This is a genomic window from Paenibacillus hunanensis (genome assembly GCF_014645615.1).
Lineage (GTDB): Bacteria > Bacillota > Bacilli > Paenibacillales > Paenibacillaceae > Saccharibacillus > Saccharibacillus hunanensis.
This window is the reverse complement of record NZ_BMMB01000002.1, coordinates 519,042-576,712: the sequence shown is the minus strand read 5'-3', so window position 1 is coordinate 576,712 and position 57,671 is coordinate 519,042. Positions and strand designations below refer to the sequence as shown.

Below are 57,671 nucleotides of genomic sequence, written 5' to 3'. Positions count from 1 at the left end.
CTTCAACTGCTATCCATCAACCAATCTCACCATACCGAAAGGAGAACCATCATGCTCAAACAAACCATCACACTACCAGACGGAACGGTACTACCTGCGATCGGACAAGGCACGTGGAATATGGGTGACGATGCTTCGCGTCGTACAGAGGAGATTGCCGCGCTGCAAGCAGGTATCGATGCTGGGATGACGCTAATCGATACCGCGGAAATGTATGGCGAAGGACGCTCGGAGGAACTTATTGGCGAAGCGATTCGCGGACGAAGAGACGAAGTGTTTCTCGTTTCCAAAGTATATCCGCATCATGCAGGTGGCAAGAAGCTGGTACAGAGCTGTGAGCAAAGTCTAAAGCGACTCGGCACCGACCATCTCGATCTGTATTTGCTGCACTGGCGTGGACGGATTCCACTACAGGAGACAGTAGAAGGGATGCAGCGCCTTATCGAAGATGGGAAAATACGTCGCTGGGGCGTATCCAATCTGGATGTAGACGATATGAACGAGCTGATGCGTATCAAAGGTGCGGAGCAGTGTGTGGTCAATCAGGTGCTGTATCATCTTGGTTCACGCGGTATTGAATATGATCTATTGCCCTGGCAGCAGGAGCATCGTATGCCTGTGATGGCGTACTCCCCACTGGCACAGGCTGGCTCGCTACGCCGTGAGCTGATTCAGCATCCCGTTGTACAGCAGATTGCGGATGAGCAGGATGCGGAGCCTTTTCAAATTATGCTGTCCTGGTGCATTCGTAGTGGCTCCGTGATGGCTATCCCGAAAGCCTCCACTGTCGAGCACGCGAGCAGCAACGCAGAGGCGGCGAACATTAAGCTAAGTGAGCAACAGCTACGGCAGCTGGACGAAGCATTTCCAGCACCACAGCATAAGGTGCCGCTAGACATGATATAACAGCAATATAACGTACATGAAGCCTATATCTGCATAGGCTATCATCCCTTCATAATATAGCAGCTATTCATCCTAGAATTGTACGATAGAAAGGTGGAGACAGCGTGCAGCATCATTACTTATTCATTAGCAGCTGGACAGTAGGCACTTCAAGGGACAGACTATGGGAAATGGCAGATCATATTGAAGAGATCGATTGCTGGAATAATGTCGTTTTTGAAAAGGTACAGCAAGGGCATGGCTCAGATGGAATTGGCGATGTATTTCGCTGTACCTTTAAAACGAAAATGCTGTTTCACCTGTCGATCCGCCTGAAGGTTACCGACAAGCGTAAGCCAGACCAATTTACGCTAGAGGTGGAAGGGCCGCTGGCTGGAACCGGCACCTGCTATATGAAGGAATCGCCAGATGGCAAGCAAACAGAGCTGCGCTGTGAATGGAAGGTACGACTGCATCATCGGGGGCTACGAATAATGAATCCGGTGATGCGCCCGGTCTATACGTGGAGTCACGATAAAGTGATGGATGAGGGTGTGCAGGGCGTCGCCGCCAGTCTGAATGCTGACGTCAGTGCACCACATCATGAAACGATTGTATATCGCTAAGCCGCATCAGAGTATCGATCATGCACAGGATGGAGGATCTGAGATGGGGAAGTACCAGTTTACACATAGTTGGCGACTGCAAACAACGGCTCAGGCGGTCTGGGAGCGCATTAGTGATTTTGAAGCAATTGAGGATTGGGAAGGAGTCACCTTTCAAAAGGTCTATCATCATGGACACCCGCACGGTGTAGGCGACCATTATCGGATGCATATTCGGACGCGGTTCGGCTATCGTCTGGCATTTCAATTTAGCATTGTGGAGAAGCAGGAATGTGCACTGATTCGTCTGGAAGCGACGGGCGATCTGCATGGGTATGGTATTTTCCGATTGAAGCAATGTGGTGATTGTACCGTACTGCACTACTACTGGGAGGTGCAGACGACCAAGCCGTGGATGAAATGGTGCGAGCCATGGTTGCGCCCCTTTTTCATATGGAATCATAATCAGGTGATCTACCGCGGCATTCAGGGGCTCACGCAGCATTTGAAGCTACAGTTACCCTAAAGCTACATGCCGCATAGTACGATGATGAGATAAGCACTAGGTATAAACAAAGCTCGTTAGAATGGAGATACCTGCAAAGCGATTGTTTATTTTCGGCGGCTACGGGTAATCTGTAAATAAGACAATATCAACAACAACGTAATTCCATATCACTTACACATCAGAGGAGGATGAACAACATGACAGGAAGAAAAGCGTTATGGACGACAATTGGACTGGGTGCTGTATATTTGATGCGTAACAAAAATGCACGTGATAAAGTAATGACTCAGGTGCGTAATATCTCCAGCTCGTTGCGTCAGCGTAAAAGCGAAGCGCCAGGTACAACTACCGGCACAACGATGAATTCAACGCTGCGTTAATTCAAGTACCTATCCTGCGAGCCGGTTGTAAAATGTCTGTTTGAGTCCGCTATGGAACAACAACAGACCGCAACATCCGGCAAGCGTCAAACACCGGACTGCAATTCAGGCAGTCCGGTGTTTTTTATGAGCAGTGAAGGGTAGAAAAGGGTAATATTTTAGAGGTGGAAACGATACATATGTATATTTTGCGGTAATCTGAGTGATGCCGTATTCGGCGCTTGATTTAAAGGGTAATTGGCAGTATATCGGCGTGAATACAGCATTATGGCACGACTTATACATCATCTCATGTAAACAACATGGAATATCGTAGAGAAGCTAGAAACGATTCGTTTTATACACATACAGGGCAAGTGGGTTTTCATTGGAGGGGAGCAACATGATTAACCAATCAGGGCATGACCGCATGCTATATGAACATATTTATCGGGCTGCCTCTGTCGGGATTGCAATCATTGAGCCGAAGGAGGGGACATGGCTTAGTGTCAATCCGGCACTGTGCCTGCTATTCGGCTACGAGGAAGAAGCATTGAAGCGATATGGTGATGCTGGGCTGCAATTAGAGCAGCAGGGGACAGCATCCTTGAGCGATATGACGATTGCCGAGCAGGTATTGCATACACCGGGCGAGCATTATTGTATGCAGCGGGAATTTTATCATCATAATGGACAGTCGATACGGACAGGGATCGAGATTACAGTTATTCGAAATGAGGGTGCAGAGGTAATCTACTGTATTGCTCAATTTCAGCAGCTTGAGCCGCTGCATCGACATGCCAATACAAATATATCCGAAGCGGATCGGGAGATATATCATCTGATTACAGAAAATGCCAAGGATCTAGTGTCCTACAGTAACTCGGAGGGCATTTTGCAATATGTATCCGATTCTTTTTATACGGTGCTGGGCTACAAGCCAGAAGAGATGGTCGGTCAGACACGGATGCTGTATTACCATCCAGATGATGCTAGAGATATGATGAATAGCGGGCAGGCGTATCTGGATCAGGGTACGATTACACGTCGCTTAAAGCATAAGCAAGGACATTATCTATGGTTCGAGATTTCATTCCAGGTCGTGCGTGATGAACAGGGGCATATTAGCAAGGTACTTGGAATCGGTCGCAATGCCAATGACCGGATTAAGTATGAGGCAAGTCTGCGCGAGGTACAGCGCATCGCTCGGATCGGTTCATGGGATTGGGATATTCCATCAGGCATGATTTGCTCCAGTAATGAAGCACAGGAGCTGTTTCCCTATTTATTTCAAGAACCGGAGGTAGCTGTACAATCTGTTGCAGCGCTCATTTATCCAGCCGATATGGATGGTCTGATGGCTGCGATTCGGTTATCATTTGGCGAGCAGCGAACCGGTATGCATATTTTCCGTATCGCTTTGCCCAATGAAGAAATGCGTTATCTGCAATCACACTGGCAGGTTGTTGCTGATCATGATGGTAAGCCACTCCAGGTGATTGGTATGACGCAGGATATCACCTCTCGTATTGAAATGGAAGAACGTCTCAAGGAAAGTGAACGTCAGTATCGCCTGATCTCGGAGCAGTCGCTTGACTTTATCAGCCGACTGTCTGTTGAGCAGGCAATCTATCTGTATTGCTCTCCAGCTTGCCATCGGATACTGGGCTATCAACCAGAGGAGCTGACAGGAACGTCGATCATGAACTATGTGCATCCAGATGATCTGGATGCGATTCGGCATTATATGACGATGTACACGACAGATGAGCAGCCTAAGCCAGTCAGCTACCGTCATCGTCATCGTGCTGGAGGTTATGTGTGGCTGGAGGCTTCTGGACGCTTTATCGGTAGTGGCGATAGTGGAGCCGAGCAGCTTCTATCGATCGCACGTGATATTCAGGAGCGTCGCCAATCGGCACAGCTGATTCAGGAAAGTGAGCAGCGGTATCGCTCGCTATTTGACTACAATCCTTCAGGTGTATTTTCGTTTGATACACAGGGGCGTTATACAACGATCAATGCCGAGATGGAAAAGCTATTTGGGCGTAAAGAGGATGAGATGATTGGGCGCTCCTTTGAATGCTTTATTGCACCGGAAAATGTATACGATACGGTAGAGCATTTTGAGCGTGCGTTACAGGGAGAGCCGCAATCGTACGAGTCACGTATCGTAGTGAAAAATGGTGATATCCGCGACGTGAGCGTCGTCAATCTGCCGATTGTCGTCGATGAGCAAATCGTAGGTGTGTACGGTATCGCCACCGATATCACCGAAATGAAGCGGCATCTGGAGCAGATCGAGAAGCTGAGTAATGAATACACACTCATCCTCAACTCCGTCTCTGAAGGCATATTCGGTCTCGATAATGAAGGGCGTACTACATTTATCAATCCAGCGGCAACGCGGATGCTTGGTTTTAGCACATTGGAGCTTGCTGGACAGCCGCTACTGGAAATGTTCCAGCTTACGCATGCGGACGGTAGCGCCTACCTGCCACAGGATCATCCGATTGATCGAGCACTGCGCGAAGGAACCTCATATGAAGAGCAGGAGGCGGTCTTTTTACGCAAGGATGGCTCCAGCTTTATGGTATCGTACCGCATCACCCCGATCTGGGATCGTGGCAAGCGCAAGGGCGCGGTGGTGGTGTTCAACGATATTACGAATGAGAAGCAGATTATTCGTGCAAAGGAGCTTGCTGAGCGCGCAGATCGTGCCAAGTCGGAGTTCCTGGCCATTATGAGTCATGAGATACGAACGCCGATGAATGGCATTATCGGCATGACAGGATTACTTGCAGATACAGAGCTGGATGAGGAACAGCGTAGCTATATCGAGATTATTCGAGATAGTAGCGATGCACTTCTGCATATTTTGAATGAGATTCTGGACTTTAGCCGCATCGAAGCAGGTAAAATGCTGCTGGAGCATACCCCGATTAAGCTATTGCCACTGCTGGACGGTGTGCTCGATCTGTTCACCTCACGCGCAGCGGAAAAGGGCATCGAGCTTACCTGTCATACAGATGAGCATATCCCCAAAGCGATTATTGGCGATGCCTCGCGTCTGCGTCAGGTGCTGGTGAATCTGATCAGTAATGCGATCAAGTTCACCGATAATGGTAGTGTAAATGTAACGGTGCGTCAGGCAGAGCGACGGACGAATGAATGCGTGCTGGAGTTTGAGGTGAGTGATACGGGGATCGGGATTTCCAGTGATAAGCAAAGTCTGCTGTTCCAGTCATTCTCCCAGCTGCATCCTTCGATTAACCGTAAATATGGCGGAACCGGGCTCGGACTTGCCATTTGCAAAAAGCTGATTGAGCTGATGGGTGGCACGATCAATGTGGAGAGTGAAGAAGGCAGAGGAGCGACCTTCCGTTTCCTGTTACCTGTACATTATCTGCCAGATGACTATAAAACAGATAAAGAGAGGCCAAAGTCCAGTAAGCAGGAGCCTCCAGTAGAAGGATTGAGCGATGGCAAATATGGACCGATGCGCATTATGATCGCTGAGGATCATCCAGTGAATCAGAAGCTATTACGCGAAATGCTGCGCAAGATGGGCTATCGTACCGATATCGCGCATAATGGGCAGGAAGCTGTTACGATGGCAACCGCTCATCCCTATGAGCTGATCTTCATGGATATCCAGATGCCTGAAAAGGACGGAATTGAAGCGACACGCGAGATTAGAGAGCGTCTGCCAGAACATGAGCAACCGATTATTGTAGCGACGACTGCATTCGCTCGCAGCTCAGATCGTGAGATGTGTCTGGAAGCAGGCATGCAGGATTTCATTAGCAAGCCGCTGCGTTTGCAGGAGGTTGACCGAATTCTGAAAGAGTGTGCGTTCCATCTTCATCCACTGGATTAAAAGGAGGAGCACCATGACATGATGGATTCAAGTGGTCAGCATCCTTCATAATGCGAATTCGTCCCATTGCGATTTGTATTCTACTTTTCAAGCTTGAGCTAGGCATTAATTCGTATCGATTAAAACTAAAAAGCCTATTCCATTCGCATGTGTAGCGAAAGGAATAGGCTTTTTTAGTAGTGAAGCTTGAATCGTTATCGTATATACATGTTCTAACTCAGTAGCATGCCATACATCAGCCTGCAAGCCTGAGAGTACAAGCTAAAACAAGCCATGACGCGCAGTCGCTTATACTCTGAAACGAGATACCGAGTCGTTCAATTCTTCAGCGAGCTGGGCAAGAGAATGCGAAGACGCAGCAGTTTCTTCCGCAGAAGCCGCCGATTCCTCACTGGCAGCTGCGATATTTTCAACAGACAGCATGACTTGATTCGCTTGTGCGGATTCTTCTTCACAGGCAGCCGCAATATCGTTCACCTTGAGCGCGGAATCATTAACCATACGCAAAATATTTTGGAATGCCTCGCTCGTCTGGTTCGACTGCGTGGTGCTCTGCTGTACCGAGGTTACGCTATCCTGTGTATTGCGCTGCATCGTTTTGATAATGCTGGCGATCTGTTTGGTCGCATCCATACTGCGCTCAGCAAGCTTACGTACTTCATCTGCAACCACGGCAAAGCCTTTACCCTGTTCACCTGCACGTGCCGCTTCAATTGCGGCATTGAGTGCCAGTAGATTCGTCTGGTCAGCAATATCATCAATCACGTTCGTAATTTCACCGATGCGCATCGAATCCTCTTCCAAGCGTCGAATTGATTCGTTTACAGCCTGCATACTGATCATGGATTCATTAATGATGCCACTTCCTTGCTGGGCGACTTCCATCGTGTGATTCGACAATTCGGCTGCATCGCTGGCACTCGTAGCTACAGCCTCGATCGCAGTCGAAAGCTCACGGAACAGCTCATTGATCGTTGTTGCCGATTGTGCCTGATTGGTGCTTGCATTGGCAATTTCTTCGGTCGTCGCAGAGATTTCCTGAGAAGACGCAGCGACACTTTGCGCGGACATTGTAATTTGGGCAATCAGATTGCGCAGGTTTTCTGCCATAATATTTACAGAATTAGAGAGTTGTCCGACTTCGTCCTTGCGATTAATGTCAGATTTGCCGCTCAGGTCGCCATCGGCAAAGTGAGCAATAAGTGCAGAAAGTTTCTTTAGAGGGGTAGCAATACTGCGTGTAATTGCCAGTGCAAGCAGCAAACTAAGTAAAATGACCGCAATAAGTACAATAATTGTAACGATTCGAGTGGATTGGTAAGAGGCATTGGAGTGGTCGTTGGCTTCTTTGGCGAGTGTGTTGTTGACTGCGATGAGCTGGTCGATCTGATCGGATGCAAGATCACCTACAGGCTTGAGCTGGTTGTCCTTGAATGTAATAAATGCTGTCCGTCCTTGATCACCAGGAACCTGAGCGAGTTCAAGTGCTTGATCAAAGACAGTTAAGTATTTGGCATACGTTTGACTGAACTTGGTTAGCTCTTGTTGTTCCTTTGCAGAAGTAGCAAGTGGAGTATATACAGCCAGACTTTTATCGATGCTTACTTTTAATTCTTCAATCTTATCCAGATACGTCTTTTGCGTAGTGCTATCTGAATTCATATTCACATCACGCAGATTCACGCGCAGACGCTGATAATAAATCTGGATTTCGGAAAGTGTGCGGACGGCGGTAAGATTATTGGCATATACTTGATTCGTCTGTTGGCTGCTGGAATATAGATTTTGTAGACTGTATACACCAAAAGCGAGAAACGTCAAAATAAGTACAAGAAAAGCAGAAACAATTTTGGTTGCAGTGTTTAAGTCACGGAACCATTTCATAAGTTCATCCCCCAATTTTAACCATGATATATAATATATGTCGTATTTTTTCTGGAAAAAATTATAGACGGATGGATAAAATGGTAATTTTTTATATTCAGCATTTGTGGAATACACAGGTTTGTCCTACTTTTACAAGCATAAATAGCAGAATTATTCGTGATTGATCGTGTTTCGTAACGTGGTATAGCGGGGATAAAGGAATAGACCTACGGTAGAGCGATTGATCGTTAATTCACTCAGAAAAATAACGTCGATCCGAAAAAAATATTTATGCTGTCTATGACTTTGATTTCAGAAGGAGTGAAACCGATGCATAACATCGTCGAAAATGAAAATGGATTGGCTGTACAGGTAGATGGAGAACAAAAGGCAGAAATCGGCTTCGGCCCTTATGATGATCAATCGATTATTATCGATCATACCTTTGTAGCAGAAGAGCTGCGTGGACAAAAGGTAGGCGAGGAGCTGGTCAAGCGTGTCGTAGATATTGCACGCGAGCAAGGCAAAACGATTGTACCTGCCTGCTCTTATGCGCTGGCACAGTTCAAACGCCATGAGGAATATCACGATATCTGGCGCAAAGAGTCCTAACTAATCCTGCATCCGCAAAAAGTTCAAACTGTTGTCACCAAAAGCTTGGTTCGTGTCCAATATTTAAAATATAATGTACATTGAGGATGTACCATATCCTGAGTCTGAATCGCAAGGATGGGAGAATACCTATGGGCAAAGGCACACAAACAGGCAATCTCAAGCCGACAACAAATAAAAACTTTGCGGGGCTGATCATTACCGTATCGATTATTGCCAATGTGATTATTCTGCTGCTATTTTTCGCACCTGGAATTGGTTACAAGGGTACGCTCGATTTCGATATTACGATTCTGCCACGTATGAACGCGATCTTTAACAGCTTTACGTTCATTTTCCTGGTGGCGGCATTGATCGCGATCCTTAAAAAGAACATCAAGCTGCATCGCGGATTTATTCTGGCGGCGTTCTCGACTACATTATTATTTCTAGTTACGTATCTGTCGTTCCATTACCTGTCTCCAGAAACGGCACGTTATGGCGGCGTAGGCATTATTCGTCCGATCTACTTCTTTATTCTGATCACGCATAGCTTCCTGGCTGCGGTTGTTGTGCCACTGGCGCTATTCGCGCTTGTATGGGGCTGGACGATGCAGATCACCAAGCATAAAAAGATCGTTCGCTGGACAATGCCGATCTGGTTATATGTTAGCTTCACCGGCGTTATCGTCTATCTGATGATGGCACCATACTATTGATAGCTAGCGCGAAGCACGGATCGATGTACACCAAAAGATACGATAAATACAAAAAGCATAAGCAAAAACCCGCAGCGGATTAGCTGCGGGTTTTTCATATTAGTAGATGTTCAAGTGTGTAGAATACATACGATGAATGGTTAGATTAAAGGGTAGATCCATCTATTTGAACTGCTTTAGCCCGGGAAGGGCAGAAACAGCTATCTAGGGTAGGGGTCAAGCCGGACAGCTACTAGAGATCGCTAAAGCTTGAATACCTGAATGCATCGAATCGGATATGGCGTGATTACTTGATACCGTCTTTGTAGTTTTTAGTCCAGTTCTTGTCGCCTACGTGCATGAAGTCTTCTACTGTTCTTTCGAGTGTTTCCAACAATTGTGCTTTGATCTCGGATACAGTGTCACGGTATACGCGTTCTTCGTTGCCGTTGATTTTGTCGCCGTAGATTGCCATTGTTGCATTGTATTGACGGTGTTTTTCAACCAGTTCGTCGATGGATTGCAGTGCATGCTCAACATAGCGGGAAATTGCTTGTTGATCTTGTGGAAGTTGTTGACGCAGTTGAATCAGTTTAGTTTGGTTTGTCATGATCATTCACCTCTGAAGTTTTAATTGTAAATTTACATTATCATATTTTCACAGAATGTTCATTAAATTTAGCTTAAATATGTTAAATTTTTTATATGAACCGGAAGACTCTTGTGAAAATATGCTAGTAAAACCTATATATCATCAAGATCAAGGACGAAAGTCACTCGATGCTTGTTTGTTGAAAAAATGATGTGTCTAATCTGTGACTTGTGCTCCATATATTATTTTTCGGACGGTATGTTTGCAAACTTTATAGGAAATGAGACTTTTGTCGGGGAATTTCGACAAATAGGTAATTATTCCTATGTATCAGAGGTGGAGCAGACGAAGTACTAGATTGTAGGAGTTATGTTAAATGGATGTTAACAGACTTTATTTACCACCTTGTGAAAGGTAAGAAACAGCTGCTAAGTGAACCAGTAGGAAGAATAAGGAGCGAGATGTAATGGATTTGTCGATAAGATCGGTCACAATTGATACCTTAGAACGGCAGGGTTTTGAGGTTGAGAAGCGAAAAGAGACATAGAGCACAGACATGATAAACGTGTACGTAGGATATCGTGTGCTACTGATGTACATATGACGATGGAGCTGTAAAGTCAGTCCAACACAAGTGGAGGTGAACGCATGGAGGTTCATTCTTTAAAGCAGGTAGAAAAGCTAGCCCTTGAGAAAAATATGATCTATAACCAGAGCAAGCTGCGTTATGTATCTCGTTCGATGCTCGCCAGTATGTTTATCGGCTTCGGCGTGATAGTTGCCTTTAAAACGGGCAACTTCTTTTATGCGGTCGAGTCCCCTGCTGCCTATCCGATGGCTGCGTTAACGTTTGGCGCGGCGATTATTCTGATCTCGTTAGGTGGCGGCGATCTATTTACCGGTGATACATTCTACTACTCGTATGCTGCCCTGATTCGTAAGCTCAGGTGGGTGCAGGTGGTCAGGCTGTGGGTGACGAGCTATATCGGCAACATTATGGGCGCGTGTGCGTTTGCGCTACTGATCTATTTGACAGGGTTATATGCGGATCATTCGGTTAACGGCTTTTTGCTGGGGGTGGTCGAGCATAAAATGCAGGCCCCCACGATGCAGCTGTTTTTTCGAGCAATTTTGTGTAACTGGCTGGTATGTCTGGCATTTTTTATCCCGATGGGACTGAAAAATGAAGTTGCCAAGCTATTGTGTATGATGCTATTCGTATTTTGCTTCTTTATATCCGGCTATGAGCATAGTATCGCGAATATGTGTACCTTTGCGATTGCCCTGGTTGTGGATCATCCAGAGACGATTAACTTTGCGGGTGTGATTCATAATCTCGTGCCAGTTACTATCGGCAATCTGATCGGCGGCTCTGTATTTATGGCGATGATGTACTATTATGTGAATAAGCCATTTATGAATGATCCCGAGCATGATCCGTCTGCTGTGAAGCATGAGAAAGAATAGGGGTTAGTAGCATAAATCGAATAGATCCGAGTCAATCGGTTCAAAGCGCTGAGCGATCAGCGCTTTTTTCTATATATAATCCATATAAATGGATAATCTACTTAAATTTGAGTTTTGAGTTAGTATGTACAGGACTTTTTACTTACTTTTCGACAAATTTCACTAAATCTTTAGTTTCAATTGCTTAGTTACTTGGGTACAATAGGATAGGCAACATTACTATTGCATACAAGGGAGACGAGCAGAATAACGATGAGTGTATACGAATACTCCGCTAAAGCGATGAATGGACGAGATATTTCGTTGGAAAATTACCGTGGTAAGGTCGTTTTGATTGTGAATACAGCAAGTCAGTGCGGCTTTACGTTTCAATATGAAGACCTGCAACGTCTATATGATCGCTACAAAGAGAAGGGCTTCGTCATTTTAGGCTTCCCTTCCAACCAGTTTGCTGATCAGGAACCAGATGGTAACGATCAGATCAATGCATTTTGTACATTAAACTATGGCGTTTCGTTCCCAATGTTCCAGAAGGTAGATGTGCGCGATCGCAATGCGCATCCATTGTTTACTTATCTGGCGAACAGTAAGCCATTTGAAGGCTTCGATACTACACACTCCGTCGCTAAAATTTTGCTGCCACTTCTGCATGAGCGTCACCCTGAGTATTTGCCAGGTGATTCGATCAAATGGAACTTCACTAAATTCCTCATCGATCGCGATGGTCAAGTTATTCGCCGCTTTGAATCGACCACTGATCCATTCGATATGGAGCAGGATATCGAAGCATTGTTGTAAATCACAGCTTTGTTATCGAAGCACAGCTGTACAAGCAGAATATGTCCGGCTGTGTGGAGCAGGTCGTGCTGCAAGAATTACATCTCTGATCTACGATAAGCACACACGACCTGTCCCATACAGCCGGACTTTGGAATATATACGCACGGCATGTGATTCCAGCCGTAATATTGGAAGATCGATGTATAACCGCATAGACGGCTATTAGAATAGCAAAAATTGCAATAGCACAAAAAAACCGACTTCAGCTTATGAGGTCGGTTTGTTTTATATGGATATTGCGAAATAGTTTGCTAGATATAGTTGTCGGTCTTCGCACGATTTACGTGCAAGTGTATGATTTGGGTAGGATGCTAGTAGCGGCTACGGGAAGCAGTGGCACATTGCTTCAAATATTCCAGCTTGCGAATAATTTCCTTTTGCCATCTGCGATCACCGATATGCACAGCCAGATTGAGCAGATCGAGATAATCGTCTATTTGAAGTGTAGTCTTTTGTGTCATTGCGTTCATCCAGATTCCGTCTCCTTTTGAGGCGCGATTCAGCGCGGCAGTCATATTGTGTACAATCTAAGGTGTTCCGGTAAGCAGCAGTCTGTAGATGGTTGCCGAATAGCAAGCCAGCGACTATTATCATTCGATTCTCAAAACATCAGGAATGATAATCATTATCATATATGTTCATTGTAAGCATTAGGTTAACGAATTGCAAACGATTTGTTTCAATTTTTAAAAAAATTAGGGACTGTTCACGTATTTTTCAAACTTAGGGTGGGATGAAGCAGCGCTGCATTTGTAAACTGTAGACCGAGGGAGCGCTTTCCGGTAGTGTGATGATTAAATATGACCAATCTGGCGTATATTTGGATGTAAAGGAGAATACGATGTCTTATCAGCATATTAAGTGGATGATTCTGTTTGTGCCGACACTGACGATTGGAATCTGGGAATACGTGCGACATCAGTTTTTGATGCCCTATTTATCCATGGATGCAGGAAACTGGTTATCACCGCTCATCGTGTATATTGTGAGCATTACACTGCTACGTGGCCTGTTCACGATGATGGAAAATACGCGCGAGGCGCTGGATCATGAGCGTATTGCTAAGGGCAAGTTGGAGGAGCGTCAGCAGCTGGCAGGTGAGCTGCATGATGGGGTAGCGCAGTCGCTCTTTTTGCTCGGGGTGAAGCTGGATCAGGCGAAGCGCAAATTCGATGATCCCGAAGTGATGCAGCTACTCCATGATCTGAGTCGTACGGTAGGAGAAGCGAATCATGATGTGCGACAGGCGATTGCTGATCTTAAGCAGCCGCCAAGACAGGAGGATGCACATCAGAGCACGCTGGAAACGCGGATTCGTGAAATGGTTCCGCTTGCAGGCGTAAAGGTGGAGGTGGATTGGCAGCTTGCGGACACCTGCTTCAATACCGCACAGCAGGCGGAGCTACTAGCATGTATTCGAGAGGCACTGCTGAATGTGCATAAGCATGCGGGTGCGCGTAGTGCAGTCATTAGAGGAACAGGTGATGAGCAGGAATGGTGTGTGATCGTGGAGGATGATGGCACCGGGTATGTGGAGGAAGCGTTACAGCAACCAGGACGCTTCGGATTACGGATTACTGCCGAGCGTGCTGCGCAGCGAGGATGGCGCTTTGAGTTTCGCCGTAAGGATGAACGGACACAGTTTATACTGACAGGAGGCAAGATTCATGGATAAAGTGCGTGTACTCATTGTCGATGATCATGCGCATGCTCGCGAGGCGACGAGCGTGATTTTGTCGGAGGAGCCGCTGTTTGAGCTGGTAGGTACTGCGTCCAGCGGACAGGAAGCGCTTGAATTTACCGAGAAATGGATGCCGGATCTGATTCTGATGGACATTTCGATGAAGGGCATGGACGGATTAGAGACGACCGGACTGATCAAATTACGCTTTCCTTACGTAAAAATAATTATGATGACCGTATCCGATGATGCGGCACATCTATTTCAGGCGATCAAGCAGGGAGCACAGGGCTATTTGCTCAAAAGCTTACCGCCTTCGACATGGTTGGAATATTTGCGTAGTGTAGCATTTGATCGGGAAGAGATGAGTCAGGAGATTGCCCAGCGCATTTTACAGGAGTTTCCGTTTGGCAAAACGCGCAGTGATCCGGCGGCAGACACGTTAACACGTAGAGAGCGGGAGATTCTGCAATGGGTATCTTCAGGTATGACCAATCGTGAGATTGCTGCCGCACTAAGTATCTCGGATCAGACGGTGAAGAATCATCTGAAAAATATTTTGCAAAAGCTACAGCTGGAAAATCGGGTGCAGCTGACTCGATATGCGCTGGAGCAGGGGCTGGCTACCGAGAATAAGCGGCATCGTCCATAATTCATTCAAATTTGAATCGTAAACGCAGGATTTATAGCCCGATGTAGTCATTTTCACGCGGAGCTGTTATTTGTATCATAAATGGTAATCCATATGGGACGGAATGGCTGAATACAAGCCGCAATAGAGTATTTAATCTAACATAAAGCAGGTGAGACGCTATTATTCACAATATGGCTCGTTCAACATATACGGCGATCAGCCAACCTTCTGGAGCAGGTCGCCTGCGTTCAGTCGTTAAGCTACTGCTGGTAGGGATTCTGCTGTTATTGACAGTGGGCTTTCCGCAGCAGGTGCTTGCCCATGCGTCTGTGACCGAATCGTCACCCGCGCAAAATGAAGTGTTACAGCAGTCACCGAAGCAGATCATGATTCGCTTCAATGAAGATATTCAGCGCGCGTATTATGGGATCACACTGCATCGCTCGTCCAGCGAAGAGGTAAGCGGCATTAAAGCTTATATCGATCCCAAGGATGGCACGCGCTTACTCGCTGATCTACCCTCTGCGCTGCCAGAGGATATCTACACGGTATCGTGGAAAGCGATCTCTGGTGATGGGCACCCGGTAGAGGGAGCGATCATTTTCCAGGTTGGAAATGGGGCTGGTAAGTCGCTCAAGGATGCAAGCAGCGTCACACTGGACGATAGTCGTCCGCTCAGTCCGTTACTCATTACGATGCGCTGGGTGCAATATGCCGCACAGGCGATTGTCCTGGGGGCGCTCTGCCTGCCATTGTTCCTGCTGCCGTTAGCTGCGCGCAGTGAGATGGGCTGGCTGCGAGAGCGTCGTTATACGTGGTTTGCGCTATCAGGTGCAGTATTGACGGTGCTGGCGCTGGCGGCACAGCTACCGCTCCGTATTGCATGGACAGCGGATATTCCGTTATCTACTGTAGGAGGAGAACTGGGCAATACGTTTAGCGGAACGGTATTCGGCAAGGTCTGGTTATTGCAGATGATCGCTGCCGTGATTGTACTACTCATCGTTCTTGTCCGTCAGTTACCAGGCATGAAGCCAGGTGTACAGCGTGTGCTCGGTCTGAGCGCCTTGATCGTACTGGCACTTGGCTTGCTGGCAAAGGCATTTGACGGACATGCGTATGCGGCAGAGATTGCAGGTGTTGCGATTGCAGCGGATTATTTGCACCTACTGTCGGCACTGCTCTGGTCAGGCGCCTTGCTCGCACTGGCGCTGTTCCTGCCGCGTATCGTTAGGGATCATGCAGGAGACGAGCGACGCAAGCTGTACTGGGGCGTGGTACGACGCTTTTCCTGGCTCGCTATGGGTTCAGTAGCAGCGCTGCTGGTGACAGGCATTTATGGCAGTCTGATCTATTTGCCAACCATCAATGCTCTGTTTAACACAGGTTATGGTCTGACTCTGTTGTCCAAAATGCTATTATTCCTGGTGATGGCTGGCTTTGGTGGGATGAACTATGCGAAGGCGCGCAGTCAGAAGGGTGAGATTGGCAAGGATATGATCTGGGAGGTACTAACCGGATTCGTCGTGCTGGTGCTTGCCGCGCTGCTGGTGCATCTGTCGCCTTATGCGGCGCCACTCGGTAATGGCGGTGCACCGCGCGAGGTACAGGCTCAGGTTCAGCAGGTAAACGGCTACGAGATTAGCTTGCGTGTACCACCTAGTCGGATGGGGATGAACACATTTGAGGTGATGGTTACGGACAGTCAGGGTAAGCATGTGGATGTGGAGCAGATTACGATGCAGCTTCATCATCTGGATATGGCAATGGCACCAACCGATATCACGATCACCTCGAAGGATGGCAAGGATGGCATGTATGAAACACAGGGCATGATCAGCATGAATGGAAACTGGCAGGTGGATATGACTGTACTCACCTCCAAGCTGGAATCATTGCAAGCCAAATTTGTACTGAAGGTGCCTGGCTCGTAGAAGGATACCCCGAACAGAGGATGCATGCAATCAGCTCGCTTCTTCCGCGTTGTAAGCCATACGCGAAACAGGGCTGTCCCTTTTAAAGATGCGACAACCACCAACGCGTAGCAAGATGAAAAAAAGCAGTGCAAATGTAACTATATGATACGAAAAGGGGCATTTTATTCATGAAAAACAATTCGTTTTGGACTCGCTTGGCAACGGTAGCTTCGGCTGTTACTTTAACAGGAATGATCGTCTTTACAGGCGTGGCAAGTGCGCATGTAACGGTTAAACCTGCGGAATCGATGACAGGCGCATGGGAAACGTACACAATCAAGGTACCATCAGAGAAAGATATTCCGACGATCAAGGTCACACTCAAGGTGCCGGAAAACCTCTCCTTCAAGCAGTATCAGCCTGTTCCAGGCTGGAAGGTAACGACAGAGAAAAATGATGCAGGTGAAGTATCGACAGTTACATGGGAAGCGGAAAGTGGCGGCATTGAAGCCGGTCAATTCCAGCAATTTGTATTTGTAGGTCAAAATCCGGACAAGGATAGCGATCTCGTATGGGACGCTTTCCAATATTACAGTGATGGTAGCATTGTACAGTGGACAGGTGATAAAGGCAGTGACTCTCCGCATTCGATCACAGTAGTTAGCAAGGATGGCGCTACAGGCGCAGCTGCAACTACTGATCATGGACATGACAGTGCAGGCACCGCAGGTAGCGGAACCGAAACGTCGGCAGCTGGTACGGAAACAAGTGGAAGCATGGACAATAGCGCAGCTACTGGCACAGAGACAAGTACGGATACGACGGCAACTGGAGAAGCAACAGATACAATGGCAGCTGGCAATAATGCAGCTCCAGCTCAGGCGGCACCTGCTGCCAGCAGCGGTATGCAGACCGCGACACTGGTCATTGCAATTGTAGCGCTGATCGCTGCGATTGGTGCATGGGTAACAGCTGCACGTAAGCATGGTACGAAGTAAGAAACAATCAAGAAAGAGGCAGAAAGTGAAAATGCGCTGCACCATATATAGTGTGTGGCACATGCATGAGCAAACCGGTACGAACAGTGAATCGCTGTATCGAATCATCATACAAAGTGGAGCAGCAGCATAAATATCACTTTGTCCAATATGAGCTTGATAGGAGAAGGGAATCTAGTTCCTTTCTCATGTCAGGCTTTTTTTATTTTGAGCTCAACATCATTCCAATCCGTACAGTGAATTGATACATAACTGCCATCGAGTGATACAAATATGCATAATTATAATTTTATTTGAATATTTTCGTAAAAATAGCTGACATATCTATTGCTTCACTCCAACTCTGTTTCTATAATCAATTAAACGAAATTATCGTTAATAGTTCTTTTAATAGGGGGAAGGCTAGTGAGTGGAGCAAACGAGTTGGCGTTGAAGCAGCATAGTGGCGAGACGGGATTGTTTGGATGGGTTGAGCGGGTTGGTAACAAAATTCCGAATCCGTTTTTGTTGTTCATTTATCTGATCGCGATTCTGATGGCAGCGACTGCGATATTGTCATGGCTGGACATCTCGGTTACCGATCCAACTAATGGCGAGCAGGTCACGGTGAAAAATCTGCTCAGTGCAGAAGGCATTCAGTGGATGCTACCGAATATCATTGCCAACTTTAGCGGCTTCAAGCCACTCGGCTCTATTCTGGCGCTGGTACTGGGAGCAGGGCTGGCGGAGAAGGTTGGTTTATTGCAGGCACTGATGCTGAAAATGGCTTCGCGTGTTAGTGCGCGCTATGCCAGCTATATGGTGCTGTTTATCGCCTTTTTCAGTCATGTGTCGTCCGATGCAGCGCTCGTCATTATGCCTCCACTCGGTGCACTTATGTTTCTTGCGGTTGGACGCCATCCTGTGGCAGGGCTGCTGGCAGCGATTGCAGGGGTCGGCTCAGGCTTTACCGCCAATCTGCTGATCGTTACGACAGATGTACTGCTGTCTGGCATTAGTACCGAGGCGGCAGCGGCGATTAATCCAGCGGCTAGCGTGAGTGTGCTGGATAACTGGTTCTTTATGGCGGTATCGGTCGTTGTGCTGACAATTGCAGGGGGACTGTTAACAGATAAATTTGTCGAGCCACGCTTGCCAGCCTATCGTCCACATGAAGAGGAAGATCGCCTCGAAACGCTAACACCACAGCAAAATCGCGGTTTGCTCGTGAGTGGGCTGGCTGTGCTCGGTGCGCTGGCAATTCTGGCGGTACTGGTATTGCCATCCGGTGGTCTGCTGCGTGATCCAGAGCTGGGTACGATTGTGCCTTCTCCATTCATGTCGGGTATTGTGCCGATTATTATTTTCCTCTTCTTCGTTGCTGCGATTGCGTATGGAATTACGACCAGACAGATTCGCAATCAGAATGATCTGCCACGACTGCTGACCGACCCGATGAAGGGAATGGCTGGCTTTATCGTCATGGTATTTCCACTGGCTCAGTTTGTCGCATTTTTCAACTGGAGCAATATGGGCAAGTTCATGGCGCTTGGATTGACGGATCTGCTGGAAAAGACGAATATGACGGGCGTACCTGCCTTTCTCGGTCTGATGTTCCTATCCGCATTTCTATGTATGTTCATCGCCAGTGGCTCGGCGATCTGGTCGATTCTGGCACCTGTATTTGTACCGATGTTCATGCTGCTCGGGTATCATCCTGCCTTTGCACAAATGATCTTCCGGGTAGCAGACTCGGCGGTCATTCCGTTTGCACCGATGTCGCCATTTTTACCGTTATTCCTCGGCTTTCTCCAGCGCTACCGTAAGGATGCGAAGCTGGGCACCTATTACTCGCTGGTGCTGCCGTATCCGATCGTATTTCTCGCGGTATGGTCGCTACTACTGGTCGTATGGTATTGGCTTGGTTTACCGATTGGCCCGGGAGTGTATCCGAAGCTGGCAGGCTAATCGTTTCACGGATCGACTTTATATTATAACAACAGGAGCTGAACTCTTATGCTAGATATCATTGAAATGAGACGAGATTTGCATCAACATCCCGAGCTTGGGTTTACCGAGTTTCGTACAGCAAGTAAGGTCGTCGAGACGTTGCAATCGCTTGGCTACGAAGTGATCTATGGCCACGATGCGATCGATGGGCCTTCACGTCGTGGCTTGCCGTCAGAGGCGTTGCTAGAAGCTGCCTATGAGCGTGCGCTGGCTTATGGCGCGAACCCGGATATTGTAAAGGCAATGAAGGGTGGGTATACGGGTGTGGTTGGCATTTTGCGTGGTCAGCAGCCGGGGCCAACGCTAGCGTTTCGTTTTGATATGGATGCATTGCCAATTATGGAAAGTACCGATCAGGAGCATATGCCACAGGCAGACGGCTTTATTTCGCAATTTGTCGGTAATATGCATGCCTGCGCGCATGATGGACATACGACGATTGGGCTGGGTGTAGCCGAGGCACTGACGAAGCTAGACGTTCATGGGACGATCAAGCTTATTTTCCAGCCTGCCGAGGAAGGTGTACGTGGTGCGTATGCTATGGTCGAAAAAGGCATGCTGGATGATGTGGATTATCTGTATTGCGCGCATCTGGGCTGCGATGTGCCAACGGGTCAGGTGCATGGCGGAACGCGTGGCTACCTGGCTACAACGAAGCTGGCTGTACATTTTCATGGGGTAGCTTCTCATGCAGGTGCTGATCCGGAAAAGGGACGCAATGCGCTGCTCGGAGCAGCAACGGCATTGCTGAACATCCATGCTCTTCCACGCTTTAGTAGTGGAGATACACGTATTAATGTAGGGCTACTGGAAGGCGGCACAGCGGCAAATATCATTGCAGAGCATGCGCGCATGATCGTGGAGACGCGCTCGGAATCGGAGGAAACGAATGCAGAGCTGGAGCAGCGCGTACGGCGCATTGTCGAGCACAGTGCGGGCATGCATGAGCTGACGTACGAGATTGAAGTGACCGGAGCCGCGATTCCGATCACCTGTGATGTGGAGCTGGTCGAGCTGGCGAATGCTGCTGCACGTGAGGTAGAGGGCGTACACACCGTGCCGGACGAATATGCGTATTCCACAGGCAGTGAGGATGCAAGCTATATGATACGGCGCGTACAGGAGCGTGGTGGTAAGGCGACCTATATGATCATTGGCGCGAGTAATCCAGCGCCGCATCATCATCCTCGCTTTGACATTGAGGAAGATAGCCTTCGCATCGGGGTAGAGGTATTCAGTGGGATTGCCAAGCGTATGTTGAGTGATCACGCCGTACCTGTGTCGGTATTGCCTTCCGCAAAGGCGAGGGTAGAGGATTAAATCTTAATAGTGCGCAGAGGGATGCACATCCGTCATTACGGATAGGATGAGATGGGTCAAGACGAGCCGCCTAGCGTTGCCTTTTATCCTTTTTAGTCGGTTGCTTGTATTCATAAGCAATCAACGTCTCATATATATGTAAATTGCTCATGGAGCATAAAGGGTGGTCTGCGTATCGGCCGTACCTGCATCTGTAAAGCACAGTCTTCGCTTCTTTTGTGCCGGGAAGTTGGTATAATGAATCTGAGTATCGGATAACAGATTCTATCTTCAATGAAATAACCATATACCGATGTCCGGGGTATTCACCTGCGGGCATGATGGCACAAAAGAATGAGCGAAGGAGAATAAGATGACGTATCGTTTTGGTGTGATCGGACCTATGCCCTCTGTGCAGCACATTATGCAGATCGCAGATACGCTGCATGAGGACGTTGTTTTTGTGCCACTTGTGTATAATCATCCACACGAAATTCCAGAATTGATGGAGCAGCATCGCCATGGCTTGAAGGGCTGGTTCTTTTCCGGCCCGATTCCACTGGCGATCGCACGTCCACATCTGAAGGAGCATGAGCTGGCGGTTTATTGTAAACCAGCAGGCTCAGCGCTGTACAAGGGCATGATTGAGATGATGCTTGCTCACGGGATTACCGATGAGCCGTATTCGGTCGATATGATCCGTTCAGAGGATCTGGATCTGACCGAATCACTGGGAGAGCTGGGTGTATCGCTTGATCCGCAGCGAATTCATATTTTTGACGGCTGGGAAGATCCGATGGAGATTGTGAATTTTCATCTGGAGCTATGGAAAGCAGACAAAAGTAAAGCGGCGCTAACCTGTATGCATTTTGTATACAGTGAGCTGCAAAAGCATGGTATGCCAGCATATCGTCTGACGATTACACGGCAGGATATTCGGCAGGCTGCACAGCTTCTTATTCAGCAGGCGCGCAGTTCTTATTTTAAGGAGACCCAGATCGGGATGCAGATGATCGAAGCCGATCTACTGGGACACAATTCACGCGGTGGACGCTACTCTGTGCAGCATGCCGAGCTGAATATGCAGCAGCGCATTTTGAAGCTGTGTGAACAGGTGGATGGCATGATGGTGCACAATGGCGTAGGGAGCTACCAGATTGTGAGCACACGCGGAGCGATTGAGCGCGAGCTGGGACGTGTCGGGCAGCTCATCGGACAGATGGAACTGGAAATGGATGTACAGATTTCCGTTGGAATCGGCTATGGCAATACGGCGTTTACAGCGAGCGATCATTCGATGCGTGCGCTACAGCATGCCCGGCATAATCGTCAGCGCTTGCTGGTGATCGTGCAGGATAATGGCGATATCCGCGAAATGGATCGGGATGAGGGCGAATGGGGCTATGCTTCGCGCTCGCTCGATGCAGAGCTATTGGAGCTTTTGAATAGCGTGAACATTAGTGCACGCACGTATCGCAAAATTGAAGCCTTGACCCGTCATATGAAATGGGATGGCTTTACCACGGTTCAGCTAGCTCAGCATCTCTCGATGACGATTCGTAATGCACAGCGCATTATGAGCAGTCTATGTCAGATTGGTCTGGCTGAGGTGGAGGGCGAGGAACAGCAAGCGGTACGCGGACGACCGCGGAAAATCTATCGTTTGCGAGTGAATCGTTAGACACCTTGCACAGTCTGAATAGGAAGGGATGAATGGCAGTGAAAAGTGGAAAATGGAGTACGATTATTAAAGGATATTATGTGCTGATGGCGGTACTGGTGGTCGGTCTGGTGACCGCCAAGCAGCGCTGGTTAGAGCAGGGAGCCGCTAGCACGGCGGCAGGCTGGATTTTTTATGGTGTCGTTCTGGTCGGTGTACTCATTATCGTACCGGCACTGGTGCTGTTGTGGCTATGGCTGCGCCGCTGGATGGAGCGCTATGGTGTGGAGCGACAGCTACGAATGATTTTGCTCATTGTGACCGTGCCGATGATGCTGGTGATTGGCTATATGCTGGAACTCGTGTTTATTATGCTCTTTATCGGGCTGGGAGGGAGTTGACCGGATATGGATGCAGAGACGATTCGTGCGTCGATCGCATCAAGACGGGAGCGACTAATTGCGATTAGTGACCAGATCTGGGAATACGCGGAGACGAGATTTCAAGAGCAGCGCTCGGCAGAGCTACTCTGTCTGGCACTGGAGGAAGCGGGCTTCCATGTCGAGCGTGGAGCAGGTGGAATCGATACTGCCTTTATCGGAAGCTATGGTAGTGGCCATCCGGTAATTGCTGTATTAGGAGAATATGATGCACTGTCCGGCTTGAGTCAGATGGCTGGACAGGCAACTTATGCGCCGCTTGTTGAAGGTGATAATGGTCATGGCTGTGGGCATAATCTGCTAGGTACGGCTTCGCTGGGAGCTGTACTGGCGCTCAAGGAGCAGATGGAGCAGCATGGATTACGGGGTACGATTCGCTACTACGGCTGTCCGGCGGAGGAAGGCGGGTCGGGTAAAACCTTTATGGTTCGCGCAGGCTTGTTTGACGATGTCGATGGGGCGGTGACGTGGCATCCATTCGATTATCATAGTGTGATGTCCGTACATACACTGGCGAATTATCAGTATTATTATCGTTTCAAAGGGCGCAGTGCACACGCAGCGGCAGCACCGCATCTAGGACGCAGCGCGCTCGATGCGGTCGAGCTAATGAACGTGGGTGTGAATTATTTGCGCGAGCATATCGTGCAGGAGGCGCGCATTCATTATGCGCTGACTGATTCAGGCGGACGCTCGCCTAATGTGGTGCAAAGCCAAGCCGAGGTACTGTATCTGATTCGAGCACCGCATATTCGTCAGGCGGCGGATATCGCGGAGCGTGTACATAATGTAGCACGCGGTGCGGCGCTGATGACGGGGACGGAGGTCGAGATCATTTTCGACAAGGCATGTTCGGAAATTGTGCCTAATCGTACGCTAGAGCAGGTAGTGGATGAGCAGTTCCGTCGTTTCTCGTTACCGGAGCATACTGCGGATGAGCTGGCATTGGCTGAAGCAATCCGCGAATCGCTGACCGATGAAGAAAAGCAGGTATCCTGGCAGCTTCCACCCTCTCAGCGCGAGCTGGCGCTTGCGAGCGAGATTCTACCCTATGAGCACGGCAAATGGTTATCCGGCAGTACCGATGTAGCGGATGTAAGCTGGGTCACGCCAACGGTGCAATGTACTACGGCGTGCTTTGTAAACAGCACTGCTGCGCATAGCTGGCAATGGGTAGCGGTGGGTAAGACAAGCATCGCGCATAAAGGGATGCTGTACGCGGCAGAGATTATGGCAGCCACTGCGCTGGAGATGCTGACACGTCCCGAGCTGCTTGCGGCAGCAAGGCAGGAGCTGGAGGAGCGCTTGCATGGGCAGGAGTATGTATGTCCGATTCCGGCAGAGGTGCAGCCAGGACTGGTAAGATAAAATGTTCAAATTGAAAATAGTGATAAATCGTTGTTAGATAAAAATATGCTGTATACGATCTTCTCGGTCAAAGAAGTAAGCTGTTGGCAGAGAATAGCAGGATGGAGACATTAGATTGCTATGATGCCAGCATGTCTGAACGGTATGTCGATATTATAGAAGCAATAGCATGAAGAAGCCTGATAACACAAAGAAGACCTCTACCGCAGAGGTCTTCTTTGTGTATTTATTTTAATATTATTGGTGAAGATCATTGATATGGACAGATCGCTCACTTAACAGTTTAGCATTTACTATATTGCCGATAGGTAGCTACAGGATAATGCGATTAATATACACATACAGTTGCTATGACATTCGCATCCTAATGTAAGGCAATTATCAAGAAGCTAAGCCTAAAACTCCACATCATTATTGAATCGACTGCACCTCAACAACCGGAATACGCTCATTCACAGCCGGACGGTTATCCGGCAAGCCGTTCTCATTACCGAGCCCGTATTGCGGCTCGAATGACTCATCAGGTGTGCCATTCGTTTCTGTAGCTTCATCAGTAGCATTCTCTGAATCCGTAGAGGTCGCACTGGAAAGTGGCGGAAAATTCAATGAAGCTGGACTAAACTCCTCATACTCTCCATTAAAGACACCGTATGCCTTCACCGTACCTGTATAAAAGTTAATACCACCACGCAAACGCACATAGCCTCGTTCCGTACGCATGATCGCTCCGCCATCATCCACAGCTACAATCTCAGCTGTAAATGCAATCGGCTCGTTGGCATGTCCCTCAATCTCACCAGCATCGATCTCCCTATACGCGCTATCATCAGCACGGCTATCGGTCTGACTGTACACTCCGTCTGCATTAGCCGTATACGTATTCAGCTGTCCTGCGCCACCATCTTGGGGTGCCACATGGACGATAATGCTGCGATCAGGCAGTACCTCATAGCTCGCCCCCGCTAACGAAGCAATCGCTTGTAGCCCATTCGGCGTGACGGCGTACAGCGAGAACAGACGATTCGAGCCTTCCACTGCATCCGCAGGCGACTGCACAGTGATCACAGGCTTATCAGCGGTGCTGAGTGCTGTATCCAGCGATAATTGCTGAATTTGCGCTGCATTTTGTTCAATTTGACCTGACCATACGCTGACTGCACCATCCCGATCCATATGTCCGAAAAATAGTCGATTGTTGTTGTCTGTAGCCATCGCATACACCGGAAATGCCTGCCAATCTGTCCCACCAACTGTATGCTCATACGCGACCGAGGCGTTTGAGCTTTGCAGTAAATAGACTGGCTGATCACTTGCCCAGGCAAGCTTAGTACGGGCGATACCCGAGGTCATATCACCAAGCGGTGACAGCGTCTCGTACAGCTGTAATGCTTCGCTGAATTTCTTTTCCGTTGTCATGGTAAATGCTTGCTCCTGCAAGGAGCTCAGCTGCTGATCGATCGTAGCCAGTACAGGCGAGGATGATAGCGCTAGCTGGGTAGCAGCGTTACGGAAGCTAACCGCATGTCGGACAAAATTCGCCGTTTGCTGAGACTGGATATCCTTTGCGATCACATTTTGCGCACCTGTATTCATCAGCGAAGTAATCCAATCCTCATCGCGATAGGCATGCTGCTCATACGCTTGCCTTGTGCTCACTGCATTACTGAGAAAAGCATCAAAATCGCCAGTCGCTGCCAGTCGTTTTAGCTTGGTCGTATCATATTGCTTGAATTGTTGCTTGATGCCAAGCTGCTGCCGATCCGCCGCTGTTCCTTTGCTAGAAGAGCCAGATGTCAGCCAGTAAGCTGCTGGAATTCGTAGCAGATTCCATTTAGCAGATTCATCGGTATAGTTGCCTGTGTCCAGGTTATGCTGAAGCGATTCGGTAAATTGCGTACGGAAATCTGAAAAGCCTTGACCGATCAGTAGCTCCATATTGTATTGCTTGGTCATTTTGGCATATTCATTTTCAAAACGATCCTGACGCGCCTGTTGCTGCTCCTGCTGCTGAAGCCAGATCGCATACGCGCTCAAATAAGCGTCAAATTGCCCGGTATCTGCCGCTGCTTGCAGACGGCTTGCACTCGCGGATAAAGTATCATTCCACGCCGTGATCGGCTGTAGCTCATCCAGTCTTGCTTGAATATGGGCTTCCTCGTAGCGGATATATGAATTGTCACGAGCTGCACGATACAGCGATTCCGCCTGCATCCATTGCTGCTGTGCATAATAGCGGTCGGCAGCTTGTACTGCCTGTATTTTATGATACATCCCGATGCCCTTCATCCCGAGCAGCACCAGCAAAATAGCCAGACCGATGAGCAGGAGGTTACGCAGCGCCAACCACCGTAGAATGCTTCTCATGACTGTAAGGCTCCCTTACCATCCAGCTCCGGGTCATTCGGATACAGCTCATGCCGAATCACTTCCAGATCCTGCGCCAGTGCATCCTGTAGCAGCTCGGCATCTGCCTGCACAATCCGGTATAAACGTACAAATCGTTCCTTTGGCAAATGACGCGCATAGCGGCGAATAAAGCCCGGATATGTCGCAATGTACCGCTTCATCCGTACCATCGCAGAGGTTACGCTGACCAGAATGCTCCAGCCCTGCTCCATCTGCAAAATTTTCGGCTCATGCGCAATGATATAGCGGATCGAGCGCTCCTTGATCCTATCGCGCTTGATGCGTGCCATTTCCCCGATATATTCAGCAACCAGTGGATCAAAGTCGCGCGTGATCAGCGAATCCAGCTCCAGATCCATATCGCTGCGCAGTCGGAAATTTTGCAGCAGGGATAGAAGGGCGAGCCGTAATCGATCATTTTGCACCAGCACAGCAGTTTGACGCAAAATATGATAGCCTGCTACCTCATGACCACTTCGAACCTCTTCCACACCGATTCGCTGATCCTCAACCAGTCCGTCATAAATATCGCTACGCTGACGACGAAATAATCGACCCAGCTCGCGCAGTGTCGCGCCTTCTACAGACCGACGTTGAACGAGAAATAGCGCCACGAGCAGTACCAATCCAGCAGCAGCAAATAATGCCATCAGCCGCATATCCGGTGATATGAGCACTGCTGCAATGGTTAGTATTAATGTAATAAGTAGCTCGTTAAACATCCGCCGCAGCGTTTGCACTCGAGCCTGACGAATGACGGGCACGAGCTTCATTTTACCGCAGCTTGGACAGCTCTCCTCCATTAAAATCGTAAATCGACCGCATTTGCGACAGACGCGCAGTCGATCATAATTGTGACGGCTTGGCTCCAGTACCGGGAGCTGTACCGCCTGCTTCGTTGTATTCATGATTCGCATCACTCTCTATCAGGAATTGGTATAACATTATCCGCCTTGCTTCTGATTAACCATGTCCAGTAACAGCTCTTCCAGCTCCTGCTCGGCTGGAACGCGCTTGCGCCGATACGCGTACATGATCAATCGGCTACCTGCAAAAAGAAACGTTGCGCCGATACATACGTATGCAAGTATATCCATAATCGATTCCTCTCTTGATTCCTGTGTATTCATCAGCTGCTGAACAGCAATGAAGGGTATAACAGAAGGTTTATGCTTTATTGTATGTCAAAATCTATTCCAGAATAAAGGGAGCGATGAGTATTATTCAACTTTTAGCCGATAGTCCAGTCGTTTCCCCCGTCTTAGGGTGGGGAAAAAATCCCAGCTTTTGAGATATAATGGTGCTGGCCCAGTGCTAGCGATCTCCTAGCACGAGGTAAAATAAAAAGTGATTTTTGCGCAGCAAAATATCTTACCAGGCTAGCGATCTTCTAGCACACAAACACACAATTCGTCCACACGGCAACGCTCGGGAACAGAGCAGCCGGTGATTTTTTGGAAATGAGGGAGAAATGGATTATTATGGATATGGTGGTGAAAATGGTATCAAATTTTTCACTTTATCATTTTTAAGGCATGTTAAGGTGAATTTAACCGGCGCTTAATCCATAGAGACTATACTACATGAGATTATGGCCGTACCCCGCCAGCTAATGATTCACATTTTACCTTGAGTAAAGGAGTAGAATGATGCACGTAAGAACATTCAAATTCATGCATATACTGCTGGCGATGGTACTCCTCGTCAGTCTGCTGTCCGGCGCGAGGATGACCTTCGCGGCAGCAAGCGGCAATACCGGTTCATCCGGTGCGGCTGGTTCCAATATCGATGCGGTGCTGCTGCTCGATGTGAGTAACTCGATGAAATCGAGCGATCCGCAGAAGCTAGGCAATGAAGCGATGAAGCTATTCATCGATATGCTGCCTGCACAGGGCGACCGCGTTGGCGTCGTTGCTTACACCGATCAGATCGAGCGCGAAAAAGCGCTAACGAGCTTGAACTCGTCAGATAGCAAGGCGAGCCTGAAACGATTTATCGATGATCTGAATCGCGGACCGTATACCGATATCTCGATCGGGATGGGCGAAGCGATCAGCATTCTACAGGATGGCGCTCGTCAGGGCAGCGAGCCGATGATCGTATTGTTTGCAGATGGTAATAACGATCTGAACAGCAATGCGGGCAAAACGAATAGCCAGGCAGACCAGCAGCTCAAGGCAGCTGTAGACAATGCCAAAAAGCTCGGTTATCCGGTATACACAGTCGGCTTGAATGCGGACGGAAAGCTGAATCAGCAGGCACTGGCGAACATCGCGAGCGAAACTGGCGGTAAATCTTTTGTAACCAGTTCCGCAGATGAGCTTCCGCAAATTTTGAGTGAAATTTTCGCGGCGCACCAGCAGGTTAATGTGGTGCCTGTCGATTCGATTACAGGGAATGGGCAATTCCAAAATATCAAAATCAATATCCCGAACGCCAGCGTGAAGGAAGCGAACATTTCGATCATGTCCTCACAAAAGGTCGAAGTGAAGCTGATCGACCCAGACGGTAAAGCTGTCACTGTCCCTTCCGATCAGGTGAGCGTATCCACCTCGAAAAGCTACTCGCTCGTCAAGCTGCTGAATCCGCAGCAGGGCGATTGGACGCTTCAGGTGAAGGGTGCAGATAAGGATAAGATCGATATTAACCTGATTTTCAACTACAGCCTGGAGCTGGCGCTGGAGCCGCTTGCGAGCAAAAGCTACAGCAAGGGCGATAAAATCGATATTTCGGCTTACATGACCAGCAATGGTCAAAAGCTGACCGATGCGTCTCAGGTTGGCAGTCTTAAAGCCGTACTGAACGTGACCGATCTGGATAGTGGCGCAAAAAGTCAGGTGCCACTCACAACGAATGGTATACAATTCACCGGTACATTTGAAGTACCAGATAATCATCGCTACCAGCTGGTCGTACGTGCCGAGGAACAAAGCTTCTATCGTGAAACGGCACCTGTAACCGTAGATGCCACTGGCAAAGCTACCAGTGGAAATGAAAATAGCGGCACGGCAACAGCTGCACCATCCGATGGTAAAATCGCTGGACTTAGTCTGATCAGCTGGATCATCATCGCACTGGTAGTCATTCTGCTCGGCGTAGGAATCTGGTTCCTGCTTCGTTTCTTGAAGCAACGCAACCGCGGCTTTGTCGGACAAATGGTTATCGAAATCCGTGATGAAAACACAGGCGAGAAGTCATATCCGCAATATAAAAAGCTCAACACCTTCCGCGGACGCTTCAACCTGCACCAGTTGCTCCAGCTTGCACCGGAACTGAAGGAAACCGAACAAATCACCTTCACCCCGGGCAATAACGACCGCATCCTGATCCGTAACGGAGCAGAAAGCGGCATCGAAAAATCCGGTCGCTCCATCGACGCCTCCAGGGGCTACGAACTCAAAAGCGGCGACCGCCTGACCATCGCATTACGTCAGGTCGATAAAACGATTTTGCTGGAATACTTGAATTAAGCGGATGAAGTAGTGATAGAGCTATTTTGCGGAGCAGGTTCATTAAATAATAAATGTATTCAAAAGAGTACAGAGTGATTAAGAACTGAGCTTTAAAGTTGTGGCTATCAATTCTACTTGCACTTGAACGAGGACACTCTCAGGAGTCTGTCAGATCATCACGAAAAGTTTTATTAGCTCAATCAACTACAACTTTGTATCACCGTAAGCCATCCTGCGAGTCATATCATACATGCTCGGGAACACTGCTGGCGGTATGGACTGGGCATCTTGAGGCAATCAGGGAACATTGCGAAAGATGCCCGGATATTTTCAATAATCTCAATAACTTCAATCATTTACTAGAACATGTGGGTAAACGAAGCGTATGACATATGATTGCAAAGGGTAGTTGATTAATTGTTTTGAGTCTCCTAGTTTAGATAAACATTTGTCGTGCGTATCTACTTTATTAGACAACGAACAAAGACGTACTAGCATTTAGAAGTTATGATTTTCGATATGTACGTTTGCAAGCACCTCATAACGAAGGCAAGGAAATAAGGGGAAAGGACGATTTGTAGTGTTAGTGCTTTCCTAACACGGGGTTCAATGAAAGGTGATTTTTGCGAAGCAAAATATCTTACTGCCTACAAGGGGCGGGAATCTTCATTCTGTCCTTAATCTAAAAGATTCCCGCGGCTCCACTGAGTCCGCCCCCTTATTCCTTGCCGGAGTGGTTGCTGCTCACCAAAACAAGTCAGCTCACAATTACCAACACGCACCCACAGCTCAAATAAAAAAACAGGAGCACACGTCCACCCAGCCCACTATGCTGCGGCACTGCCGTGTCTCCATTTAGCACCTGATCTTAAGCATCATGAACGGACAATATACTATGAAGGTTACAAGGGGGATCATCCATGAAACCAATTGTTAGAGAACACATCCAACAGCTCGACGTATCGCTAGGTGGCGGTATCGTCAGTGAGAAAATCCGGGTCGATACGATCGACAATCCGATACTCATTATCGGTCTGGGCGGCACAGGGATCGATGCCCTGCTACGTCTGAAATATCAGATCAATCGTCGTTTCCGTCTGCCGGAAGATCCGGTAACGAAGAAGAAACAAGAAAAACCAAGCAACGTCGAGTTCCTTGCGTTTGAGACGAACGAACAGGATCGCAACAAAAAATACAAGGGCATCGGTCTGGATCCGCATAACGAGTTTGTACTGCTGTCTAATCCAGAGATCGGTGGACTGCTGCAAAACCGTAGCCTGCTGGAGCCTTATATTACCGAATGGCTGTCTCCAGAAATGAGCATCACCGATGGTATGAACGGTGCGGCTGGTGTGCGTCAAGCAGGACGTTTGCTGCTGTTCACCAAAATTAATCAGGTCGTACAGAGCATCGATAAAAAGATTAAAACACTGTCTGTCGGCACAAACAAAAAGCTGATGGTTTTCCTGCTGACCGGTCTGTCCGGTGGTACAGGCAGTGGCTCATTCCTCGATATCTCGTATATCGTACGCGGCATCGTAGAGCGTGACTTCGGCTCTGCCGGTATTGACCGCCTGAATATGCTTGGTTATCTGTTCACGCCAGACGTGAACCTGTCGAATAAAAGCTTGAGTGAGCATACCCGCGAATATATTCGCAAAAACGGTTATGCCGCGCTCAAAGAGCTGGACTACTGGATGAACGTGGACGCGCGTGGCGAACGGTTCAAGCAGCAATATGGCAGCATCCTGAACGTCAATTCGCCATTGCCACCATTTAACTTGTGTCATTTGATCTCGGCGACCAATACGGAAGGCAAGCTACTGGAAAATGCATATGATTACTGCATGAATGTCACCGCCGAAAATATTACGAATTTTATGGCGAGTGAGGAAAAAGCATCCGGTGAAGAATTTGCGATCCATGACTATATTAGTAATATCCGTACGAATATCGCGCAGATGAACCGCGCGTATCCGGCGAACTATGAATACAACATTATCGGTGCATCGTCTGCGGTACTGCCGATTGAAGAAATGACCACGTATCTGGCATATCGTCTATTCCAGAAGATGGACAAAATGTTCGATAAGGCACCGGATCAGGAAGCGGTAGAGAACTTTGCCCGTAAGCTGGGTGTCGATCTGGATACGATGACCAAAACCTTTGAATCCCGTGTACCTGAGCCATTGCCAGGCTTTGAGAACAGCGAGCGTCTGAGCTATAACAATGTAGTGAAAATGCAGGCGGTCAGTCTGGATACCGAGCTGGAGCAGACATTCCTGACTCGTGCGCGTGAGGAATATATCAAAGCGAAGCAGCAGCTGCCAGGTGAGATTGTTGGTCAATTTTCCGATCAGATTCGCCGGATGTTCCTGCATCCAGAGCAAGGGCCGTTCTATGTATCCCGTTTGCTCTATACCGAGCATGGCTTCAGCCTGCTGAAAATGCTGCTGTCTTATATTGAGACACTGCGTGAGAGTCTAACTCGTATTCCACGTGATATCGAATCCGCAGCCGAATATGCGAACGATCGTCTGGGCGATGCGAAGAGTGCTTTTGTCTCTAAGGATAAAAAGAAAAACGTGTACGTTGAAGCGAAGATCGACGAGTACTGGCTACGTGCAGATGTTGAGCGTACCCAGCAAATGATCGAATTTTATGAGGATCTATATCAGCTGCTGAATCGTGAAAATAACCGTATTTACGGTGTATTCACCGAGGTATTGAACGCGCTTAGCTCGATTTTTGAGAAAAATGGCGAGCTGCTCACCAGCGGTAACGAGCAGGAAGATCATCGCGGAAATAAAACGTACTACTGGAATCTGGTCAGCGTGCCGGACATTTCCAAGGCGGTCAGCGACATTATGGACAGCAAAGATGGCGATGATCTGATTCGTGACTTTGCGACTCAGCTGCTCGATCATTCCGATCAATGGGTGAAGGAAAATGAAGTCGACATCGTGCGCTCCATTTCCGATTTCCTGAGCGACAAGTTCGGCGATCTGATCACACGCTCGATGGAGGACTTCCTTGTGATGAAATACGGCGAGGATGAGCCGATTGAGAAGTTCGTGGAGCGTCAAATTGCCAGCCGTCTGGATGATGATGCGGTGCCGGTATTCCATCTGAGCAACAGCGCAGGTAATCTGCATTTCCCATCATGGGGCTTTGTATCCGTGCCGGTGCAGGCACCAAGCATTCTGCGTGGTATTCGCAATTACCAGAACAACGCGATTGGCAAATCGCATTTTACAATTAAGGAAAGTCAGGTTAAAAACCGTATCTTCTGGCTGAACACACGTAACGGTGTGCCGCTGTTTGTGTATACACCGCTGAAGGTGTATGAAGAGAACTATGAGCGTACGATTCTGGATCGCGAGGGCGTAGGTCGCCACCTGGTGATGACCGAGAAGGAAAACTGGACGTATCTGCCATCGCCAATCCCTGAACGCTCATGGGGTGAGACGTATGTGAATACACGTGTGCAGACGTATAATGCGCGTGTTCGTAACGATTTTAACCGTGCTCGTCAGCTCGGCATTATCGTTGAGAAGGATGTGGATCAGAATACGAGCAGTCGCTTTGCGGTACGCTTTAGTCAGCCGTTTGATCTGGAAGCGGTATTGACTAGCTATGATCTGCGTTTGGATGCTGCACGCCCGAATCTGGGTGAAGTGAAGCGTGCGCTGGTGGAGCTGCGTCGCCTGCTGAGCGAAGGCTTGCCGCTGGAAGCATCACGCGACATTTTCAATAGCTATAATGAAGAGCTTGCATCTGACAACCTGATTCGTTCGCCGAAGATGATCGAACGTCTGCGTCAGGAGCTGGCGAAGTATGATTCGATTCAAGCGAAGATTACCGAGCTGGAAAGTATGCTTGGTCGTCATGAAGGCGAGGAAAAGCTGATCGATCAATTCGTACAGGCACTGTATACCGATACGATTACGAAAAAGGGTGCACTGTTTGTCTATGATCGTGATGAGGAAGAAGAGGCATGGGAGCCATTCGTCAATCTGATGAAAACGAAAAATATCGTCGAATTTGAGATTTTCGAAAGCTTCCGTCAACTGGATGAGAGAAGCCGCGCCGTGCTGATGCGTAAAGCAGATCGCCGCGACAACGAGCTGACCTCGTCTGAGGATGTGACCCCGCTGCTGAACAAGCTGGATGAGCTATATGAAACGTATCTGGAAGCACGCGATCGTCTGGAATATGAACGTGTCGAGCTGGTTAACGGTGATGAAGCATACCAGTTCTACAAGCAAATGGTTTCCAAATTAAACGATCTGCGCCGGAAGCTGAAATAAGATGAATAAACGGCTGCTCTCATTCGCAGAAGCCTATGCTGCTGCTGAGGAAAAAACAGCCGGACAGGGAGACGGGCGGAGCAGTATTCACTACCCCGCCGTTTTCCTGTTTATCGGGGATCGATTGCAGGATGCTGCGGATCATATCCGCAGTGTGAATGCACGCAAATGGGATAATGGAGCTGGTGTGATGTATGTGGAGGTACAGCCCGAAGGGTCTGTCTCCGCCTCTACTCACCGGGAGGAGCATCCCCAGCTACTGGTCTCCCGTTTGTCCGTACCCGATCCGGAACGCTCCACTGCGAAAACGCGCCGTCCCGATTGGGCACGGCATTTTCGCGAGGAAGCCAGTCATCTGTTAGAGCTGAACCGGGTATTCCGTCAGGCGGCTCGGCGGCTGGCTGATTTTGGACGGATGTACTCGTCGTTTGATCGCCTGCATCTGTCGGTCGTGACACGAGTAGAAGATCCGATGAATGTGCTTGTGCCACAGATTGCCTTACTGGCACGCTCGATTCTCGGTCAATCGTTCAAGTCAGTACAGATGGATCTATATGTGCTTGTGCATGAAGGCGAGCAGGAGGAGAACTTCGGTTATGCTAGCTCGGCAGGTATTGCTTTTCTGCATGAGGTAGAGCTGATGCAGCGCGATGATTATCATTTGAGTGCGCCGCTTCAGCGTACCGAGGATGGGCTCGCTGTGATGGTACATCATACAGCAGCACCGTTATTCGAGCTGGTCTACATGCTGTCGGATCGTAATGAGCGAGGGGTATCGGTCAATGGTGGCATTGCCAGCAATTACGATATCATTTGCCGAATTAGCCTGCTGAAAAATCGACAGCGCACGGATATCGGTCATGATCATAGTTTGCAGGGTTCTGATTACAACAATATGGCGTTTCGCAACAATATCCGAACTGCCGATGGTACACAGGGATTGGTCTCTGCGGGCTTTGCGCGTGTAAGGCGCCCGGATGAGGCGATTGCACTCACAGTGCTGGAAAACTTCTTCCTGGGCATCGTGCAGCGCATGAAGCAGGAGCCGACGCTGGGTACACATGAGCGTGAGCAGTTACTCGGTATCGATGAAGGAGCCCTGGATCGGCGATTGGATGCGTTCACTCCTGATGAATCCAGGTTGGAGGACATGAATGGGCTGATGACGCGCTCGGTCAGCTTCTCCGCGCTACGCTCAATGAGCCTGCGCGAAGCGGAGCAGGCACTATTCGAGCAGGGTGGCGATGACTTTTTCCGTCAAAACTATGAGCAGGAAACGGAACGCCGACTGAATAGCTGGAATGTCGAGCATGAGTTTCGCACCGGAATGGATGAGCGGCTGAAAGGGCGCAGCGATGTTCACTTTTACCAGCTTGCTGCCTGGACGGAGGAAAATCATCCGGCGAGTCTGTGGCCGCTGCTACATGGACGGATTCGTGATCTGAATATCGCGATTGAGCAGGCAAGGCAGGATCTGGATGCATGGTATGGTAGCCGCGCGGACGATCTTTCTTTTCAAAAGCTGCCGTTTATGGACAAGCATAATGTGCGTGGATTGACGCGTGCGCTGATTGCTACAATCTATCCGCATAAGCTGTATATTTTACGACTACAAACCAAGCTCAAGCTGTATCGTCGCTGGGAAGAGCAATTGCTAGCACTGCATCGCGGCTGTATGCTGCTCGTGCAGCAGATGGATGAGCTGGGAGCCGAGCTGCATAGTGCGGCGGCGGCAAGCCTGCGGATGGCGGATGATTATATCGGGCAAAATGTATCGGATTATTATAGTCGTCTCACAGCCGAAGCGATGCTGGAGGTAGAGGACAAGCGTGGAGCGGATGCCTTTTTTGAGGAACGCAGTATGGGTGATGTAACGGCGCTACTAAAGCAGGGAACGTCCCCACTACTGGAGCGCTTGATCGAGGTCTGTCGCCGCGAGCTGCTTCCATCGCCAGCGCTATCGCAAACATTCGAGCAGGAGCTGTTGAGCCGTGCCAATGTGACGATTGATTATCATAATAAGCAAGCTCTGTCGCAGGAGGATTTGTTTAAAGAGCTGTATCGTACACTGGAGGATCGAGCGACGATTCATATTCGGCTGCTCGATTATACACATAAGCATCGATATGAGGAAAAGTATATGTTTGGCAATGCGAACGGTGAGTTTGTACGCTATGCCGCAGGTGTGGATCATACGACTCGCATTTATAAAACCGGCTTTGTGCATGAGGATCGTACGAGTGGCGTAGAGAAGCTCAATCTGATGGGCGGCTTCGGCATTACCGATCTGATGTATTATCGCAATGGTCGTACGTATTACGATACGTATGTGGCGAATGGCTATCGTTTTCATGTAGAGGAAGGGCAAGAATAATAGGGAGTAGTACAGGATGATATTCAGAAAGGGGTGAAGCCCAGCATGCAGCGAAAGGTCAATTGGCTTCTTGTATTTTTCAGTCTGATCGGCGGAGCGCTTGGATTTATTTTTAGCGAATGGCTGCTTCATTTGTATCTGGATCGGATGCCACGTATCCTGCTGATGGGGATTTATTTTGGCGTGATTAGCTTGATGATCGGGATTTTCTATCTGCTGGCTGAGATGATCTCGCCGAAGCTGAATGGTGCATCATGGCGTCAGCGGTATGCGGATATTTCGTGGAAGCTACTCGTACCCGCTACACTCGTGGTGATGCTGGTCGGCGGTATTGCTGCCGAGGCACTGTACCAGCTTGATTTTAACGGAGCGCGTACGGTAAAGGATGTCGTGGTGGTCGTGGATGACTCGGGTAGTATGAGCCAGACCGATCCACAGAATCTGCGTTATCAGGCTGTGAAAAACATGGTCAATTCCATGAAGGATGATATGCGTGTCGGCATTATCGAATTTAGCGGGGATGCACGGGTGGCCTTGCCACTAACCGAGCTGAATTCGTCTTCACGGCAGCAGATTGATACAGTAATTGATAGCTTGAACATACGAGCAGGGGGAACGAATTTCACCGCTGCCTTGAGCACAACGATGGATCAAATCAAGCAGCAGGAGCAATCGGATCGCGGCGTAACGGTCATTATGCTGTCGGATGGTTATAGCGATCTGGATATGTCTTCCTTACAGCCGTATCGTGATCGCGGGATCGTGGTCAATACGGTCGGTCTGAGCCTTGCAGCAGATGGCGGTCAGAATCTGTTGACCGAGATCGCTTCGCAAACAGGAGGACAATATTATGGCGTGGCGCAGGCAACCGATCTGACGCAGACGTTCCAGAAAATCTACGATACACTGGATAAACGCACACTGGTAACTGAACGCAGCGAGCCGTTTAACAGCAATCTGTATTATCAAATTCTGCATGTAGTGCTTATGATGCTGATCGGGGCCTTGCTCGGTGTCGGACTGGGCTTGATGTTCGACAATCGATTCCTGGCGCGCAGCTTCGGTATCGGTGGCGGTGTCGGCGGTCTGCTGGCAGGTCTGCTATTAGAATGGGGCATCGGGAAAACAGATTGGTCATGGACAGACAGTGTCGTCCGTTTCTTCGCGATCATGCTGATGGCGCTCATTATCTCGCTATTCACGCTGATCATACCGATTGGTGAAAACAATAAGCGTCTGATTCGTCGCGGCGAAGCACCACCACCGCCTACGCCTTCGGCTGGTTCGCCACGTCGTAGACGTCCAGGTGATGGAGGGCGTACATTCCAGCGGTAAGGATACGGATATTGATCGGAGTAGATGAAGATAGTTATAGATATCGACATGGATCGGTGCATGAGCTAATCAGCACGTATAGACGATAGATAGCGCTTATCTATGATGCTTCTTTCAAATTAATTATGTATCTACACAAGCTACAAGCTGTATGAATAGACAAGCTAGAATTACAGCTCCATATAAACGAACATCATAACTACAGGGCAGGGAGCATTCCTGCCCTGCCATTGTATCTAGCGAGCGATAGGTGATCGTTACCGTTAGGTATCCGGCGCATTCTAGTTTACAATGAAAAGAAGAAACACGATCTAGCGACATAGACGACATCAAGCAGTGAATATACAGAAGTAATGAATATACATCGGGTATGAATCATTTGAAATATATGCCTACAGAGGAGGGAGAGGGTGCGATGCGTTATGTGGACGCCGAGCCCGGAGATGAACGGGTTATTCGCGGATTGACTGCTCAGGCAGAGGAGGGCTGGTGCATGCTGCGCTGGTTATGGCCACGCGATGCAGAAGCCGTCTATATCGAAAAGCTAAATAACGGAGAGGAGCATGGTAGTTCTTCGTTGGCTATGGATCATCGCGATGCCACCACCGCAGAGCATGCCTCGGATTCATTTCCTCCGCACCGCACATTTAAGCTGTACACTCGTGAGGAATATAAAGCGACCAATGGCTACCGCGAGCGATTAGATCATTTTGGCAAGGTGGCGTATCGGGTTCATCTGGCGGTCGAGCAGGACGGCGAGATGGTGCTTGTTCGCCAGCATGATGGTGGTAATCGCGTAGAGCTGAGCGCAGGTAAAGCGAAGATTCGTTATTCCGTTCGTCAGCAAGCAAGCTGGTTTAGTAAACGCAAAACGGTACGGATCGAGGTGCATGCCGAGGTTCCCGTCGAGCGTGATGTGCTCTGTTATGTGAAAAAGGAAGGTGGCTATCCTGCAAGCCGTGAGGATGGTGTAGTCTATCCGTTCGCTGAGCCTTTTCGCGCTGGACGTACGGAGCTGCCTGCGATTGAGATTGGCAAAAATGAATATGTGCGTCTCTTTTTTACCGATGGACGTAGGTATGGACAACTGTACGAATTAATTTTGGAGTAGGGGGAAGTTGGGGGATATGAACATTTTCGACTGGTTTAAACGTAAGCCGGAATCCGAACCCAGACCGCTATATTACGATATTGTATGCCCGTATTGCTTTAACAAATTCGAACCGGATGAGGTAGAGTTTCGGGCGAGTCATCACCGTGAGGATGATGAGGATTATGCGTTGCGCGAGGATGCAAGGCTGAATCGTTATCGCGCACGCTTTGGGCTGGATACGATCCATGATATGGAGGCGGTCTTGCGTCCTCAGGATGTACCGGAGGAGCACCGTATTTATTCGGATCAGGTGTTGGTCGGTCTGAATGATCGTTATGGTGAAGTGACGCGGCGCCGTCTGTGCCCGCATTGTCATAATGAGCTGCCTGTAACGGCAGGCAAGGTGCCGAGTAATATCATTTCGATCGTCGGCGCTTCGCAGGTTGGGAAGTCGGTCTATATGACTGCACTCATTCATACGCTGCAAAATTCCACCGCAGATCGTTTTGATGCGGCATGTATGCCACTGACGACGGAGATTAGCCGTAAGTTCCGTATGAACTATGAAGAGCCTTTATTTGAACGTGGCGATCTGCTCGCTTCGACACAGAAGGAGCGGATGCAGGAGCCGTTTATTTTCCAATTTGTATTCCGTGATGAATCCAAGCCACCGCTTACGCTGGTGTTCTTTGATGTAGCGGGTGAAGGTATGGTCGATCAGGACTACCTCGGTCTGCACGGTCAGCATATCAAAAACTCCGCAGGCATCCTGTTCATGGTCGATCCGCTGCAAATTCGTTCGATCCGTGATCGCATCCGCTTGAAGCTGGGTGATACACGCGGAGAATGGGTGTCGCGTTATGATGAGCCGCGTGATGTGGTACTGACGCTGTTCAGCGACTTTATCGCCCATCAGGAGGATAGCAAGACCGATATTCCAACCGCAGTCGTGCTGACCAAGAGCGACATGCTGGAATCGCTGCGTGGCGATGATGGTGAATATATCAAGTCGAACAGTAATATTTTCCACAATGTTGTACACCGTGGACATTTCGATCTGGATGAATATGAAAATATCGATGGCGAGATTCGCCGCTTTATCGAGCGTGTGGATCGTCCATTTAAAGGCACGATGGATGTGTATTTCAAGGATACGGCTTATTTTGCTGTCTCTGCGCTCGGTAGCAATCCGGTCGAGCAGAAGCTGCAAAGCGTCGTGAGCCCGATCCGCGTCGATGAGCCATTTATCTGGCTGATGTACAAACTGAATTATATCGAAGGGAGACGACAGACTTGAATCTAGTTTCGGACGCTCGTATTCAGCAGCAGCTGTACACACGCGAGAAGAGCGGAATTTTCCGTACGACAGAAGGCTATGATACAGTCGCTCGTTCTCCCGGTCTTGATCCTTCCTTTATTAAAAAGAATCTTCATCCGTTGTGCGCCTATGATGCTCCTGTGCAGCTACAGGCGCAGGGCGAAAAGGACGCAGCGCTCTACCCGGCAGCACTCCAGCTTGTTCGGCTGGACAACCGCGATATGGTGCTGGGACAGAGCGTATATGTGCCGACTGATTTTACAGGTCTGCGCAGTGCGTTTTTTACACATAACTATGTGATTCCAGCGATGCGTGGTGAGGAATGGGTGCATCATTATGATCGCTGGCTACATGCCGACTTCCGCGAACAGTACGATACCGATCAGGGAGCAGAGCTAGATGAGCTGGAAGATGTGCCTGTACGCGATACCGCGCCAGCGCTTGATCCGCGTGCGGTATTGAGCGAACTGGGGCTGGATGAAACGTTATTTCGCCAGCTATTGGGCGCGGTCATGTCCGCGATTCATCGCCATCGTAAAGTATATATTTCGCTGAATGTGCCTGTACGTGAGCTACCTGTACAAGCGAATCGTCTGCTACAGGTGCTGATGCTAGCCTTGCCGTATGCATTCCGTCGTCGGCTGGGCTTCACAACGTATGCGAAGGAACCGGAAAGCCGTAAAGGGATGCAGGTGCTATTCGTAGAGAGTGGCTCGATCCGCGCTGGAGATCGGAATCTGGAGCGAGAGTACATTTTCGACCTGAGTAATGGACGGATTCAGGCAGCACAGGCAGGCAAAGCAGGTCAGCTGTATATCGATTATGCGTGGCAGCATCTGACTCGTCCGGAGAAGCTGAAGGAGCTACAGGAATTCGCTGATCATGGACAGGCAGGGATAGATGCTGCATCAGAGGCATTACCTGATCCAGCGCAGTATGATGAATGGACGATTCTGTATCGTGTGGAGCAGGGCGACGAATCGCTCTATACCAGCCATCGTGCGCACATTCTGCAAGCGTTGCTGCGTCATCTGCGTCCCGAGGGTGCGCTGGAAACGGCGATGCGTCTGAATGATCTGTTCCTGTCACGGTTTGATCGCGAATTTGATCGTGTGCGTGCAGGCGAGGTGCCGGAGACGGCAGTCGCAGATGCATTTGCTGATTATTATGAGATTGATCCACAGCATACCGGACGTAAGATCGTAAATTATTTTGTGATCGCTATTCATAATGCGGTTAGTCGCCAGCAGGGAACGGATGTGCAGGCGCTATATGCTCTGTTAGAAAAGAACCCACCGCTGTATGAGGAATTTCTCAAGCTCGTGGGCAATCAGCCCAAGCTTGCGGCACAGTTGCTGACACCGCTAATTGAACGCAAGTTCCGTCAGGCAGGCTCGGTAGAGGAAGTGATTCGACTGACTGCCGAGTGGGGAAGTCGGTATCCGCAATTGCTGGAGCTGGATGATTATCGTCTGCAAGCCGGGCAGTCATTTACCGAAGCATTGCGGGGTAGCAGCGATATGCTGGCTGAGGCAAGTGAGGTATTCCGTTTACTAGATCGGTTGGAGATGGGCAAGCAGCCGAACGTGAACGAACAGGCGTGGAAGCAGTCAGGTATCGGCGAGCAGATGCGTATTGCAACGGAGCGTATTTTGCTAAGTGAGCTGGAATGGTCGACACTGACGCGCAGTCGTCTGCTACAGGCAGATTTTCTGGGCTATCCATTGCCGAGTGACGAAGATCCATCCCGGGCAGAGCGTCGCTTGAACGGTAAGAAGCGTGCGCTTCAGCTGCTGTATTGCTGGTTCGATGATAGTGCAACCAGTATGGATGTGGACTGGGTAGAGGAGATGGACAAGCTACCACCTGCTGAGAAGGACGAGGTGCAGAAGCTTGGACGCTCCTGGCTGGGCGAGGATATTCGGAGCGGACGCTTTGAGCGTCTGCCGGTAGCTTTTGCGTATAGCGCTACCGTGAATGATCTGGATTACTCCACACTGGTGGAGGAAGTGCGGAAGCAGGCATCGTCGGAGCAGACGATGTACGACTTTTTTGCATGGTCAGAGGGTCAGCCTGCCTTTATGATGTCTGGTGAAGTTGCTGCGGGCGAACGTCGACGTGAGCGCTCATCCGAGCGTGGCGAGGATCGTAGCCGAGAAAGTAGCAGCTCGCGTGGCAAAGGTGGCAAGCCGCGCTTTGTGCCTGCATATGAAGCGGCTATTTTAGCTTATTTCCGTAAGCATGATCGTGAAGCATTCCGACGCAGTCCGCTCAAGCAGGGTGCGCCTGCGAACAAGCCTGCACTGGCAGCGGTATATGATCGTGCCAGAGACGAGCTGGCGACGCCATGGCAAAAATGGCTGCGCCGCAATCGTCGTCGCTTGCCTATGCTTGTCGTGGTGGGGCTACTCGCCATCGGTGCGGTAGGTGGCTTGTCCGTGTATCTCGTTAATGTGTTTGGCGGCGGCAATCAGACGGTAGCAACCGTCCCACAAACGAATACACCACAGAAGCCTGCTATTAACCCGGATGACTTGCCAGATGTACTGGTGACAGTCAGTGGTGCTAATGGTGGAACTTCCTCTGGTACGGATGGGCAATCCTCTAGCAATGACAATGCAGATCGTGCAGACACAGAGGGAAGCACGGCTTCCAATACGGTAGCTTCGGCGTCCACAGCGCCAACGATCACGCTCGCGTCCTCGTCTGCGACAGGAACAACAGGTAAGGGAACAGGAGATAGCTCCAATTCCAGTGGCAACAGCTCCGACAGGGGAACAGATACCGATGCTACGGGTGCAACGAATGCGGAAGCTGGCACAACTGGAGCCGAAGCAGTACGCCTTGTATTTCATTTTAAAATGATGGAGCCATGTGTTGCCTTTGAGCCGAAAAAAGCGACATTGCTACTCAAGGATGGTCAACAGATCAACTATGAAAAGCTAGATCCGCAGCTGTCCTGCGGTACATCGGAATCGAGCGATTCGAAGACAGATGGAGCAGCCGGTATGACTTCCAGTGGTGAGGCTGCATCCAGTAATGATTCGACAGGCGCAGAGACCTCCCGAGGAACAGACACTGGCTCCGCGTCATCTGCTAGTGGAACATCATCCAGTGCTACAGACCAAACGAATACCTCTTCTTCGACATCAGCAGGAAATCCATCCACCGAGTCGAGTACAGGTACGTCTTCATCTACAACATCCGGTACATCGGATACTAGTAGCGAGGATGGCGAGTCTACAGCACCAGCTTCGCTCACGCTGACAACGGATGAGCTACAACAGGTGTATCCATACGAAGTGAGTCTGGCTTTACCAGCGAAGACAAATATCGATAATCTGCAAAGCATTCGTATTGGCGATGTGGACTACATCATTACAGCATTATCTACAGCAACGACAGACAGCACCAATTAAGCTACACCGATCGCCCGCTCTTCTTTTATGAAAAGCGGGCTATTGGCACATCACCATGCTTATTCTCATAAGGAGTGTGACACCGATGCAGGAACAGCAGCGTCGACCTATTATTGGCTTGCTGATCGGCTGGGAGATTGAGCCTGCTATGCTCAAGGCATGTGCATTAGCCGCAGCCAGTCTGCATGCAGATTTTTATTACTTTTTCCCTGTCGGTGTAGATGAGCAACGTCGCCGAATTACGGGCTTTCAATTCATTGAGGGGCAATGGGAAAAGGGAGAATTTCCGTATCCTGATGTAGTGTACGATCGTATGCGCCGCCGTGAGGTGGATGGCTTTACCGAGGTGTATCGCAAGCTGGAAAATGTGCCATTCACCCATACGCTACGCGGCAGATGGGGACGCAAGACGGTCATTTATAACATGCTGCGCAAGGATGAGGCACTGCGAAAGTATCTGATCCCTTTTCAAACGCTACGTGATGCAGATGCTGGACTGGCGTTCATTTTCAAATATCGCTCTGTGATTCTCAAAGCAGATAAAGGAGCTTCCGGCAGAGGCACCTTTGTCGTACAGGTAAAAGATGATTGGATCGAGGTGTCTGATCAGGAGTATACGCATCGGATGAATGAAGCGCAGCTCCTGGAGCTATTACAGATGCTGCTTCCGCAAAGATATTGCTTGCAGCAGCTCGTGGAGAGCGTCACGGCAGAAGGATTTCCTTTTAATATTCGTGTGCATGTGACCAAGGATGGCAAAGGCGAATGGATAGTAGCCTTCTGTGCTCCCTCGCTCTCGCTTCACCCATCGATCCGGGTAACGAACAGTGAGCATGCGTTTCGTGTGGCTCCGACATGGGAGTTATTTTTGGAGAGACAGCTTCAGGAGAAGCCAGGTGGCAATACCGATCGCCATATTCATCGTTATGCGATCCAGCTGGCGCAGTTTATGGAGGAGCAGCTCCAGGGTGGCTTCCATGAGGTTGGGCTGGATATCGGCTTGAATGAGCAAGGCGGTATCCGTTTATTTGAGGCAGGGCTGGGTATTCCTTCGACTATGTTTCATTTTGTAGAAATTGCGCTTCCAGCGATGGCATACAGTCTGCGTATTGCTGCCGGAGCGGAGCCAGAGCCAACAGCTCCATAAAAAACATATAGCGTCCTCTCTATCGATTGATCTATCATGATGGTAATAGATAGGAAGAGGAGCAGTTATGAAAGGGTGGGGAAAGGATGCCAACGGAAAGGCGGCGTCTGGCAATCGGCTTGCTGATTGGCTGGAAGGTCGAGCCTGAGCTATTGATCGCCAATGCGCTCGTAGCCGCAAGCTATGATGCAGACTTTTTTTATTTTTATCCAGCTGGGGTAGATGAGCAGCAGTGCCGGATTCGCGGTCATTGTCTGGAGCAGGGCGAGTGGGTGGAGCAGGAATTTGCGTATCCTGATGTGATCTATGATCGTATGCGGCGACGCGGTATCAAAAAGTACGAGGATGTATATCGTAAGCTGGAGACGATTCCATTTACCCATACGCTACGCGGCATGTCCGTGCATAAGACGGTTGCGTACAATATGCTGCGCAAGGATGAGGAGCTAAAAACGTATTTGATCCCTTTTCAGACGCTACGCGAGGCGGCGAAAGGGCTGGCGTTTATCCATAAGCATGGCCGAGTAATCGCCAAGCCAGATCGAGGCACCTCGGGGAAAGGCGCGTTCACGATTAGTGTAGAGGGTAATGAATTTGAAGTGTTCGATCAGCAGTATGCCCATCGGATGAATGAGACGCAAATGCTGGAATTCCTGGAGATGCTCATTCGTGAAAAGTATTGTCTGCAAAAGCTCGTAACGAGCGTGACGAAGCAGGGTCTTCCTTTTCATATCCGTGTGCATCTTGCCAAAAATGGTCAAAATGAATGGGTAGTCGCCTTCTGTGCCGTCTGGATTTCGTCCGAGCCGCATAGTAAGGTGACGAACAGCAAGCATACCTTTCAGATGACGACCACATGGAACCGCTTTTTGAAGCATCAGTTTGATGAGGATGTAGGCGGTGCAACCGAGCAACGGATTCATCAGTATGCGCTAAGGCTCGCACAATTTATGGAGCAGCAGCTAGATGGACGCCTGCATGAGATCGGTCTGGATCTGGGAATGGATGCAGACCATCGTATTCAGCTATTCGAGGTCGGTGCAGGTGTGCCGTCAGCGATGTTTCAATTTGTAGAAATGGCACGTCCAGCAATTGCATACAGCCTGTATGTAGCTACACATTCCTGACCTACACAGAAGAAGGCAAGCCGAAAAGGAGTGATTCCCATGTCATTCAGTTTATCTTCGCTTGATTCCTTACATGATGCCGCTCATGCCTCTACCTGTGACGTGTTAATTGTCGGTGCAGGGCCAACGGGATTGACGCTGGCGATTGAGCTGGCTCGGCGCGGCATTCACATTCGTATAATCGATCAGGCATCAGGGCCTTCTCAGCATAGCAAGGCGCTCGGTGTGATGGCACGTACACTGGAGCTACTGGAGCCGTCCGTATCCGCGCAAATGGTTGAGCAGGGTCTGCCGATTCGGCAGGCAGCCTTATATAGTGGCACACGTCAGCTTGCTGATATTGCATTTGGCGAGCGTATTCCGAGCCGATTCCCGTTTGTGCTGATGCTGCCGCAAAATGAGACGGAGCATATTTTACTGGCGCGGCTGGCTGCGCTTGGTGTACAGGTTGAATATGGATGTACACTTGCCGATCTGGAGCATTATACGCCAGAGAAGGTCGAGGCGACCTCTGCTGCGTCAGCGACTGCTCATGCTGGCTCTGCATCGAATGTAGTGCTGCCCCCGCATTTGCGGCGACCTGTATCATCAAATTCCGCAACGACCACTGCTGGAGCAGCGAAAAATGCTCCTGTACTGCGTATGACAGCGACTGTGAACAGGGTGCAATCCCAGTTGACGGGCGACCATACAAGAACAACGGAGTCAGCAACTCCGTCTGCCGATCCACTGTCCACCGCGCAGGAGCGTATTCATGCCGGTTGGATTGTCGGCTGCGATGGTGCACATAGTAAGGTGCGTCATCTGCTCGGGATGGACTTTCCCGGTGTGTCGATTATGCAGGATTTTGCATTGGCTGATGTGAAGGTGGAGGGAGAGATCGAGCAGGATCGCCTGCATATTCATCTGCATCAAGGGCAAATCGCTGCCTTTTTCCCGATGAGACAGGGACGCCATCGAGTGATTATCGCTTCACCGGAACGGAATAATAGTCAGGAGTCTTCATCACAGGAAGGCAAAGTAGGGTCTGCGGCAGAAGGTACAGCACGGGACATTTCGCTAGCAGAGGTGCAGCAGATTCTGGATACCTGCACAGGCGGACAATTCCGCGTATATGATCCGATCTGGCTGACGCGCTTTCGTATTAATCAGCGCAAAGTAGATCACTATCGCGCTGGTGCAGTCATGCTGGCTGGTGATGCGGCGCATATTCATTCTCCACTCGGTGGGCAGGGGATGAATACCGGTATGCAGGATGCGCTTAATCTGGGCTGGAAGCTGGCGCTTGTCTGTAGCGGACGTGCCGATGCCAGCCTGCTTGATAGCTATAATGAGGAGCGTGAGCCAGTTGGACGTAATCTGCTACGCTGGACAGGCTGGCTAACCCGCTTGGCATTGAATCGGTTCCCGTTATTTGCCGCTGCGCGTAATACGATGGCTCCGCTTGTGTCATCTCGTCAAATTGTACAGCGCTTACTCGCTCGCGCTCTATCCGAAACAGGCATTCATTACCGTCATAGTGAGATGGTCATGCAGGGTGATAGCTGGAAGCATGGAATGGTCGTGCCTGGTGACCGTGCTCCGAGTGGTGCAGCAGAGCTGGACTGGTGGAGCCGGGAAAAGCATGTATTGCTCGTCTTTCCTGATTCAGAGCCTGCACTCCCACGTCCCGAAGATCCACAGCAATGGGATGAGGATGAGCGCACACGCATTCCACTGCTACATCGTATTGCAGATAGCTGGCGTCCGGTCATCAATATGGTGATCGTGCTACCTGATCTACCGCTCATGCTGCCCGAGCCGCGTCCGAATATGCTTTTATCTGACCCGAATGGAGAGCTGCGTAAGCTATACGGAATGGAGCGCGGTGGCTATGTAGCGCTCAGACCGGATGGGTATATCGGCTTTGCCGGTGGTTTACCGGATGAAATGGAATTAATTGGATGGGTATATCGACAATTTCGGATTCCATCACAGGTACAGTGAATATTTTTTGAGCGTATGGAACGATAAAATAAGCCGGAGCAACCCTATTGTGATACTTTCATGATAGTGCTTCGGCTTCTTGCTGCTTCCGCAAATGACGAAAATATGTTCGTTACCTATACCAATCGGGCGAACGGTTCATGTATAATTGGGATATTATGTTGACTACGAATACACAGAAAGGCCAGGTTGCATCATGACGTTAACTTCTCCGGTATCGTTCACGGACAAATCGTATATCGCTCTGCTCAGCTTCGAGGAAGACCGAGGCTTTTTCCTGCATATCTCGTATGGCAGTCACGCCATCGAGCCGGAAAAGGCGCGGGATATCCAGCAGCTGGTCATGGGCTGCACGCTGTCCGGCGAGGAGCGCTGGCAGCTCAGCGCATCCGGTCATAGTGAATGCCTGCTGCGCCCTGATGAAGCAGGGACACTGTATGCTCGGCTATTGCGACTCTTGCCCGGTGCATTGGAAACGGATGAGGGTGCACCTGTGCAAGCGTATTGGGACAAGCATGCCGAAGCGGTGCTAGCAGGAAGTGCAGATGTAACAACAGCCACGCTGTATGAGGGTGATCGTGCACAGTATGAGCACGAGGAAGCAAGCTTTCTGGCTGATGCTACAGAGGCTATGCCAGAAGACCGAGCTTCGATCTACACGGCAGAGTCGGTATCCACACCGCGCATTCCGTATGAGGAAGCTACCTTTGAAACGGATTGGCATACCGAGGCACGCTGGCTGCTGGAAGGTCGACTCGAAGAACGGGATGGTGTTGGCACCGTTATGGCACTACCGATGATCGAGATCGGCGGTATACGCTATCCGGCTGTGGAATTATCGCGCCGTATGGGCTCGGCAGGCGCTATGATTCGGCTGGAGGATGGCAGTCAGGTGGAAACCGATCTGCTGCGTGAGCTTGGGCTGGGGCCGATGGGACGGATGGCAGATGGAACGCCACTGGAGCGCAATAGCCGTCTCACTCCACAGGAGATTATCCAGCGCGGCTCCGAGCGATTGCGTGGTCCGTGGGAAGAGATGGTGATCCCCGGGCTGGCACTGCCGGACGGACAGGGCGGATTATATGATCATTTTGAGTTTCTGTGTCGCTGGGGAATATCCGGTGCGATGCTGGGTGGTGTGATGGCGCAAAGTGAAGCACTGGGCGAATTTATTGCTGAGCGTATTCGGCGTTTTCCTTCGTGCCGAATCGCCTTAATCGGACGCAAAGCACTGCTGACCGAGCTACGGAAGCGCTGGTCATCGATGCTAGAGTCACACTGGCAAGAAGCATCGACAGGTAAAGCTGCCCAATCGGATTCGAATCGCTCACTCACCGTTGTCCCTGTAAGTCTGCTCAGTCAGCGAAATGCTGTCCTGCCGGGTGGTGTGGATATTGCGATCTATCTGGAACCGGATGAAATGACCGCCGATGTATCCAGTAAAATGTATCGCGCGATGAACAAGATCAATGCGCGTATTCGCTTATCTATTTTCACGGAAAATGAAATGCTGGACGATCCACATCTGCGTACAGCACAAACGAGTCTGCTCAAGCTATTTCATTCGGTCGTGCGGGAATATGCGATTGCTGATCCAGAGCATCCATTAACCGAGCTGCCACCACCGTATACGATGCTAGTGCGTCGTGCTGCACAACCGGGATTGCCGCAAATGGCGCGTACAGGTGGCTTTACCGAGCTGGAGCTGGGAACAGCGGAGCGTGGCTTGCGCATTCCACCGCGTGCTGAGGCGATGAATGCTTCGCACATGCCGCAGCGGGAGGCTCAAGCGGAACCATGGGATTCCGCTGCCACGCGAATGCCCTATCGTCAGACCAAACAGCCTACAGTGGACATGCCATCTAGTGCTTCTTCCAAGCCAGCGATGGATCATCAGAGTAAGTCGGAACGGATGGAAGGGCTACTACAGGAATTGTCCCGTCAGGGCATTCATATTCAGCGTCCTCCAGCCTTTGTACAGCCAACATCGGAAAAGGAGCAGGCGGAAGGACGCTATCCTGATGAATATACGCCGCATACTGCTTATGCAGGAGCGGAGCTTGAGCTACCGCATACTGAAGCAAGTACACGCCGCTTGTACGTACCGCCAGCCGTGTCGGCAGAAGCAGAGGAAGATGCTGCGAGCTGGGAACGCTTGAATGCTAGTTCGACCGGATCGGGATCAGCTGGATCAGGCTGGATGAATGGAACGGATACAGCATCATTGAATTGGACAGAAGCTAAGGATACGGATTATCCGAATCCAGCACCATCCGAGACTGCCGATGGGGATAGCTCTGTGCAGAATACATCGTTGAAGATACCACAGCGAAATGAAACTGATTCTACAGCCATACTACTGGATGCAGATGTACACGATGAGAACACTTCATCGTCATCGACCGAGTTGTTCGTTACTCATTCGACTCTGCATTCGGATCAGACGGATGCTATTCATACTCTTGCCGAGAGAGAGAATGGACAGCAACGCAGTGAAGCGCCAATTCTGTTGTCGCGTACAGATGGCATTTCCTATGCCATCCCAGCACCGGACGAGCCATTACCAGAGCGAGACGATTCCAGCTTTATAGCGAAGCAGGATCAGTCGATGCAGGGAAGCTCGTCACGGACATCTTCCGAGCAGGAGATATTGTCACTGGAGCCGATGTTTGACGCGTATCCACCGTCGACAACGGGCATGACAGCCTTTGATCAATCTGCGGCAACGATGGGACGCTCCATGTCAGCGATTCAGAGTGCCGAATATGTATTTGCACTGCGTGCCCATGAAATGGCAGATCAGGTGGAGGAAGAGGCTGAGTTTGTGCCCTTTATGAGCTATTGGCCAACCTACGAGAGTATGACCTGGCGGCAGAAGCGCTGGTATTTTTACTGGCGCAATGAGGTGCGTCAGGAGCGTTATCCGGCAACGGATTTATCGTATATTTTCCTGCTCTGCTATGAAGTGATCAATGGAGCAGGCTGGCACGAGCCACTGGACGGCTATCATATGCTCATGAACCTCTGGCGTCAGTATCGTCACCGCTTTGGCAAGCTGGATCGATATTTGCCACCGTGGATCGTCGATTTTGCACAGGTGCATGAATTGGATGAATCGCTATTAGAGCTGTTACTGGAATCGCCGCGACATGTTCCAACGGAGCTGACTGATCTGGAATGGGAGCGACTGCTACTAGCCTCTCCTGTAAAGGTGCCAATGGAGCTACTACCATCGCTACTCGATTACGATCTGGAGCGGAGCCGCTTTTATGCCGATGAAGGCAAGGAAGCGATGAACGAATATATTCCTAAAGTACTGGCTGCGATAGATGCCTTTTTGGAACGTCAGCAGGGAAGTCGTCTGCTCGGGCTATTCCGCCCACCCGTCTATCGGGAGAGCGAGCGCTACCTGTTCCGCAGTGCAGTCTACGACTCTACACGTCATGGGCGTACCTGCACCGTGCGTCGTTTACCGCTGACAGAGCATGCGCCGCTACGAGAATTTCTAACCGGCATTGTGAAGCTGACGGAAAATGAACTGCGTAAGCAGCTCAACGTTAATGGGCGACTACGTATCCAGCCGCCAGTCGAGCCGGAGATCGCTCGTCTGATCGAACGCTATATCCGACGTGCCTTTACCATACCGGAGGAACAGGCAGCGCCGCGTCGTGTTGAGATCGACCCGGCATTGCTGGAACGGTTGCAGGCGGATTCCGCAGTTGTGCGTGATATGCTAACCTTACGTGAGGAAGAGAAGGAAGCGATCCGTCAGGAGCAGCAGGCCGAGCAGGCCTATGCGGAGTGGGCAGCCGCTGCCGCGCAGTCGACCGCTGCGAAAATGGCAGAGCGAAGCGAGACAGAAGCGGATGAAGCGAATGCTACATCGATACAGCATGAATCGATATATGAATACGAGGAAATGGATGAGCTTGTCGTACCCGGAGCGATCCATATGCTGGACGAGGTGGAGTCAACCACTGCTATACCGAATGAACAAGTCTCGGCGGAGTATCGTGAACAGGATACGCACCACGCATGGGATACAAACGCAGAGCCTATCACTGAGGAAGCTTCGTTTATAGAGCAACAGACTGAACAAATGGAGCCATCCCTGCTGGAAGTAGCCCCATTTGTTCATGCAGCAGGAAGCGGCAATACCTTGCATTCTGCCTTTGTATCCAATGAGCAGGAGCTTGATGTTTCTGCCCATCATGGTCATGAGGAAGCATCCAAGCCGGTAGCGGCGACATCGTCCGCTGCGAGACTGCTGGATGTGTCAGAGATGGACGAGGAATGGCAGGATTGCCTGCTAGCGATGCAGCCGCAGCATATCGAGCTGCTGGCTGCGATGCTGGATGATGCGGACGAGCATACACTGCAAGGCGTGGCAGCACGCTATGGCATGATGGCAGCACTGCTGGCTGACGAGGTCAACGATCTGGCAATGGATCATATCGGTGATCTGTTGCTGGATGATGGTGCGGTTATGGAAGAATACAGATCATTGCTGGATGCAATCATCATGAGGTGAACTGGAAAATGAATGATGTGAAAATACCAAAACGTGTCACGACCGCACTGGTGAATTCGTTTGCCGCAGGTGTAGTGCCGAGAATCGGCTTAGAGCATATCGCGGTCGGACGCAAATATGAGATTGAGTCCATTTTACGTGAGCTGGACAATGTTGCCGATGGTGGCGCTGCGTTCAAGCTCATTACCGGACGCTATGGTAGCGGAAAAAGCTTCCTGCTACAAATGGTACGCAACTACGCGATGGATCGCGGCTTTATCGTGGCTGATGGCGATCTGTCGCCAGAGCGCCGCCTGACTGGAGCCAAAGGGCAGGGATTGGCAACGTATCGCGAGCTGATGACCAATCTGTCTACACGCACCCGCCCAGATGGTGGAGCACTGGAATCAATGCTGCAAAAATGGATTTCCACCCTGCAACAGCAGGTGATGGAAGAACAACGTGTACCTGCCGATGATCCAACGATTGGCATCGAGGTACAGCGCCGTATCCATGCGGTCACAGCCGAAATGGAAGGCTGGGTGCATGGCTTTGATTTTGCCAAAGTATTATCGGCGTACTGGCAAGGCATTCGCTTGAACGAGGATGCACTCAAGCAATCTGCACTTCGCTGGCTACGTGGAGAATACCAGACGCGTACCGAAGCCAAGCGTGAGTTGAATGTGAGCGTTATTATCGATGATGATGGCTGGTATGACTATATGAAGCTATGGGCGGAATTTGCTGCTCGGATCGGCTATAAGGGCTTACTGCTGTTTATCGATGAAGGCGTGAATTTATATAAAATTTCGAATAGTGTCTCGCGGCAGAGTAACTATGAAAAGCTACTGACGATTTTTAATGATACGATGCAGGGCAAGGCTGGACATCTGGGCGTATTCGTTGGCGGTACTCCGCAATTCGTGGAAGACCCGCGGCGTGGATTGTACAGCTACGAGGCGCTACGCTCGCGACTGGCGGAAAGTCGATTTGCGGCTAGCAGCACGAAAAATTTCGCTGGCCCGGTCATTCGTCTGGAGATGCTGTCCCATGAAGAAATTCTGCTCATGCTGCAAAAGCTACGCGATATTCACAGTCAGCATTACAAATATGACATAGTGCTGGAACAGCAGCAGCTTGTCGCCTTTATGCAGACGGCAGTCGGCAGACTGGGTGCAGATGAGCTACTCACTCCGCGTGAAGTGGTACGCGACTTTGTCGATCTGCTGAACACGCTCCATTTTAACGAGGAATTGAGCTTTGATATGTTGCTCGGCGAGCTGGCGGCAACTCCTGCACCAGCGATTTCGACACCGGAGCAGGCTTCCTCGCCTGCTAGAGCTAACGCGACCAATCCGGCGCGTGGACCTATCGCCTCGGCACAGCCAGATGAAGTGGATGACTTTCTGGCGGAGTTTGACCTGTGAGCGGGCATCCGTTTTATCGGTTGGCGCCGTTTATTCAGGAGTACATCTATCGTAGTGGCTGGAAGGAACTGCGTGAGGCGCAGGTAGAGGCATGTCGGGTGCTGCTCGATACACCGCATCATCTGCTAATCGCCTCTGGCACAGCTTCCGGGAAAACGGAAGCCGCCTTTTTCCCGGCGCTAACGGCACTATATGAACAGCCGTCTAGCTCGGTCGGCATTCTATATATCGGCCCGCTCAAGGCGCTGATCAACGACCAGTATGAACGGTTAAAAGGCGTACTGCGTGACGAAGAGATTCCAGTCTGGCACTGGCATGGCGATGTACCGCAATCGCATAAAACGAAGCTGGTGCAAAATCCTTCTGGCATCCTGCAAATTACACCGGAATCGCTGGAAGGGCTACTCATGAACAAGCCGAATGCCATTCCAGCATTATTCGGTGATCTGCGCTATATTGTGGTGGATGAGGTGCATGCCTTTATGGGTGTCGATCGTGGCGTTCAGGTGCTGGCACAGCTCTCTCGCATTCAGCGGATGGCAGGCTGCCGTCCACAGCGCATCGGTCTGTCTGCGACATTGAGTGATTACGAGAGTGCATGTGCCTGGTTAAGCTCGGATACAGGGCAGCCGGTTGAGGTTGTCTCACCACAAGGATCGCGCAAGCTACGCCTCAGTGTCGAGCATTTCTCCTTCCCGGATGCGCGCAATGAGGAGCAGGCACAGCAGCTCGAATATGCGCAGCAAGCGTATCATAATTTCATTTACGATCAGACGCATCATAAAAAGGCGCTGATCTTTACTAACAGTCGTTCGGATGCGGAATATTTAACACTGGAAATGCGCCGTGTAGCTGCCAAACGGCAGGAGCCGGACATTTTCCATGTGCATCATGGCAGCATCTCGGCGATGCTGCGTGAGGAAGCCGAAGCCGCACTGCGCGAAGGCTATGGGCCCGCTGTAGCAGCCGCTACTCTCACACTGGAGCTAGGTATCGATCTTGGTGAGCTGGAGCGTGTCATTCAGCTTGGCGCACCGTATTCGTGTTCGAGCTTTGTCCAGCGGCTTGGACGCTCGGGGCGACGTGAGGGTGCTGTATCGGAAATGATCTTCGTTTGCCCGGAGGAAGAGGATGAAGAAGCACAGCTTCCGGCACGTATGCCATGGATGATGCTACGCGCGATTGCGGTGATCGAGCTGTATGTGCGTGATCGCTGGGTCGAGCCATTTCAGGCGCGCCGCTTGCCGATCGGGATCCTGTATCATCAGACGATGAGTACGCTCAAAAGTATGGGCGAAGCCGAGCCTGCGGAGCTGGCGCGTGCGATTATGACACTGCCACCATTTCGTGAATTCACGGTGGAGCAGTATCAGCAATTTTTGCAATACTTGCTTCAGCTGGATCATATTCAGCGTACGGAGGAAGGCACGCTCATCATTGGGATGGCAGGCGAGAAGATCGTGAATAATTTTCGCTTTTATGCGGTATTTAAGGATGATGAGGAGCATTCGGTGTATCATGGCTCGGAAGAGATCGGTTCGATCACAACCGTACCGCCGCCGGGCTACTGCTTCTCCCTTGCAGGCAAGCTATGGAAGGTTGAGGAGATCGACAGTCGCCACAAGGCGGTCTATGTGAAGTCATCTCAAGGTAAGGTCGATACGCTCTGGCTCGGTGCCGGGGGCGATGTCGATACCCGTGTCATGCAAAAAATCCGTGATATCCTCGCGTCGTCGGAGCTATATTCTTACCTTGCGCCTAATGCAGCAGCACGTCTGGAGCGTGCACGCAGACTGGCACGGGAAACAGGACTATTGCAAACGCCTGTTTTACCAGCGGGCGGCGATTCCTGCTTCGTGCTGCCATGGATGGGCAGCAAGCCATTTCGCACGCTGGAGCGTCTGCTCAAGCACAATCTGGCAGAACGCCTCGGACTGCGCGCAGTGACGCCGATGGAGCCATATTATTTCGTCGTGTCCGGCAAAGCCGATGCGTATGAGCTGATGGCGGAGATGATCGCTGAGTGCAAGCGCATCGACTTCCCGGAGCAGCTACTGAGCGATGAAGAAGCGCCTTATCTGGGCAAGTACGATGAATTCATTCAGCCTGGATTGGTGCGTCAGGCATTCGCTGCGGATGGACTGGATCTGGAAGGTATGAAAGAAGCGTTGCTCGCGATTGGTAATGTGCACATCAATTTGCAGCCACAAGCCGATAATGAAGTCAGGGAGCCTTAATTCCCTGGCTTTTTTGGCACGCTCATGACAAAGTTGACAAAGGAACACTTATTACATATACTCTACTTATTAAAAGTAAGTATTGGTAATATCCTTATGTTGCTACTACAAATAAAGATACTGAAAACCAGGTGGAAAGGAGAAGCCGATGAGCTTGAATGCAGAAGTTGTTATTGTGGGTGCAGGGCCGGGCGGAGCACTGCTTGGATACCTGCTTGCTGCGAGCGGTGTAGAGGTTATTTTACTGGAGCGGCATGCAGGGATCGATAAGGAGTTTCGCGGGGAGCATCTGAATGCGCAGGGCGAGCAAATTTTACGCCAGCACGGTCTGTACGGACATGTTCAGCAAGCAGGACTTTTGCTGATGGAACGTGTAGAATATTTTCAGCAGGGCCAAATTGTCAAAACGATCTTACCCGCTCCTGGGGAGCAGCACACCGGTATTCATGTTCCGCAAAAAAATCTGCTACAGGCGCTAATCGGCCAATCCCTTCCTTATCCAAACTATCGTTTGATGATGGATAGCAGTGTGACCGAGCTGTTGCACGATCCGATTAGCGGTGCGGTAAACGGGGTAAAAGTGCGTCATCGGGGCGAAGAATTGACAATTAATAGCAAACTGGTCATTGGTGCGGACGGTCGTTATTCCACTGTGCGCAAGCTGGCTGGGATTGGCACGCAAATATTAAAGCACGGCTTCGATCTGCTCTGGGCGCGTATTCCTGCACCGAAGGGCTGGCCAGCGACCGTGCGGATGGCACTTGCCAAGCAAGCACAGCTAGCGCTGTTTAGCCAGCAAGGAGGGTATATTCAGATCGGTTGGAATATTCCACAGGATAGCTTTCCTTCGCTGCGCAAGACACCGGTTGAGCCATTTACCGAAGCGCTGATCGAATCGTTCCCTGAGCTAGAAGAGAAGGTACGACGTCATTTGCGTGCATGGAATGATTTTGTGCTGCTCAAGGTGCAGAGCTGTGTGTGCGATACCTGGGTGCAGCCTGGTCTGGTTATTATGGGCGATGCGGCACATACGTTTAGTCCGACAGGCGCGATCGGTGTGAATAGCGCTATGAAGGACGCACATGTGCTGGCACCACTGATCATCGACGCACTTCACGCAGATGACACGGGACTGGCAAGACTCAAGCAATTTGAACAGCTTCGTCAGCAGGAAACACGCGCTGAGCTGGCTAGCCAGTTTGCACGCGAAGCTGGCTTTAGCGGACAATTTCCTGCTTATCAATTCTGAAGACA

General features: G+C 49.9%; 38 protein-coding genes. 32 read left to right on the top strand and 6 right to left on the bottom strand.

All coding sequences use genetic code 11. The annotated features are described in order from the left end of the window. The first annotated feature begins 51 nt into the window (after positions 1–51). The 5 genes from IEX62_RS05830 (at position 52) to IEX62_RS05810 (ending at position 6,237) form a co-directional block, all read left to right on the top strand. On the top strand, positions 52–906 hold the full coding sequence (locus tag IEX62_RS05830) for an aldo/keto reductase (RefSeq protein WP_188774461.1): 855 nt from the start codon (positions 52–54) through the stop codon (positions 904–906). A gap of 104 nt (positions 907–1,010) precedes the next feature. After that, entirely contained in the window at positions 1,011–1,511 is a 501-nt protein-coding gene (locus IEX62_RS05825; RefSeq protein WP_188774460.1) for an SRPBCC family protein, read from the top strand. Positions 1,512–1,554: 43 nt separating this feature from the next. After that, entirely contained in the window at positions 1,555–2,016 is a 462-nt protein-coding gene (locus IEX62_RS05820) for an SRPBCC family protein (protein ID WP_188774459.1), read from the top strand. A 179-nt stretch (positions 2,017–2,195) separates the two neighbouring features. Beyond that, the gene (locus tag IEX62_RS05815; protein ID WP_188774458.1) at positions 2,196–2,378 is read left to right on the top strand and encodes a hypothetical protein; all 183 of its coding nucleotides are present in this window, start codon (positions 2,196–2,198) and stop codon (positions 2,376–2,378) included. 382 nt (positions 2,379–2,760) lie between these two features. Further along, positions 2,761–6,237 carry a PAS domain S-box protein gene (locus IEX62_RS05810; RefSeq protein WP_188774457.1) on the top strand — a complete coding sequence of 1,159 codons (3,477 nt, stop codon included), beginning with the start codon at positions 2,761–2,763 and terminating at the stop codon, positions 6,235–6,237. Positions 6,238–6,525: 288 nt separating this feature from the next. Here IEX62_RS05810 and IEX62_RS05805 read toward each other — a convergent pair whose 3' ends face one another. After that, positions 6,526–8,121, bottom strand: coding sequence for a methyl-accepting chemotaxis protein (locus IEX62_RS05805; RefSeq protein WP_188774456.1), 1,596 nt, complete (start codon positions 8,119–8,121; stop codon positions 6,526–6,528). Between the two features lie 312 nt (positions 8,122–8,433). Between IEX62_RS05805 and IEX62_RS05800 the strand changes: the two genes are divergently transcribed. Both IEX62_RS05800 and IEX62_RS05795 read left to right on the top strand, forming a co-directional pair. After that, the gene (locus tag IEX62_RS05800; RefSeq protein WP_188774455.1) at positions 8,434–8,715 is read left to right on the top strand and encodes a GNAT family N-acetyltransferase; all 282 of its coding nucleotides are present in this window, start codon (positions 8,434–8,436) and stop codon (positions 8,713–8,715) included. Positions 8,716–8,846: 131 nt separating this feature from the next. Next, the gene (locus IEX62_RS05795) at positions 8,847–9,413 is read left to right on the top strand and encodes a DUF420 domain-containing protein (RefSeq protein WP_188774454.1); all 567 of its coding nucleotides are present in this window, start codon (positions 8,847–8,849) and stop codon (positions 9,411–9,413) included. 286 nt (positions 9,414–9,699) lie between these two features. Here the strand turns inward: IEX62_RS05795 and IEX62_RS05790 are convergent, their stop codons facing one another. Beyond that, on the bottom strand, positions 9,700–10,002 hold the full coding sequence (locus IEX62_RS05790) for a restriction endonuclease subunit S domain-containing protein (protein ID WP_188774453.1): 303 nt from the start codon (positions 10,000–10,002) through the stop codon (positions 9,700–9,702). Positions 10,003–10,632: 630 nt separating this feature from the next. On the opposite strand from IEX62_RS05790, the gene IEX62_RS05785 reads away from it, so the two are divergent. Both IEX62_RS05785 and IEX62_RS05780 read left to right on the top strand, forming a co-directional pair. Continuing rightward, positions 10,633–11,451 carry a formate/nitrite transporter family protein gene (locus IEX62_RS05785; protein ID WP_188774452.1) on the top strand — a complete coding sequence of 273 codons (819 nt, stop codon included), beginning with the start codon at positions 10,633–10,635 and terminating at the stop codon, positions 11,449–11,451. A gap of 252 nt (positions 11,452–11,703) precedes the next feature. Further along, positions 11,704–12,249 (top strand): glutathione peroxidase, encoded by a 546-nt coding sequence (locus tag IEX62_RS05780; RefSeq protein ID WP_188774451.1) that lies wholly within the window; start codon positions 11,704–11,706, stop codon positions 12,247–12,249. Positions 12,250–12,602: 353 nt separating this feature from the next. Here IEX62_RS05780 and IEX62_RS05775 read toward each other — a convergent pair whose 3' ends face one another. After that, on the bottom strand, positions 12,603–12,761 hold the full coding sequence (locus IEX62_RS05775) for a hypothetical protein (RefSeq protein ID WP_188774450.1): 159 nt from the start codon (positions 12,759–12,761) through the stop codon (positions 12,603–12,605). Between the two features lie 371 nt (positions 12,762–13,132). Here IEX62_RS05775 and IEX62_RS05770 point away from each other — a divergent pair, with 371 nt between their 5' ends. The 9 genes from IEX62_RS05770 (at position 13,133) to IEX62_RS05730 (ending at position 24,276) form a co-directional block, all read left to right on the top strand. Then, the gene (locus IEX62_RS05770) at positions 13,133–13,966 is read left to right on the top strand and encodes a sensor histidine kinase (RefSeq protein ID WP_188774449.1); all 834 of its coding nucleotides are present in this window, start codon (positions 13,133–13,135) and stop codon (positions 13,964–13,966) included. Then, on the top strand, positions 13,959–14,624 hold the full coding sequence (locus IEX62_RS05765) for a response regulator (RefSeq protein WP_188774448.1): 666 nt from the start codon (positions 13,959–13,961) through the stop codon (positions 14,622–14,624). Before IEX62_RS05770 ends, IEX62_RS05765 begins: the two co-directional genes overlap by 8 nt. A 173-nt stretch (positions 14,625–14,797) precedes the next feature. Continuing rightward, a complete protein-coding gene (locus tag IEX62_RS05760; protein ID WP_188774447.1) occupies positions 14,798–16,540 on the top strand; it encodes a copper resistance CopC/CopD family protein in 1,743 nt (580 codons plus the stop codon). Positions 16,541–16,710: 170 nt separating this feature from the next. Continuing rightward, entirely contained in the window at positions 16,711–17,520 is an 810-nt protein-coding gene (locus tag IEX62_RS05755; protein ID WP_188774446.1) for a YcnI family copper-binding membrane protein, read from the top strand. Positions 17,521–17,925: 405 nt separating this feature from the next. After that, positions 17,926–19,467: a p-aminobenzoyl-glutamate transporter gene (gene abgT / locus IEX62_RS05750; protein ID WP_229685629.1), complete on the top strand. Its 1,542-nt coding sequence runs from the start codon at positions 17,926–17,928 to the stop codon at positions 19,465–19,467. A 48-nt stretch (positions 19,468–19,515) separates the two neighbouring features. Further along, on the top strand, positions 19,516–20,829 hold the full coding sequence (locus IEX62_RS05745; protein ID WP_188774445.1) for an amidohydrolase: 1,314 nt from the start codon (positions 19,516–19,518) through the stop codon (positions 20,827–20,829). Between the two features lie 352 nt (positions 20,830–21,181). Further along, positions 21,182–22,489: a helix-turn-helix domain-containing protein gene (locus IEX62_RS05740; RefSeq protein ID WP_188774444.1), complete on the top strand. Its 1,308-nt coding sequence runs from the start codon at positions 21,182–21,184 to the stop codon at positions 22,487–22,489. A gap of 32 nt (positions 22,490–22,521) precedes the next feature. Next, positions 22,522–22,869 carry a hypothetical protein gene (locus tag IEX62_RS05735; RefSeq protein ID WP_188774443.1) on the top strand — a complete coding sequence of 116 codons (348 nt, stop codon included), beginning with the start codon at positions 22,522–22,524 and terminating at the stop codon, positions 22,867–22,869. 6 nt (positions 22,870–22,875) lie between these two features. Next, on the top strand, positions 22,876–24,276 hold the full coding sequence (locus IEX62_RS05730; RefSeq protein WP_188774442.1) for a M20 family metallopeptidase: 1,401 nt from the start codon (positions 22,876–22,878) through the stop codon (positions 24,274–24,276). Positions 24,277–24,687: 411 nt separating this feature from the next. On the opposite strand, the gene IEX62_RS05725 is transcribed toward IEX62_RS05730, so the two are convergent. The 3 genes from IEX62_RS05725 to IEX62_RS05715 are packed head-to-tail and all read right to left on the bottom strand — an operon-like array spanning position 24,688 to position 27,779. Next, positions 24,688–26,640, bottom strand: a complete 1,953-nt coding sequence (locus IEX62_RS05725) for a hypothetical protein (protein WP_188774441.1) — start codon at positions 26,638–26,640, stop codon at positions 24,688–24,690. Beyond that, positions 26,637–27,590: a hypothetical protein gene (locus tag IEX62_RS05720; RefSeq protein WP_188774440.1), complete on the bottom strand. Its 954-nt coding sequence runs from the start codon at positions 27,588–27,590 to the stop codon at positions 26,637–26,639. The genes IEX62_RS05725 and IEX62_RS05720 overlap by 4 nt, the downstream gene beginning before the upstream one ends. 36 nt (positions 27,591–27,626) lie before the next feature. After that, on the bottom strand, positions 27,627–27,779 hold the full coding sequence (locus IEX62_RS05715; protein ID WP_188774439.1) for a hypothetical protein: 153 nt from the start codon (positions 27,777–27,779) through the stop codon (positions 27,627–27,629). Between the two features lie 549 nt (positions 27,780–28,328). Between IEX62_RS05715 and IEX62_RS05710 the strand changes: the two genes are divergently transcribed. From IEX62_RS05710 to IEX62_RS05645, 14 genes are all read left to right on the top strand, one after another. After that, complete coding sequence (locus tag IEX62_RS05710; RefSeq protein WP_373289090.1) at positions 28,329–30,152, top strand: vWA domain-containing protein; 1,824 nt, start codon at positions 28,329–28,331, stop codon at positions 30,150–30,152. 902 nt (positions 30,153–31,054) lie between these two features. Next, a complete protein-coding gene (locus IEX62_RS05705) occupies positions 31,055–34,444 on the top strand; it encodes a tubulin-like doman-containing protein (protein WP_188774438.1) in 3,390 nt (1,129 codons plus the stop codon). Position 34,445: 1 nt separating this feature from the next. Next, positions 34,446–36,818 carry a transcription initiation factor TFIID gene (locus IEX62_RS05700; RefSeq protein WP_188774437.1) on the top strand — a complete coding sequence of 791 codons (2,373 nt, stop codon included), beginning with the start codon at positions 34,446–34,448 and terminating at the stop codon, positions 36,816–36,818. 45 nt (positions 36,819–36,863) lie between these two features. Then, positions 36,864–38,153, top strand: coding sequence for a vWA domain-containing protein (locus IEX62_RS05695; protein WP_188774436.1), 1,290 nt, complete (start codon positions 36,864–36,866; stop codon positions 38,151–38,153). 415 nt (positions 38,154–38,568) lie between these two features. Further along, complete coding sequence (locus IEX62_RS05690) at positions 38,569–39,264, top strand: beta-mannanase (RefSeq protein WP_188774435.1); 696 nt, start codon at positions 38,569–38,571, stop codon at positions 39,262–39,264. Between the two features lie 16 nt (positions 39,265–39,280). After that, complete coding sequence (locus IEX62_RS05685) at positions 39,281–40,543, top strand: TRAFAC clade GTPase domain-containing protein (protein WP_188774434.1); 1,263 nt, start codon at positions 39,281–39,283, stop codon at positions 40,541–40,543. After that, positions 40,540–43,983, top strand: a complete 3,444-nt coding sequence (locus IEX62_RS05680) for a GAP1-N2 domain-containing protein (protein ID WP_188774433.1) — start codon at positions 40,540–40,542, stop codon at positions 43,981–43,983. Before IEX62_RS05685 ends, IEX62_RS05680 begins: the two co-directional genes overlap by 4 nt. An 85-nt stretch (positions 43,984–44,068) precedes the next feature. Beyond that, positions 44,069–45,130, top strand: a complete 1,062-nt coding sequence (locus IEX62_RS05675; protein WP_188774432.1) for a YheC/YheD family protein — start codon at positions 44,069–44,071, stop codon at positions 45,128–45,130. 86 nt (positions 45,131–45,216) lie between these two features. After that, positions 45,217–46,257, top strand: a complete 1,041-nt coding sequence (locus IEX62_RS05670) for a YheC/YheD family protein (RefSeq protein WP_188774431.1) — start codon at positions 45,217–45,219, stop codon at positions 46,255–46,257. Positions 46,258–46,296: 39 nt separating this feature from the next. After that, entirely contained in the window at positions 46,297–48,243 is a 1,947-nt protein-coding gene (locus IEX62_RS05665; protein ID WP_188774430.1) for an FAD-dependent oxidoreductase, read from the top strand. 196 nt (positions 48,244–48,439) lie between these two features. Continuing rightward, entirely contained in the window at positions 48,440–52,774 is a 4,335-nt protein-coding gene (locus IEX62_RS05660) for a TerB N-terminal domain-containing protein (RefSeq protein WP_188774429.1), read from the top strand. An 8-nt stretch (positions 52,775–52,782) separates the two neighbouring features. Then, positions 52,783–54,180 carry an ATP-binding protein gene (locus IEX62_RS05655; RefSeq protein ID WP_188774428.1) on the top strand — a complete coding sequence of 466 codons (1,398 nt, stop codon included), beginning with the start codon at positions 52,783–52,785 and terminating at the stop codon, positions 54,178–54,180. Further along, a complete protein-coding gene (locus tag IEX62_RS05650) occupies positions 54,177–56,417 on the top strand; it encodes a DEAD/DEAH box helicase (protein WP_188774427.1) in 2,241 nt (746 codons plus the stop codon). Before IEX62_RS05655 ends, IEX62_RS05650 begins: the two co-directional genes overlap by 4 nt. Positions 56,418–56,565: 148 nt before the next feature. After that, positions 56,566–57,666, top strand: a complete 1,101-nt coding sequence (locus tag IEX62_RS05645; RefSeq protein ID WP_188774426.1) for an FAD-dependent monooxygenase — start codon at positions 56,566–56,568, stop codon at positions 57,664–57,666. Positions 57,667–57,671 lie beyond the last annotated feature (5 nt).

Bases quoted from the DNA above. Each gene is read 5' to 3' on its own strand.
- IEX62_RS05660 (WP_188774429.1), top strand. From the start codon at position 48,440: ATGACGTTAACTTCTCCGGTATCGTTCACGGACAAATCGTATATCGCT.
- IEX62_RS05770 (WP_188774449.1), top strand. From the start codon at position 13,133: ATGTCTTATCAGCATATTAAGTGGATGATTCTGTTTGTGCCGACACTG.
- IEX62_RS05810 (WP_188774457.1), top strand. From the start codon at position 2,761: ATGATTAACCAATCAGGGCATGACCGCATGCTATATGAACATATTTAT.
- IEX62_RS05720 (WP_188774440.1), bottom strand. From the start codon at position 27,590: ATGAATACAACGAAGCAGGCGGTACAGCTCCCGGTACTGGAGCCAAGC.
- IEX62_RS05815 (WP_188774458.1), top strand. From the start codon at position 2,196: ATGACAGGAAGAAAAGCGTTATGGACGACAATTGGACTGGGTGCTGTA.
- IEX62_RS05675 (WP_188774432.1), top strand. From the start codon at position 44,069: ATGCAGGAACAGCAGCGTCGACCTATTATTGGCTTGCTGATCGGCTGG.
- IEX62_RS05765 (WP_188774448.1), top strand. From the start codon at position 13,959: ATGGATAAAGTGCGTGTACTCATTGTCGATGATCATGCGCATGCTCGC.
- IEX62_RS05685 (WP_188774434.1), top strand. From the start codon at position 39,281: ATGAACATTTTCGACTGGTTTAAACGTAAGCCGGAATCCGAACCCAGA.
- IEX62_RS05670 (WP_188774431.1), top strand. From the start codon at position 45,217: ATGCCAACGGAAAGGCGGCGTCTGGCAATCGGCTTGCTGATTGGCTGG.
- IEX62_RS05665 (WP_188774430.1), top strand. From the start codon at position 46,297: ATGTCATTCAGTTTATCTTCGCTTGATTCCTTACATGATGCCGCTCAT.
- IEX62_RS05645 (WP_188774426.1), top strand. From the start codon at position 56,566: ATGAGCTTGAATGCAGAAGTTGTTATTGTGGGTGCAGGGCCGGGCGGA.
- IEX62_RS05760 (WP_188774447.1), top strand. From the start codon at position 14,798: ATGGCTCGTTCAACATATACGGCGATCAGCCAACCTTCTGGAGCAGGT.
- IEX62_RS05785 (WP_188774452.1), top strand. From the start codon at position 10,633: ATGGAGGTTCATTCTTTAAAGCAGGTAGAAAAGCTAGCCCTTGAGAAA.
- IEX62_RS05800 (WP_188774455.1), top strand. From the start codon at position 8,434: ATGCATAACATCGTCGAAAATGAAAATGGATTGGCTGTACAGGTAGAT.
- IEX62_RS05780 (WP_188774451.1), top strand. From the start codon at position 11,704: ATGAGTGTATACGAATACTCCGCTAAAGCGATGAATGGACGAGATATT.
- IEX62_RS05820 (WP_188774459.1), top strand. From the start codon at position 1,555: ATGGGGAAGTACCAGTTTACACATAGTTGGCGACTGCAAACAACGGCT.
- IEX62_RS05725 (WP_188774441.1), bottom strand. From the start codon at position 26,640: ATGAGAAGCATTCTACGGTGGTTGGCGCTGCGTAACCTCCTGCTCATC.
- IEX62_RS05790 (WP_188774453.1), bottom strand. From the start codon at position 10,002: ATGACAAACCAAACTAAACTGATTCAACTGCGTCAACAACTTCCACAA.
- IEX62_RS05740 (WP_188774444.1), top strand. From the start codon at position 21,182: ATGACGTATCGTTTTGGTGTGATCGGACCTATGCCCTCTGTGCAGCAC.
- IEX62_RS05775 (WP_188774450.1), bottom strand. From the start codon at position 12,761: ATGAACGCAATGACACAAAAGACTACACTTCAAATAGACGATTATCTC.
- IEX62_RS05710 (WP_373289090.1), top strand. From the start codon at position 28,329: ATGATGCACGTAAGAACATTCAAATTCATGCATATACTGCTGGCGATG.
- IEX62_RS05700 (WP_188774437.1), top strand. From the start codon at position 34,446: ATGAATAAACGGCTGCTCTCATTCGCAGAAGCCTATGCTGCTGCTGAG.
- IEX62_RS05715 (WP_188774439.1), bottom strand. From the start codon at position 27,779: ATGGATATACTTGCATACGTATGTATCGGCGCAACGTTTCTTTTTGCA.
- IEX62_RS05805 (WP_188774456.1), bottom strand. From the start codon at position 8,121: ATGAAATGGTTCCGTGACTTAAACACTGCAACCAAAATTGTTTCTGCT.
- IEX62_RS05755 (WP_188774446.1), top strand. From the start codon at position 16,711: ATGAAAAACAATTCGTTTTGGACTCGCTTGGCAACGGTAGCTTCGGCT.
- IEX62_RS05695 (WP_188774436.1), top strand. From the start codon at position 36,864: ATGCAGCGAAAGGTCAATTGGCTTCTTGTATTTTTCAGTCTGATCGGC.
- IEX62_RS05830 (WP_188774461.1), top strand. From the start codon at position 52: ATGCTCAAACAAACCATCACACTACCAGACGGAACGGTACTACCTGCG.
- IEX62_RS05705 (WP_188774438.1), top strand. From the start codon at position 31,055: ATGAAACCAATTGTTAGAGAACACATCCAACAGCTCGACGTATCGCTA.
- IEX62_RS05690 (WP_188774435.1), top strand. From the start codon at position 38,569: ATGCGTTATGTGGACGCCGAGCCCGGAGATGAACGGGTTATTCGCGGA.
- IEX62_RS05795 (WP_188774454.1), top strand. From the start codon at position 8,847: ATGGGCAAAGGCACACAAACAGGCAATCTCAAGCCGACAACAAATAAA.
- IEX62_RS05730 (WP_188774442.1), top strand. From the start codon at position 22,876: ATGGATGCAGAGACGATTCGTGCGTCGATCGCATCAAGACGGGAGCGA.
- IEX62_RS05735 (WP_188774443.1), top strand. From the start codon at position 22,522: ATGGCAGTGAAAAGTGGAAAATGGAGTACGATTATTAAAGGATATTAT.
- IEX62_RS05745 (WP_188774445.1), top strand. From the start codon at position 19,516: ATGCTAGATATCATTGAAATGAGACGAGATTTGCATCAACATCCCGAG.
- IEX62_RS05655 (WP_188774428.1), top strand. From the start codon at position 52,783: ATGAATGATGTGAAAATACCAAAACGTGTCACGACCGCACTGGTGAAT.